Consider the following 54,540-nt stretch of genomic DNA (forward strand, 5'->3'; position numbering starts at 1 on the left):
GCGAAGTGGTTGAACGGGTCAAGAAGTCGGCGGCTTGAGCGTCAGCGGACTCCACCGAGTTGGTTGGTATGGGGTGGCTGAAAGCGCATGCTGGCAAGCTCGGCGCGACGGCTGACGTCATCGGGCATGCGTCGGCTCACCGTGCAGTTCGCCTAAACAATGTGCAGATGGCGATCTTGCAAAAGAATCGACCAGGCATTATGTCAGTGTTGTTGACGCTCTTCCTCCTCCCTGAGCGTCTGCAGACAGTGGCCCGCCGGACCTCCTCCCCCGGCGGGCTTTCTTTTGCCGCCAGGAAATCCGCGTTTACGCGCGCACGCGCCGCTGCCGGCGGTATTCGAGCGCGATCGCGCCCCAGATCAGTCCGACAAGCAGGTAGAAGTGCCGCCAGTGGTCGGTATCGATGACCGTGCCCAGCGCCACATGGCCGAGGAAGACGACGTAGGCGCAGAGCAGGAAGGGCTGCCACGGACGGTCGCGGAAGAGGATCCGGAAGCCCGCGGCAATTGTCCAGCCGATCATCACGGTCCAGCAGGCAAAGCCGAGCCAGCCATAGTCGAGCAGCGCCTTCAGCCAGATGTTGTGGGTGTCCACGCCGTAGATCTGGCCGAACTCGAGCGGGCCGATCCCCAGCGGATGCTCCATCGCAACCCGCAGCCCGATGAAGTGGCGGGCGAAGCGCCCGAGCCGCGCGCTGTCATAGTCCTGGGCGAGTTGGGCGCGTTCGGTGAACATGTCGGCGACGCCGGGTATCTGCAGCAGCACGAGGACGGCGACCACGGCCAGCGCAAGCGCGGCAAGCGACATCACCAGGATGCGCAGGCGTTGCCGGCCGCTCCCCTGCAGGAAGAGGACCGCAGCAAGCATCACGGCGGCTACGCAGAACAGGCCCCATGCGCCGCGCGAAAACGACAGGAAGATGCCGGCCGTCACGATCAGCAGGGGCACGGCGCAGAGCAGCATCTTCGCCGGGCTTCCGGTGAGCACGAGGTAGAGAAGGTAGATGGCCGGCAGCGCGAGGAACGGCCCGAAGACGTTGGGGTCTTCGAAGGCGCCGGTGGCGCGCCCGTATTTGGTGAACATCTCCGATCCCGGCAGCAGCCCGAAATAGCCGATGACGCCGAGCGTGGAGGTTGCGAGGGCGGCTGCGATCCACGCCCGGAAGATCAGCCGGTAGAGCGCCGGCTGCGCCTCGGTCACGGCGGCGAAGAAGACGGCGGTGAAGGCGAGGAAGAGCGAGACGGCGATGTAGAGCGGCGTGTCCATCAGGTCGGACATCTGCGTCATCGAGATCATGCCGCCGACGTTGAAGAGGACCAGCAGCGCCAGCAGGGGCGCGATCGGCCTGGAGATGCGCAGGCCGAACAGCGCCCAGACCGCGATCAGCCCGGCCATGTAGATCTCGTAGGGCGCCGGTTCGCGCAGGACGAAGCCGGACAGGAAGACGCCGGCCACGACGGCCGACGCGGAGACCAGGGCGATCAGCTTGGCGTTGATCGCGTCGCGCGGGAGCTCATGCGCGATCACGCTCAATAGGCGTTTTCCGTGTTGAGCAGCCGGATCGGCGTCAGGAACAGGATCTGCAGGTCGAACCACAGCGACCAGTTCTCGATGTAGTGGAGATCGAGTTCGGTGCGCATCCTGATCTTCTCGTCGGTGTCCATCTCGCCGCGCCAGCCGTTGATCTGGGCCCAGCCGGTGACGCCGGGCTTTACGCGGTGGCGCGCGAAATAGCCGTCGACGACCTCGGCGTAGAGAAGGTTGTGCGACTGCGCCGCCACCGCGTGCGGGCGCGGCCCGACAAGCGACAGCGAGCCGAACAGGGCGTTGAAGAACTGCGGCAGTTCGTCGATCGACGTCTTGCGGATGAAGCGGCCGACGCGGGTGACGCGCGGATCGCCCTTGGTCACCGGGCGTATGGCGGTGGGATCGGCCTGGTCGGTGTACATCGAGCGGAATTTGTAGACCTCGATCACCTCGTTGTTGAAGCCGTGGCGCTTCTGCTTGAAGAGCACGGGTCCCTTGCTGTCGAGCTTGATGGCGATGGCGGTGGCGATCATCACCGGCGACAGGAACACGATGCCGAGCAGGCTGAACACGATGTCGAAGGCGCGTTTCGCGACCGAGTCCCAGTTGTTGATCGGCTTGTCGAAGATGTCGAGCATCGGCACCGAGCCGACATAGGAGTAGGAACGCGGCCGGAATTGCAGTTGGTTCGAGTGTGCGGAAAGGCGAATGTCGACCGGCAGCACCCAGAGCTTCTTCAACAGCGACAGCACGCGCGATTCCGCTGTCATCGGCAACGAGACGATCAGCATGTCGATGCGCGCGATGCGGGCGAACTCGATCAGTTCGGAGATGGTGCCGAGCTTGGGATAGCCGGCGACGAGCGGCGGGGAGCGGCTGTCGTCGCGGTCATCGAAGATGCCGCAGATGCGGATGTCGTTGTAGGGCTGCTTCTCGATCGAGCGGATCAGCGTTTCGGCGGATTTGCCGCCGCCGACGATGACCGCGCGGCGCTCGATGCGACCGTTGCGCGCCCACCGCCTGATCAGGTAGCCGAATGCGAAGCGCGGCAGCAACAGCACCGCGAGCCCGGCCAGGAACCAGCCGCCGAACCAGAACCTCGAAAAGTCGTCCGCCACCTTCAGGAAGAAGCCGACCACGGCCAGCAGCGCGAAGATGCCGGCCCAGGTGATTGCGATGCGGGCGACGGTGGACAGCGGCCGCATCAACGCGGGCAACTGGTAGCAGTCGTTGATGTCGAGCAGGATGACCGCGAGGACCGATGCAACGGCAATGACGATCGGGTAGTGCCAGTCGAGCTCGGTGCCCAAACCGACATGCTCCACGTACAGCGCGGCTCCGGAGAGAACCAGGAGGGCAAACTCGACGAGCCGCAGCACGCCGCTGACCATGATCGGGGACATGGTGTCGCGCCGGTACTGCGCGGCGACCTGCCGGGCCGTCTCGTTCAGCGGTGCAGGCTTGCCCTTTTTTCCCGCCGCCTTGGTGATTGCGAACCGCTTCCGGCGAGAAACGGTTTTCAGGCTCCATGCTGGTCATTGCTACCGCCGCTATGCACTTACAGCAGTCCGGCTAGCAGAAGAGGCCTAAGAAACCCTTCAACCGGGGCGCTTCAGCGCGCAAGCGCCCCGAAATAGGCGCGTTCGATCTCGGCGGCCATGGCGTCGGCGCCGAAACGGCGCTTGAGGACGGCCGCCTCTGGCATCTGAGCGGCGAATGCGGGCAAGTCCGCGAGCGCTTCGGCCATCCGGCCGGCAAGATCGGCGGCGTCCGGCCGAACGACGGCAGGCGAGCCGGCGCCGAATATTTCGGGGATGCCGCCGACCGCGGTGGCGATGACGGGTTTGCCCGCGGCGAGCGCCTCCAAAACGATGTAGGGCATTGCCTCGGCGCGTGACGGGACGACGACCGTTCGGGCGAGTGCGAAGGCCTGTCGCGCCGGCATCGGCGGAAGGAAGCGGATGCGCTCCGCCAGGCCGAGTCGGGCGGCCTGCGCCTTGTAGAGGGGCAGGCTCTCGCCGTCGCCCACCATCACCGCGCCTAAGTGGCGGCCGAGCAGCGCCTCCGCCTGCGCCAGCGCGTCGATGAAGAGGTCGGGCCCCTTCAGGTCCCGCATCATGCCGATATAAAGAAAATCGGCGGCATCCGCCGCCGCCGCAACCGATTCGAACTCGCCCGCCCGCAGGCCGTTGTAGACGAGACCGCTCGGCCGGTCAGGCTTGCCGACCTTGCGGTGATAGGCATTGCGTTCGAAGTCCGACACGAACAGAGTGTAGTCGGTGAAGCGCGCCATCAGCCGCTCGATCGTGAAGAACAGCCTGCCGGTCGCCGTCTTCTCGTCGTAGTGCAGGCTGCCGCCATGCGCTGTGTAGAGGCGGGCTACGCGAAACCTGAAAACCCGCAACAGTGAGCCGAACACGCGCGAATAGACGCCGCCCTTGGCGCCATGTCCGTGCAGGACGTCCGGCTTCAATTCCTTGATCAATCCGTATGCCCGCCACGCGGCGGCGAGGTCGCCCGGTCCGATGTGGCGCTGCATGGGCGTTCTGGAGACGCCGAGCGCGAGGCTGGGCTTCATCTGCTCGAACAGCTTCTCCTCGAACGCGCCGCCGGTCGTCGAATCGCAGACCACGCCGACCAGATGCCCTGCCGCCGCCTGTGCTTCGGCTAGGTCTCTCACATGGCGGAAGATCCCGCCGACGGGCGACCTGAAGCAGTGGACGATCCTGAGAGGCTGGGTCACGGACGGTCGGCACTCATCGCTCAGAACAGGCGCTCGCGCACGTAGACCGTGTCGCCCGGCAGCAGCGGGTCGGTGGTGCGAACGCGACCGGTGATGACCTTGCCGTTGATGTCGCGCGTGATGTCGACGCTGTCCTGGTTGGCGCGCGCCGAGTAGCCGCCCGCCATCGCCACCGCCTTCTGCACTGTCAGGCCGGGCACGTAGGAGTACTGGCCGGCCGAGCCGACTTCGCCCATCACGAAGACCGGACGGTAGCGATCGACCTCGACCGAGACGTCGGGATCGCGCAGGTAGCCCTGGCGCAGCTTGGTGGCGAGCGTGGCTTCGATCTGCTGGACCGTGTGGCCGCGCGCCGGCACCGCGCCGACAAGCGGGAAGGCGAAGTAGCCGGACTGGTCGACGCTGTAGGTGTTGGTCAGCGCGTCCTGCTCGAACACGGTCACGCGGATGCGGTCGCCGGCGCCCAGCCGGTAGGGCTGGTCAAGCATTTCATGGAATGCAGCGGGGGCAGGGCGATAGCCGGAGCAGCCGGATAGGATCAGGCCGGCCAGCAGCACGTTGGAGATGAGCGAAAGCCGTGTCATGAAATGCGCGAACCTTGGGTATGCATGCCGGACATGTTTCCGGCGGCCTTTCGGACGTGGCTCCGTTATCGACCTGTTAGGGTTAATGGGCGGTAAAGTCCCTCCGCGTTTCGCCTTGGGAGCGGCGGTTGTGCCGACACAACTGGCGGATGCGTCTTAACGGCTGGGTTACCATAGATGTTTACCGTGCGTTTCCGTTAGTTCGGAGCATGGACGCATGTCAGGCGCATACCCGTCGGCCAACGATATCGACGTCGACCTCGGAAGGCTGTTCGGCAGCCTGCTTTCGTATTGGAAGCGCATCCTGTTTGTCGCGCTCGCCGTCACCGGCCTTGCGCTGGCCTTTTCATTGACCGCAACGCCGCTCTACCGCGGCGAGACCCGCATCCTCATCGAGCCCCGGGAATCGGTGTTCACGCGGCCGCAGACGGGCGCTGCGGACGACGCTCCGCTCCTCGACGAGGAGGGGATCACCAGCCAGGTCGAGGTCGTCACCTCGACCGATCTCCTGAAGGCGGTGGCGCAGAAGCTGGACCTCGCGCGCCTGCCCGAGTTCGACGAAGCCGCCAACATGTCGTTCCTCAAGCGGCTGATGGTCGTCGCCGGGCTGAAGGGCGATCCGAACGAGGTGCCGCCGGAAGAGCGGGTGCTCAGGAAATTCCGCGAGAGCCTTGAGGTTTACAGGGTCGAGAAGTCGCGCGTCATCGTCATCGTGATGTCCTCGTCGGACCCCAGGCTCGCCGCCGAAATCCCGAACACGCTGGCCGACGAATACATCGCGACGCAGGGCGCGGCGAAACTGCAGTCGAACGCCGAGGCGACCGACTGGCTGGAGCCCGAGATCGCGAGCCTGTCGAGGCGGGTCAAGGAGGCCGAGGCGCGGGTGGCGAGCTTCCGTGCGCAATCGGACCTGCTTGTCGGCCAGAACAACTCGGTGCTGGCCACGCAGCAGTTGTCGGAACTGTCCAGCGAGCTGTCGCGGGTCAGGGCCGCCCGCGCGGCGGCGGAGGCGAACGCGTCGAACGTCCGCGCCGTGCTCGACTCCGGGGCGTCGCTCGACGCGCTGCCGGATGTGCTGTCGTCGCAGCTTATCCAGCGCCTGCGCGAACGCGAGGTCCAGTTGAGGGCGGACATCGCCGACCTCTCGACCACGCTGCTCGACAATCACCCCCGCATCCGGGCGCTGCGCTCGCAGCTTTCGGATCTCGATCGCCAGATCCGCGCCGAGGCCCGCAATGTGTTGAGCGCGCTGAGCGCAGAGGCCGATGCCGCCAGGTTGCGCGAGCAGCAACTGGTCGCCGACCTCAACACGCTGAAGGCGGAATCGGCGCGCGCCGGCGAGGAGGAGGTCGAACTGCGCGCGCTCGAGCGCGAGGCGAACGCGCAGCGCGAGCTGCTCGAATCCTATCTGGCCCGCTACCGCGAGGCTTCGTCCCGGCGCGACGGCAACTACCTGCCTGCGGACGCACGCATCTTCTCGCGCGCCATTGTTCCGGCCGAGCCGTACTACCCGAAGCCCCTGACGGTCGCGCTGGCCGCGTTTATCGGCTCGCTGCTGATGATGGCCATCGTCACGTTGCTGCAGGAACTGTTCTCGGGACGCGCGATGCGGCCCGCGCCGGGGTCCCGGCTCGACCTTGAGGACGCGCAGCCGGAAGCGGTGGCGCACGACGTCGAACCGGTCGTGGAGCGGCCGTTTGTCCCTGCCGCGGACGACGCCATGCCGGCGACCGGCGAACCCGCCCGCGCGCCTGCGGAGCCGGAACTGCCCGCCGTCGTTGTCGTGGCTGCGGATGCCGACGCCGTCGCTCCGGACGACGCGGCCGTTGCCGACCCGGTTCCGCCGGCCGCCGAAACCGATACCGGGATCGACGAGGCAGCCGCCAAGGCCGAGCCGATCCGGCTCGAGCCGCTGCCCGAGATGCGGGTGCGGCGCGAGTCCTTCAGCGAGGCCTGGGCCAGGCACCGCAGGATGATGGACGCGGGGCAAGGCGAAACCGGCGTTGAACCGGCCGACGACGCGACTGGGGCCGGGCGGCTGGCGGCCGATGAAGAGGAAATCGAAGAAGGACGTAGCATGCGCAATCCCTTTGCCCGCTGGATATCCAACGACAATCCCGAGTCGGCTGCGCCTGGATCGGCCGAAGCCGCCGGGCAGCATGTCGGGGAGGTCGGCATCGAAAGCGCGGCGGAACTGCTCATCGCCGGCGGCGCCACCCGGGCGATCTTCGTCTCGCCGGAGGGCGATGACGGCGCGGCGGCGGCGGTGATGGTTGCGCGCGAAGTTTCCGACGCCGGCTTGCGGGTGCTGCTGCTCGACCTGACGGCGTCCGGCGCCGCGTCGCGCCCCATGCTCGGCAGCGTCGGCTATGCGGGGATCACCAACCTGCTGGTCTCCGAAGCGCAGTTCACCGACGCGATCCAGCTCGACCACTACTCGGAGTGCCACGTCATGCCCGTCGGCACCGCCGACCCCTTGCGCGCGATGAAGGCCGCCGACCGGCTGCCCGCGATCATGCAGTCGCTGACCGGCGCCTACGACGTGGTGGTCGTCGAGTGCGGGGCCGCGGATGCGGACGGCATCCGCCGGCTGATCTCCGACGGAACCGAGATCATGGTCAGCGCGATCGAGCTCGACGACGAGACGATGGCGACCGCGGAGGAACTTCGGGCGCGCGGCTACGGACGGGTGATGCTGGTCTCGCCGCAGGACTACGGCTCTCCGGACGGACCGGTGCCCGGGCGCTCCGTAGCCTGACGAGGCTCAGTCCTGCGCCGTCTGGTTTCCGGCGGCGCTGCGGCGGAGCATCTTGGCCAGCCGCCACATCGCCGGGCTGTTCTTGACGTAGGATTTCGCCGCCGCCTTCATCTGCAGGGCGCCAGCCAGGATGCGGCCCTTCGGGGTCAGTGGCACGGCGACGTCGAAATGCCGCGTCTCGATCTCGCACCACAACCGCTTGTAGGGCTCGTCGCCGACGCTGAAGTCGAAGATTTCAAACCCTTGGCGACCCGCTTTGCCGATGTTCTCGAAGAAGAGGAAGTCGCCGGGGCTTGCATGCGCGAGTTCGTCCTTGGCGATCGCGCCGAACTCGCAGACGATGCGTTTGCCGGCGCGCGCCGAGCCGGTGACGGCGCGCAACGTACCGCCGACCTCCAGCGCATGCAGGACGAATGGCGGCGGATTTTCGCGCAGTGCGTCGAGAAACAGCGAGCGGAAGAAGTTCTGCACTTCGACGTCACCGAACACGTTGGCGATGCCCATGTTCCGGAAGCGGAATTCCTTCATCGCGAAGAACGCGTCGAGCAGGCGCGAGACTTCCTCGGGCGTCGACGCCTCGATCAGGCGGAAGCCGCCGGCCGCCTCGAACTTGCGCATCTGCGAGCGGTGCTTCTTCCTCTTTCGTTTGCCGCTGACGCGCGAGAGCAGGGCGTCGAACCCGCCTTCGAGGTTGGCGGCGAGCGCCAGGTTCGGGCTCGGAAAGTGCGGGAACCGGAGAAGCGGGTTCGGCAAGCCGTCGAGGTCCGGCAGCAGCCGCTCAAGCACGAGCGCGTCGATGTCGGGTCGCGCGGCCCGGATCGCCGGCAGCATGGCCTCGATCTCGATACTCGCGGTCGCATCCGGAACGAGAAGCGGAAAATTGCCGTTGGCATGGCGCCCGCCCATGAAGCGGGCGATCCGGAACGGACCGGAGCGGATGACCTCGAGCGCCAGCGCACAGGCCGGTCCTCCCTCGGCCTCGAGAACCGCCAGGAAGCCATCGGGGCCCGTGGTGGCCACCCATTCCTCGATCCAGAGGGCGCTTTGGGGAGGGGCGCATACGCCCCGGCGCGCCAGTTCGGCGTAGGCCGAAAGGCTGTCGCGCGACAGGACGGACACGGTTGGCCGCGGCCGTCCGCTTTGCGGCCTGCCGGCTGGTCTATCGGAGTTCGCCGATTGGCCGCCAGGGGACATAGCCGCGTCAATCATCCTTCATGTGAAGAAGCGTGGATACACAGTGGCGCGATGTCGCGTTCGCGTTGCCAAGACGGGCTAGGCTAGGCGCAAAAGGTGAACGAATGATCGACGGGCAATCCGGCCGGATGGCGCCGGCCGGTCAGTTGCCGGGTCGCGGCGGCAGCATCAGCCATTTGATGACGCCCATCGCAGGCAGGATCCAGAGAACCCCCGAGATCACGAAGAAGGCGAGGTGTGCGAGCGGCCCCGACTCCGACAGCCGAGCCACGGCCACCGTCATCGCCACCAGCGCGTAGACCACGACGAGGGCGACGAGCAGGATGGTGCCGATCAGCTTCTTCACGCGAATGGACATGGTCGCTCCTTCGCCATGGGCATATTGCCTCGCGGCCGACCGCGCAACGCCCGATGCGCCGCGCGCGCGGCGGCGCGACGGCATGTCGCGAGGGTCGCAGCCTTGCACGAACGCCTGCGATGGTCCACCAATCCGGCCATGAACCAGACCCTTGCAGCCGACGACGCCGGCGCCGTGCGCGGCGAAAGCGTACGCCTCAACGCGAACCGTGCCCTGGTGCGCGGCTGGCTGTATCTGGTCCTGCTCATGCTGTTTGCCCTGGTGCTGGTCGGCGGCGCGACCCGGCTCACCGATTCCGGCCTGTCGATCACGCAGTGGAAGCCGATCCATGGCGTGATCCCGCCGCTCAGCCATGCCGAGTGGCAGGAGGAGTTCGACCTCTACCGGCAGATCCCGCAATACCAGCAGATCAACAAGGGCATGAGCCTGGCGGAATTCCAGTACATCTTCTGGTGGGAGTGGGCGCATCGCATCCTGGCGCGGGGCGTCGGTTTCGTCTTCGCGCTTCCGCTGATCTTCTTCTGGGCGACGGGCCGCGTCGAACGCGGGCTGGCGCCCAAGCTGGTCGGCCTGCTGGCGCTCGGCGGCCTGCAGGGAGCCGTCGGCTGGTGGATGGTTGCATCGGGCCTCGTCGAGCGCACCGACGTCAGCCAGTACCGGCTGGCTATCCACTTGACGCTGGCATGCGCGATCTTCGCGGCGATCATGATCGTCGCGCGGGGGCTTGCGCCGCATTCAGAGCCTGCCGCCGATAGCGGCACGCAGCGCTTTGCCGGATTCCTCGTCGTCGCGGTGCTCGTCCAGATTTTCCTGGGGGGGCTGGTCGCCGGAACCGACGCCGGGCTGAGCTTCAACACCTGGCCGCTGATGGACGGCGCGGTGATCCCCGGCGACCTGCTGCTGCTCGAGCCTGTTTGGCGCAATTTCTTCGAGAACGTGAAGACGGTGCAGTTCGTGCACAGGGCAGGGGCCTATGCGCTGCTCCTGCTCGCCCTCTGGCACATGATTGCGGTCCGTCGCCGGTTGCCCGGCACCACGCATGCGCGCCGCGCCCTCGTGCTCTTCCACCTCATGCTGATCCAGGCGGCTATCGGGATCGCCACCCTGCTGCTGCACATGCCGCTGCACTGGGCGCTGCTGCATCAGGGTTTCGCCCTGGTCGTGCTCGGTTTTGCGACGGCGCACTGGCGCGGCACGAAGGGCGCCTATCCGCTGCCGACGGAGATCAGGGTCGCGCGCTGACGCCGTCGCGAGCCGCAACCGATGCGGCCTGCCTACGCGAACAGCAGGTCGACTTCGTCGCGGTAGTCGGCCGGGTTGAGCGTCGGGATCGTCCGCCATTCCGGCTCGCCGTCACCGATGCGCGCCCAGCGCCGGTAGCCCGACAACATATCTATCGGGAAATTGGCGAGAAGCGGCCTGCGTTCGACCATCAGGGGCAGGTCCGGGAGCGATGGCCAGCCGGCCAAAACCTCGGCCTCGAATCCCTCGACATCGATCCATGCGAGGCCGAGCGCGCTCCTGTCCAGGCCCATCCCTGCCAGCACGGACTCCACGGTAACGACGTCCACCTCGATCGTTTGCAGTCCCCGTTCATAGGCAAGGCTGTGGCCGCCGCCGTTGTGCCCCGACACGGACAATGTGGCGCGGCCTTGGGCCGCGCCGGCGGCCGCCTCGACGACGGTGGCGCGGTCGGTGAGGTTGTTCAACGCGAGATTCGCGCGCAGCAGCGCGGCATTCTTCGGGTGCGGCTCGAAGCAGACGGCTCGTTCGAAGCCGCCGAACATCAGCGCATAGACCGTCTGGGTGCCGATATTGGCGCCGACGTCGATGAAGGTCTTCCCCCTCGTCGGCAGGGCGTCGAAGACCCGCTGCGTGCTTTCCCGAAACCATCCGCCCGAGTTGCGGATCGTTGCGCCGATGACGAGGTCGCTCGGGTCGAATGCGAGGCGGTGGTCGGCGCAATCGACGACGATCGCATAGGCTTCCGCCTGGAGATGCCTGCGGAATGGGCGCGAGTTCATCAGGGGTTTTACAATGAGGTTGTCCCTGATATCGCGCAGCGCCCGTTCGCCGCGCCGCAGCGTTTCGCGAAAGCCTCCGCCCTGTGTCATACGTCAATCGGCCCCGGCTGGCCGCGAGCGGCGACCACCGCCGTCGAGCAGCACTGCATCGGTCCCCCCTTGTCGCTGCTGTTTCTCTACGTCCCCAGCATGATGTCCATGTTCTGGACCGCGGCGCCGGAAGCGCCCTTGCCGAGATTGTCGTAGACGGCGACCAGAAGGGCCTGGGCCTTCTTGTCGTTGGCGAAGACGTGAAGCCGCATGCGGTTGGTGTTGTTGTATGTTTCCGGGTTCAGCTCAGGCGTCCGCTCGATCGCCTCGTAGGGCGCGACCTCGACGACGGAGTGCTCCAGGCCGGCATAGTGATCGGCGATCGCTGCGTGCAGTTCCGCGCCGGTCGGCACATGGTTCAGCGCGGCGAGTTGCAGCGGTACCGCGGTGACCATGCCCTGGGCGAAGTTCCCGACCACCGGCTGCATCATCGGGTCGCGCGACAGCCCGGCATAGAGCCTGAACTCCGGCACGTGCTTGTGCTGGAAGGTCAGGCCGTAGGGCAGGTAGTCCGGGGCGCCGTCGCCCTTCGCCTCGTAGTCCTCGACCATCTGGCGGCCGCCGCCGGAATAGCCGGATATGCCGTTCATGGTGATCGGAAAGCCGGCGGGGACGAGGCCTGCCTTGACGAGCGGGCGCAGCGTCGCGATCGGCCCCTGCGGCCAGCAGCCGGGATTGGCGACCAGCTTGGCGGCGGCGATCGTCTTTGCCTGCTCGCGGTCCATCTCCGGAAAGCCGTAGGCCCAGCCGGCTGCGACGCGGTGCGCCGTCGAGGCATCGATCACGCGGGTGTCGGCGTCGCCGATCAGCGCGACGCTTTCGCGCGCGGCGTCGTCGGGCAGGCAGAGGATCGCGATGTCGGCGGTGCGCAGGAAGTCGGCGCGTGCCTCGGGGTCCTTGCGGCGCTCGACCGGGATCGACAGCACGTCGATGTCGTTTCGGTCGGCGAGCCTGGCGCGTATCTGCAGGCCGGTCGTCCCGTGTTCGCCGTCAATGAAGATCTTCGGTTTCATTTCAGTCGCAACAATCCATCGAAATCAAGGCTATATGCCGGCCGCGTGGTTCGCTTCCGCGCCGTTTTGGCCCAACGCCTCCTGGCGCGCAAGCCGCTCGGCGAGCAGGCCGAGATAGTGCATCGCGACGGTGGCGCCGGCGATCGCGGTTATATCGGCGTGATCGTAGGCCGGCGCAACCTCGACGATGTCGGCGCCGACGATATCCACCTGGCCGATCTGGCGCAGCACCGAGAGCATCTTGGCTGTGGACGGGCCGCCGGCGACCGGCGTGCCGGTGCCCGGCGCGAAGGCAGGGTCGAGGCAGTCGATGTCGAAGGTGACATAGGCCTTCTTCCCGCCGGTGCGCTCGACGATCGCATAGGCGATGTCGGCCGCGCGCATCTCCTCGACCTCGTGGCCGTAGATGATCTTGATGCCGCAATCCTCTGGCGCATGGGTGCGGATGCCGACCTGGATCGAACGGTCGGGATCGATGACCCCGTCTTTCACAGCCCGCGCCACGAAGGAGCCGTGGTCGATGCGCTTGCCGTCGTCGGGCCAGGTGTCCTGGTGCGCGTCGAACTGCACGAGCGCCAGCGGGCCGTGGATCGCGGCATGCGCCTTCAGGAGGGGCCAGGTGACGAAGTGGTCGCCGCCGAGCGACAGCAGGAAGCCGCCTGACCTGAGGAGTTTCGCCGCCTCGCGCTCGATGGTCGCCGGCGTCTTCTGGTGGTTGCCGGTGTCGAGCAGGCAGTCGCCGTAGTCGACCACGGCCATCGTCTCGAACAACTGGCGGTCGAACGGATACTGCGGATCGTTGTCGAAGATGGCCGCGGCGCGCCGGATGGCCTGAGGCCCGAAGCGGGCCCCGGGCCGGTTGGTCACCGCGGCGTCGAAGGGGATGCCCCAGACGATCGCGTCCGCGCCTTTGACGTTCTTGGTGTAGCGGCGACGCATGAAGGACAGCGCGCCGGCATAGGTCGGGTCGTCGGCGCGGCCGGTGGTCCTGGTCGCCGTGAAGGCGTGGTCAATCGTGCGTGCGGGCATGCGCCACCCCTCTGTCTGACAGCAAGGGCAACGTTATTCGACATTCTTCTCATAAATGCGACCCCCTATCGCGGGGGAACGCTCGCGCGGCGGGGAGCGGTCGCAGCCGCCCCGCCGCGCACCGGGTTCAGGGGGTGATCGTGAACAGCACGAACGTCGTCGGCGGGGTGTCGCGCTTCTTCTTGTCGGTGGCGGCGACATAGAGGTCGCCGGACAGCCTGGTCATTCCCTCGAAATTGTCGTCGAAGGCGGGACTGTCGGTGGCGAGATCGACTGCCTGGCAAGCCACGGCGCCGCCGCAACCCGACAGGTCGACGATGCGCAGCCGCGCCGTGTCCGGCCCGCCCTTCTGGTCGCGCGTGCGTTCAAGCACCAGCATCCGGCCGCCGCCGATCGGCTCGATCGCCTTGAGATTGCTGCGTTTCGGCTGGAACGCCTGGAAGGTCCAGCTTTTCCCGTCGAGGGAATAGATCGAATGCGTGTCGCCGGGCTGGTCGGCCATCGGTTCCTCCGGCGCCGTGACGATCCCGCGTTCGGGGTCGTAGGCGACCGCTTCCAGCCGGCTGTTGTCCGCATTGTATCGGCCGGGGTCGGCAAGCGCCTCGGGAAGGGTCAGCGTCTCCCCTGGCGTGCCGTCCGGCCCGAATCGTTGCAGCGAAGGACCGTCCTCGAAGGCGATCAGCAGTTCGCTGTCGCCGGCCTTGCCGTTGTCTCCGCCCGAGACCGCCAGGCCCTCCGCGTTGACGAGCCCTGCCGCCGCGCCGGAAAGCCGCGTCGCGAAGACGGCCTCGACTGCCTGGATGCCGCTGGCGTCGTAGGTCAGGCGGAAATGATGCAGGATGCCGTCGTCGGAGACGGCATAGAGAAGCTTTTCGTCTTCGTCCCAGGCAAGCCCGGACAACTCGCTGACGGTCACGCCGTCATGGCCGCGCTTCGGGGCCTCGATGCTGCCGAGCACGCTCAGCGTCTCCGAGGCGGCGGGGACGGCGGCGGCCAGCGCCGACGCCACGGTGAGCAGGAGCCCGGCGGCGGTGTGCGTGTAGTTCATTGCTGTTTCTCCTTTTGTCACGCGACGGCCATAGCCGGGCCGGGGCGCATGCCGCCGAGCTTTCGAAGGGCCGGCAGGAAGCGGTTGTGCTTGGTGCCCTCGTTGAGCAGGGCGACCCCCATGCAGTATTTCGAGCAGTGCTTCGTCGGGTGCTGGTGCAGCGCGCGCAGGACCCGGTCGGCCATGCCGTTGCCGTTGGCCGACTTCGTCTCGACGATGAACAGGTGGCTGTCGACCGCGTGCGCCGCTTCGGGCGTGAAGAAGCGCAGCCCGCTGTCGATCGTCATGCGCTCGCCGCCTTCCTTGGCCACCAGCGTCATGCGCCGGTAGCGCATGTCGATGACCCGCGACAACGCGTAGGGAAACGTAAGGCCGTAGAGGTCACGATACGCATCCTCGATGTGGCCGAGCGCGGTCGCGTCGAGATGGCCGAACATCGCGAGGTCGTGGGCGAAGCGCTTCTTGACGGTGACCCCGCGCTTGTCTTTCAGCTTCACCTCGAGGAAGCAGAGGCCGGCCTCGACATAGCGCCGGATCCTCACCTTGGCGCGCCGCCGGCGGCCCTGGTGATGGTCGAAGTAGCTCTGCCAGCCATCGTCGTCGAAATAGCAGGTCTCGTAGGTGAAGGCCCGCCGGCCATCGATCTCCAGCACGTCGAACTGCGTCGCCAGGGATTCGGCGGCATGCCGGAGCGTCGCGATCTCGACGACATATTTGTTGTCCAGGCGCTCGAGCATCGCTGCCTTGGCGTTGAGGCCGCCGAGGCTGATCGGATCGAACAGGTGTTCGAAGGTCTGGTCAGTGCTTGCGATAGTAGACATTGAGCTTGGCCATTTCCGTGATGTAGTCGAGTTGCAGGACCTGGTAGGACAGGACGTCGACGCCGAGACGCTCGGACAGGTCGGCGCGCATCGCCACCGGGTCCGACAGCAGCGTGAGCTGGATCTTGTCGAGCGACACCTTCGCGCCGCTGACGGACTGCAGCATCCTGGGGTGGTCGACGATGTAGGCGCCGGTCAGCACGAGCCCGACCACCATAGCCGCGAAGGGCAGGGTGGTGCCCTGCACCGAGCAGATGACCGCAATGGCGACGCTGCCGAAGAAATAGGTCATCTCGGTCTTGGTCAGCGGCTCCGAGCGCAGCGTGAACAGCGCCAGGATGGCGAACAGGCCGAAGCCGGCTGCGACACCGAAGTCGACGGCCGACAGCACGGTCAGCACGCCGAACACCGAGATGTTGAACAGCGCGGCGGCGGTCACCAGTTCCTTGTCGCGATAGCGCCGGTAGTACATGCCGAACATCAGGATCGACATTCCGGCGATATCCATGCCGAAGCGAAGCAGTTCCGGCACGAACGGGTAGTTGAGCGCGGCGATCATATCGACCTCCCGCGCGGCTGGAAGAAACTGCGGTCAGAACCGAGGAAGGCGGGACGCGATCCGGCGAACGCCGGTTCCCGGGCTATCGATCTGGGTGGTCTCATCGTGTGCTCTCCTGCTGCTCTCGTGGAGCGATTGCAGAGAGAAGAACGGGCCAGATCGTGCTCTATTCCGTGGCGCCGCGCACTTTTTTGCGCATACCTTTAAACTTAGAAAAACTGTTTGATATCAGTAAGTAAGAGCAAGACGCAAAAGGCGTTGTTGACGAATTCGCGACCGCTTGATGAACGCCGCCGGCTAATCGCCTCGATCGAGGCGCGGACGTGGCGGGCCGGCGATCGGGCCTTTTTCGACCTGCAGGCTGCAAGGAGCTGGCTGCGTCTGCCTGCCCGGAGCCGTGAACGAAAAAGGGGCCGCCGAACGGCAGCCCCTTTTCCTCGGCGCGTGAAACGCCCGATGCGATTAGCGCTTCGAGAACTGGAAGCTGCGGCGGGCCTTCGCCTTGCCGTACTTCTTGCGCTCGACCACGCGGCTGTCGCGGGTCAGGAAGCCGCCCTTCTTGAGCACGGCGCGCAGGCCCGGCTCGTAGTAGGTCAGCGCCTTGGAGATGCCGTGGCGCACGGCGCCCGCCTGGCCCGACAGACCGCCGCCGATGACGGTGGCGACGATGTCGAACTGGCCGTTGCGGTTGGTTGCGACGATCGGCTGCTGCAGGATCATCTGCAGGACCGGACGCGCGAAGTAGGCCGCGAATTCCTTGTCGTTGACGGTGATCTTACCGGAGCCCGGCTTCACCCAGACACGGGCGATCGCGTTCTTGCGCTTGCCGGTGGCGTAGGCGCGGCCCTGCTTGTCCAGCTTCTGGACGTGGACCGGAGCGGCGGGCTGTTCGGCCGCAACCGTGCCGAGGTCGGCGAGGGAGGTCAGGTCAGCCATGATTACTTGGCCCTCTTGTTCTTGGAGTTCATCGCCGCAACGTCGAGCGTCTCGGGCTGCTGGGCGATGTGCGGATGTTCGGCGCCGGCATAGACGCGCAGGTTCTTCATCTGGCGACGGCCGAGCGGACCGCGCGGGATCATGCGCTCAACCGCCTTCTCGACGACGCGCTCGGGGAAACGGCCCTCGAGCAGCTGGCGCGCGGTGCGCTCCTTGATGCCGCCGGGGTGGCCGGTGTGCCAGTAGTAGACCTTGTCGGTGTACTTCTTGCCGGTGAACGCGACCTTGTCGGCATTGATGACGATGACGTTGTCGCCGTCGTCGACATGCGGGGTGAAGGTCGGCTTGTGCTTGCCGCGCAGGCGGTTGGCGACGATGGAGGCGAGACGGCCGACGACGAGACCCTCGGCGTCGATCAGCACCCACTTCTTCACCACATCCGCAGGCTTCTGCGAAAAGGTTGTCATGGTTCTACTCTCTGTTCGGACCTTGCCGCACGAGGCGGAAAGGCGTTTCTTGTTGCTTGGCTTGGCGGCGGATCCGCCAAATGAAACGGCGGCCCCGAAAGGCCGCTTTTCCAGACGCGCTTATAGGCGAGCGCGTGTGGCAGCGTCAAGCTGGCGTGTTTCTGAAAAACCCATGTAAAACAATAAGTTGCGGTTGTGGTAATATTTTACCACAACCGGTGACTGGCCTGCGCCCGTCCGATGCGTGCAGGAATCAATGTCTCTGCAGGCAATCGGGTCAGAATTTGTAGGAAATGCCGAGCCGGATGTCGTTGGTCTTCAGGTCGACGCTATGGGTCGGAAAGTTGACGGTTCCCGCGTAGTCCTCGCTGCCATAGTCCGAGTAGCGGTATTCCGCACGCCCGATAAGCCGGTCCGTAAACGCATACTCCGCGCCGACGCCGATCGTCCAGCCGACAAAGGTGTCGCTGCCGGTGCCGGCGCTGGCATTGGGAGAGGAGAAGCCTTCGTGGTCGACGTCGGCGAAGGCGACGCCGCCCGCAACGTAGGGCAGGAAGCGGCCGGCGGCGTAGCCGAGCCGCGCGCGCAGGGCCGCGGTCCAGTTGACGTCGACCTCGATGCTTTGGCCCGGGAGCGGGACCGGCGAGGCCAGGCCATCGCCGTCATGCAGGTCGGCGAAGGCGAAGTCGCCCTCGACGCCGAGGACGACGCCGTTGGCAAGCTGGGCGTTGTAGCCGAGATAGACGCCGCCGAGCACGCCGTCCGGTTCCGGATTGGAGGTGACCGGAATGGTCGAGAAATCCACGTCGCTGTCGCCCCAGGCGTAGCCGATCTGGGCGCCGACATAGATGCCGGACCAGTTGTAGGAGGTGTCGACGACGACGACCTCGTCGACCACGGCGTCGGCGCCAAATGCGCTGCTGCTGGCGGCAAGAAGAATTGCTGCTGCGAGTAATTTCGTCGATTTCATCTTTTAGCCCTGCCTGAAATATCAACGACATACATAGCATGTAAGCAAAAGGTGCGCAGTTACTTGTCTGCAACACTTTTGACGCAAACAGCCATGTCGTCATAGAGCCGGGCGAAAAGTATGACTGGTATGGAGACTTCAAGCAGAGCGCGGAGTGTGCCGGAATTCAGCCCTGCTTCGGCGGGATAGAATAGGTGCCGGTCGCGTGCGCGACGGTCCGACCGTCCGGTCCGGCCACGATGTCGATATCGAAGACCATCAGGTTCCTGCCGAGCTTGAGGATGCGGCAATGGCCGTCGAGCGGTCCTGGCCCGGCCTTTCGGACGAAGTTGATGTTGAGGTTGGTGGTGACGGACATCGCGTCCGGCCCGCCATGCGAGAGCACGCAGGCATATCCGCCGATATCGGCAAGCGTGAACAGGGTGGGGCCCGATACCGTGCCGCCCGGTCGCAGGTGCCGTGCATCGGCGTTCAGCCTGACCGTGCAGCCGCCCGCGAACACGTCGGTCACCTCGTAGGTGCGCGTACCGGAATTCAACTCGGGGTAGGCCTCCGCCAGCAGCGCATTGATCTGTTCGGCGTCGAGCAGGGGTTCGATATCGGCCTGTCCGGGCATTCTTCCTTCCTGAACTGCAACGGCGCTTCGGCCGGCGAATTGTGGCGAAGGCGCACGCCCGGACAATCGCACGCGGCGGGGTTCCATGGTAGCCTGCCCCTATGGGATAAGGCAGCCGACTGCACGGATGGAGATTCAGGAATGGCCGACATCGTTTCGCTGAGGCATGAGGCCGACGCTGACGCCGCTTCCCATGACGGCGGCGGCATCCTCAGGATCACGCTCGACAATCCGCCGGCCAACCTGCTGTCCCTCGAGGTCATGCGCGACATGCAGGCCGGGCTCGACAGGGCGCGCGACGACAGCGCCGTGCGCGTGGTCGTGATCGCCGCTGCCGGAAAGATGTTCTGCGCCGGCCACGACCTGAAGCAGATGACCGCCCGCCGGGCCGACGCCGATGGTGGCCGCGCCTACTTCGAGGAAACCTTCGCCACCTGCTCGCGGCTGATGCAGTCGATCGTCAGGCACCCCAAGCCGGTGATCGCCGAAGTCGACGGCATCGCGACGGCAGCCGGCTGCCAGCTTGTCGCGTCGTGCGACCTCGCGGTCGCCTCCGACCATGCGACGTTCGGCGTCAACGGCATCAATGTCGGGCTGTTCTGCACGACGCCCGGCGTCGCGCTGGTGCGCGGCCTGAAGCCCAAGCACGCGATGGAGATGCTGTTGACCGGCGAGATGGTCGACGCGGCCGCCGCCAAGGAGTTCGGGCTGGTGAACCGCGTGGTGCCGCGGGAGTATCTCGGTCAGGTCGTGGCGAAATACGCCCGCACCATCGCTTCGAAATCGCCGTCGACGCTGGCGCTCGGCAAGGAAGCCTTCTACCGGCAGGCGGAAATGGGGCTGGCTGACGCCTATGACTATGCGTCGCGCGTGATGGTGGAGAACCTTCTCGGTGGCGACGCGAGGGAGGGGATTTCGGCCTTCATCGAGAAGCGCAAGCCGGAATGGAAAAGCGAATAGCCGCCGCTGCTTGCTGCCGTCCCGCGCAACCGCTAACACGCCTCGCATGAATCACGATCACTACGACGACGCCTACATCTCCGGCATCCTCAATTCGGTAAAGACCATCGCCATCGTCGGCGCGTCGGCCAACGACGTCAGGCCGAGCTTCTTCGTGCTCAAATACCTGCTGAACAAGGGGTTCGACGTCTATCCCGTCAACCCGGGGCAGGCCGGCAGGGAGATTCTCGGACGCAGGGCCTATGCGCGCCTCGCCGACATCCCCGCGGCGATCGACATGGTCGACATCTTCCGCGCGTCCGACGCGGTTCCGGCGATCGTCGACGAAGCCCTGGCTCTCGACCCCCAGCCCAAGGCGATCTGGATGCAACTGACCGTTCGCCACGACGAAGCCGCGGCGAAGGCCGAGGCGGCCGGCATCCACGTCGTCATGAACCGCTGCCCGAAGATCGAGTACGGACGCCTGTCCGGCGAGATCGCCTGGAACGGTATCAATTCGGGCGTGCTGTCGTCGAAGCGGCCGGTCATGCGCGGCGGTTTCCAGAGCTTCGGCATCCGCCAGAAATAGCCTGCAGCCGCCCTGGAATAGGATTCCGGCAAACGCGCGTCCTGTATCCGGCCAGTTTCATATTCGGGCGCCACGCGACATTTTCTGCTTTGCATTGTGCCGTAGGGTCACCCAAAGATAGCCACCGATTTGAAAAAGCAGCATTGGAGAGGAAACATGTCCCAGCACATTCCGGGGTTCAACACGCTTGCCGTCCACGCCGGCGCCAAGCCTGACCCGGCGACCGGCGCGCGCGCCACGCCGATCTACCAGACGACGTCCTACGTGTTCGACGACGCCGATCATGCCGCCTCGCTGTTCGGCCTGAAGGCGTTCGGCAACATCTACACCCGCATCATGAACCCGACCCAGGCGGTGCTTGAGGAGCGCGTCGCCGCGCTCGAGGGCGGCACGGCGGCGCTCGCCGTGGCGTCGGGCCACGCGGCGCAGTTGCTGGTCGCCCACACGCTGATGAAAGCAGGCGAAAACTTCATCGCCGCGCGCCGCCTCTACGGCGGGTCGATCAACCAGTTCGGCCACGCCTTCAAGAGCTTCGACTGGGAAGTGCGCTGGGGCGACACCAAGGACATCTCCACCTTCGAGAAGCAGATCGACGACAAGACGAAGTTCATCTTCGTCGAAAGCCTCGCCAATCCGAACGGCGAGTTCGTCGACCTCCAGAAACTGGCTGACGTCGCCCACCGGCACGGCATTCCGCTGGTCGTCGACAACACGCTGGCGACGCCCTACCTAGTGCGGCCGATCGAGCACGGCGCCGACATCGTCGTCCACTCGCTGACCAAGTTCATCGGCGGCCACGGCAACTCGATCGGCGGCATCATCGTCGATGGCGGCACGTTCGACTGGTCGAAGTCCGGCAAGTACCCGATGCTGTCGGAGCCGCGCCCCGAATATGGCGGCGTCGTGCTGCACGAGACGTTTGGCAACTTCGCCTTCGCAATTGCCACCCGCGTGCTCGGCCTGCGCGACTTCGGCCCGGCCATCTCGCCGTTCAACGCCTTCCTGATCCTGACCGGGCTTGAGACCTTGCCGCTGCGCATGCAGCGCCACTGCGACAACGCACAGGCCGTCGCCGAATGGCTGTCCAGGCATCCCAAGGTCTCCTGGGTTTCCTATCCGGGGCTGCCTGCCGACGCCAACAACGGGCTGCAGAAGAAATACTCGCCTTCCGGCGCCGGCGCCGTCTTCACCTTCGGGCTGAAGGGCGGCTACGACTCGGGCGTCAAGTTCGTCGAGGCGCTGGAGCTGTTCTCCCACCTCGCCAATGTCGGCGATACCAAGTCGCTGGTCATCCATCCGGCGTCGACCACGCACCGCCAGCTGTCCGACGAGCAGAAGACGCTGGCCGGCGCGGGTCCCGACACGGTGCGCCTGTCGGTCGGCATCGAGGACGCCAGGGACATCATCGCCGATCTCGAACAGGCGCTGGCCAAGGCCTGACCGGCAATGCAGAATGAACCCCGGCAGGGCGACCTGCCGGGGTTTTTCTTTGGAGGAAGCGGATGGCGAATTTTCTGGAGATCGACGCCGAGCTTGTCGATCCCGAGCACGGCGCGCCGGCCGAGGATCGTCTCGTTTCCGGCGACCCGAAATTCCGGACCTGGAATCTCGACGAGGCGCCCGGCGGCATCTACGCCGGGGTTTGGGAGGCGACGCCCGGCAAGTGGCGCATCGAATATGACGAGTGGGAGTTCTGCCACATCCTCGCGGGCGTCTCGGTGGTCGCCGAGGACGGCGGCGAGGCGCGCACGGTGAGCGCCGGCGACAGTTTTGTCATCAAGCCCGGCTTCAAGGGCACCTGGGAGGTGCTGGAGACGACCCGCAAGGAATATGTGATCCGGCTCTAGACGCCTGTCGTCACCATCAGGCGTTCCAGCCCGTGGAAATGCCAGCTGTCGCGGAAGCGCGGCTCTCCGGCGAGGGCCAGGTTCGGCAGCCGGTCGAACAGCACGCCGAGCGCCGCCTGCAGTTCGAGCCTCGCCAGCGGCGCGCCGATGCAGAAATGGATGCCGGCGCCGAAGGAGACGTTCTTCTGGTCCGCGCGACCCGGACTGAACGTGCCGGGATCGCTGAAGGCGGCGGGGTCGCGGTTGGCCATGCCGAGTAGCAGGCCGAGCTGGTCGCCCGATTTCACCGTGACGCCGGGCGCGATTTCCAGGTCCTCGTAGGTGTAGCGCGCAAAATAGTGCAGCGGCGCGTCGAAGCGCAGGCATTCCTCGACCGTTGCCGCCGTCGCATCGGCGGAGGCGAAGAAGCGCCTGGGGTCACCGCCCTGCTGCAGGATCGCGCGAACCGCGTTGCCGGCCTGGTGGACGGTCGCTTCGTGGCCGGCGTTGAGCAGCAGGATCGCGGAGGAAACCAGTTCGTCCTCGGTCAGCTTCTGGCCGTTCTCCTGGGCCGAAATCAGCAGCGACAGCAGGTCGTCCCCGGGCGCCTTCTTTCGCTCGGCCACGTAACCGCGCAGGAAGTCGGAGAATTCGCGCGCGGCGCGATCCGCGGCCAGTTCCGTCTCGCGGGTGCGGCCATGCGTGTACATGGCGACCATGTCGTGAGACCAGTCGAGCAGCTGTGGCCCCATCGCGACAGGGACGCCCAGCATCTCGGCGATGATGGTGATCGGCAGCGGCGTGGCGAAGGCCGGCAGCAGGTCGAACGCCTCGCCGGCGGGAAAGCCGTCGATCAGTTCGTGCGCCAGCGCCTCGACGCGCGGCCTCAGCCTTTCCACCTGCCGCGACACGAAGGCCCGGTTGACGAGCGTGCGCAGCCGCGTGTGGACCGGCGGCTCGAGTTCCAGCATCGAATGCGCCTCGATCGCGTCGAAGCTCTTGAGGTGCGATCGGTCCTGCCCGGCGCCGCGGCTGTCAGGGATGCCGGCGGGGTTCTGTCGGCCCAGCCGGCGGTCGCGCAGCAGCCGGTTGACGTCGTCGTGGCCGCCGAAGCACCAGTGGCCGAACTGCTCCCAGAAGAAGGTCGAGCCCTGTTCGTGCAGCCAGGCGTAGGCTTCATAGGGGTTTTGGTAGAACCGAGGCTCGCGCGGATCGAGCCGCAGGCGCCGCGTCGTGGCGTCGAAGGAGAGATAGGGGGGCGGCTGAAGCGGCTGCATGGGGCCGCTTACCGCCGGAGCGCGCTGCTGTCACCAGCGATGTTGCCGCTCCCGCTGCGGAAGGGGAGGGCGCAGGTCGTGGTGCAACCAGGCAGAGGATCTGTCGTCTGCGAAATCGTCCGCGGGATCAGGCCACGCGGCGCATCGGTTCCGCGCCGGCGGTTTCGCGCAGCACCGTATTGCGCAGCGCGTCGAGGGTCATTCCGTCGAAGACCGCGAGCAGCGCATTGGCCGTCGCGCCGTCGAGCGAGGCCCAGCGTCCGCCCTGCGTCTCCTGAACCACGACCTGCCCTCCATCCAGCCGGTAAAGCGGATACTGTTGCATGACGCGTACTCCCCTACGTCGGATCCCAGCCTGCTACCCTGCGCCATTAGGGAGCGGGGTGCTGTAGCCCTGCCGCAACAGCTCGGGCAAAAATTCACCCGGCGCGGATTGACTTGCTTCGCGGCTCCGTCTTTCGTCCGCGGATCGCAGCATTTCCGGAATGGTTTCCCATGAAAATCGTCGTCGTCGGCGCGGGCATCGCAGGCCTTTCGACCGCCTGGTCGCTTACCAGGGCCGGCCACGCCGTGACCCTCCTGGAACAGGGCGCGAGCATCCCGAACCCGCTTGCCGCGTCGGGCGATCACCACCGCATCATCCGCCGCGCCTACCGGGCGTCGACAGGTTACGGCGCGCTGATCACCGAGGCCTACGAGGCCTGGTCGGAAATGTGGGGCGACCTCGGTCGCAGCCATCTCGATCCCAGGGGCTTCCTCTGCGTCTCGCGCGAACCGGGCGACGAGGCGGAAGAGTACCGCGAGGGCATGGAGGCGGGCGGCTGGCCGATCGAACTGCTCGATCCCGACGCCGCGGTCAAGCGTTGGTCCTTCCTCGAGCCCGGCACCTTCCGCTACGCCTACTTTTCGCCCGACGGAGGCGCGCTTCACTGCCGCAAGATCGCAGGCGGCGTGGCCGATTGGCTGCGCTCGAATGGGGCGAACGTCTATGCCGGGAGCAGGGTGGTTGCGATCGATGCCGACGAGGGCCGCGTCGAACTGGAGACCGGCGAGACGCTGCAGGGCGACCGCGTGGTCGTCGCCGCCGGAGCCTGGGTCCTGAAGCTTTTCCCCGAGCTGTCCGGCGAACTCAAGACCTACCGCACGGCGCTGGCCTACGTGGAGCCGCCGGCCGACCTCAGGGCGGCCTGGGAGGCGGCGCCGGTCATCCTCGACGTCGGCGGCAAGACCGATGGCTACATGATCCCGTTTTCGGGCGGCGCAGGCATGAAGTTCGGCTCGGGCCTGCACAAGGTGGCCACGAGCGACGCGGACTGGAACCGCGTGCCGGTCGAAGGCGAGGGCGAGGCCATCCGCGACCTCTTCTCGCCGCCGATCGCCCGCATCGGGGAGTACCGGGTCACCGAGGTTGTCACCTGCGCCTACACCTTCACCGACGACGAACGCTTCCTCGCCCATGAGAAGGGCAAGGTGCTGGTCGTCTCCGCCTGTTCGGGCCACGGCTACAAGTTTGGCGCGGCGGTCGGGCGGCGGGTCGCCGGCGCGGTCGGCGACGGCGACATCGCGGGGCTGAAGCGGTGGCTGAGGGCGGAGGCCTGAGGGTTACGCTAAGGCAGGTCCGCGGGCGGCAGCGCTCGCGGTAAGGTTAGCGGGCGGTCGGCCTTGCGCAAGGTCGATGGCGCATCCTATCTACGGTAACAAAGCCAGAGAACCGATTCTGCCCACCGCATCGCCGGGCGCCGGAATCCCCAGCCTCAAGGGCCAATTCCAAAGGGACCATGATGAGAGACCCCGTCGAACACTACATGAACCTCGTCCCGATGGTGGTCGAGCAGACGAACCGCGGCGAGCGCGCCTACGACATCTTCTCGCGCCTGCTCAAGGAACGCATCATCTTCATCACCGGGCCGATCGAGGACGGCATGGCGTCGCTGGTCTGCGCTCAGCTGCTCTTCCTCGAGGCGGAAAACCCGAAGAAGGAAATCAACATGTACATCAACTCGCCGGGTGGCGTGGTCACCAGCGGTCTCGCGATGTACGACACCATGCAGTTCATCAAGCCGCCGGTTGCGACGCTGTGCGTCGGCCAGGCCATGTCGGCGGGATCGCTGCTGCTGACGGCCGGCGAGAAGGGCATGCGCTTCTGCACCCCCAACGCCTCGATTATGGTGCACCAGCCGTCCGGCGGCTATCAGGGCCAGGCGACCGACATCATGATCCATGCCCAGTGGACCGAGGCGCTGAAGCGCCGGCTGAACGAGATCTACGTCAAGCACACCGGCCAGGACTACGACACGATCCACAACGCGATGGAGCGCGATCGCTTCATGACGGTCGACCAGGCGCTGGATTTCGGCCTGATCGACAAGGTGATCACGTCGCGCGACGCCATGGAGGGCGCGGCGTCGGCCTGAGGCTGACGCTGCGGCAGTTTGACCTGCCGCCGGCGTGACATATTTTTGAACGGTCCTGCGGCATTTCGGTCACAATTAACTGTTTCCTCCGTTGGACCGACCGCCTACGTTAAGCCTATGTTGATTTTCGGCGGCTTAGCTTCGTGCGGGGCTGAAAGCGGGTCATTGCCGCGCTTGTCGAATGCGTGTTTCGTGGGGATGCGTGCTGAGCACATGTTTCGCTGCGAGCGGACAACTGCTCTACAGTGCATGAGAGGCGCCGGCTCCGATCGGGGCTGCGCTACGGAAAGGATCAGGTCAACATGAGCAAGGTCGGCAACACCAGCGGCGGCGGCGACTCCAAGAACACGCTCTATTGCTCCTTCTGCGGCAAGAGCCAGCACGAGGTGCGCAAGCTGATCGCCGGCCCGACGGTGTTCATCTGCGACGAGTGCGTCGAACTTTGCATGGACATCATCCGCGAGGAGAACAAGACGTCCATGAAGGTGGCGCGCGACGGCGTGCCGACCCCGCAGGAGATCCTGAAGGTCCTCGACGACTACGTGATCGGCCAGCCCTACGCCAAGCGCGTGCTGTCGGTGGCCGTGCACAACCACTACAAGCGCCTCGCCCACGCCGGCAAGAACAACGACGTCGAGCTGGCGAAGTCGAACATCCTGCTGATCGGCCCGACCGGTTGCGGCAAGACGCTGCTCGCGCAGACGCTTGCGCGCAGCATCGACGTGCCCTTCACCATGGCCGACGCGACGACGCTGACCGAGGCCGGCTATGTCGGCGAGGACGTCGAGAACATCATCCTGAAGCTCCTGCAGTCGGCCGACTACAATGTCGAGCGCGCCCAGCGCGGCATCGTCTACATCGACGAGATCGACAAGATCAGCCGCAAGTCGGACAACCCCTCGATAACCCGCGACGTCTCGGGCGAGGGCGTCCAGCAGGCGCTCCTGAAGATCATGGAAGGCACGGTCGCCTCCGTGCCGCCGCAGGGCGGCCGCAAGCACCCCCAGCAGGAGTTCCTGCAGGTGGATACGGCCAACATCCTGTTCATCTGCGGCGGCGCCTTCGCCGGGCTGGACAAGATCATCTCCGACCGCGGGCGCAAGACCTCGATCGGCTTCGGCGCCACCGTGGCCTCGCCGGAAGACCGGCAGACCGGCGAACTGTTCCGCCAGGTCGAGCCCGAGGATCTCCTGAAGTTCGGCCTCATCCCGGAATTCGTCGGCCGCCTGCCGATCCTTGCCACGCTTGAGGACCTCGACGAGCCGGCGCTGATCCAGATCCTAACCGAACCGAAGAATGCGCTGGTGAAGCAGTATCAGCGGCTGTTCGACATGGAGAATGTCGAGCTGACGTTCCACGACAACGCATTGTCGGCGATCGCCCGGCGCGCCATCGAGCGCAAGACCGGCGCGCGCGGCCTGCGCTCGATCATGGAATCGATCCTGCTCGACACGATGTTTGAGCTGCCGGCGCTGGAAGGCGTGCAGGAGGTGGTGATCTCCGAGGAAGTTGTCTCGGGCAACGCCCGGCCGCTCTATATCTACACCGAGGCCAAGGAAAAGAAGGACAGCAAGGCAAGCGCGTAAGCGCGCTCGTCCTTCAGTCCAACGGCGCCTTCGGGCGCCGTTTTCGTTTGGGGTTCAGGCCGCCGTGATGTGGCTGTGGCCGAAGAACACCGGATACAGGCAGAGGTCCCGCACCAGGCGGTGCGTGCCGCGCTCGAAGACGAACAGGTTTTCCCAGTGGCCGGTCACGCAATAGTGCTTTCCGTCGGGCAGGAAGGTCACGCCGGCCGGGTAGCGCAGCCCTAGGGTGCGGGTGTCGAGCACGTTCGAGACCGCGCCCGTCGCGCCGTCGAAGACCATCACATGGTGCGTCGTCGGATAGGTAGCGATCGCTTCGTCGTGCCGCTCGTCATAGCGGATGGAAAGGCCGTGGCGCATGTGCTTCATCGCGGCGGCGTCGCCCATCCTGGTCAGGCGGTTTCGGGCGGCGTCGTATTTCAGCGTCGCCGCCGCCATGTAGTTGTAGCCGGGATCTGTGGTGATGTCGGTCTCGTAGGCGACGTCCTCGCCGCTGAGCTGGCGCGAGTCGGCGCGGTCGTTGCCGTAGCGCGCCTGGATCGCGAAGATGCGGTCGAGCCGGCCGGCCGCGAGATGGCGAAGCTCCGTGTCGGAGCGTCCCGTGATGCGCTTGTCGACCAGCTTGCCGCTCGCCACCTCGATGACGGTGATCGACGCCTGCACGACGTTGCGCGGGATCGTGTACTGGCCGGTCTCGGCGGACACGGTGGATCCGTAGTTGGCGGCGACGATGTATTTGCCGTCCTCCGTCAGCCGGATGTCGTGCGGGTCGATGCCGTGCGTCGAATAGGTCTCCGCGATCCTCAGCGTCTTCGGGTCGCGAATGGTCAGCCTGCCGTAGTGGCGCGCCGCGTCGCCCTGGTACGACTGGTAGGGCGCGCGCTCCGACAGGATGACGGTTCGCCCGCCGTCAAGGTAGACGGCGTGGCCGCCGCCGCGCCAGCCTTCGCTGAGCGCCGGGCCGATGGCCGCCAGTTCCAGCGTCCTCGGGTCGAAGGCGGTGTGCTGCTCGCCGTCCATCGAGCAGAGCACGCCGATCGAGCGATCCGGCGCGACCTCCACGTCGTGCGCCGCGACGGGCAGCAGCGTCTGCCGGACGGAGCCGTCGAAGCCGACCCTGGTCAGCATCTTGTAGAGCGGCTGTCCCCGGACCGCCCGGTTGAAGCGGCGGTTCTTCGCCAGCGGCTTGCCGTTGGCATAGGCGCTGTCGGGGAAATAGCCGGGCACGTAGACGGCCGTGTCCTTCAGGTCGGCGGCGACCTTGCGCTTCGGCGCGGCAGACGCGTCGGGAGCCGCCGTCGCGGCGATCGCAAGCAGCGCGCCTCCGGTCAGAAGTCGGCGGCGGTCAACCGGCATGGGGATTACCTAGGGTCAATGCGGGGAGGCTCCGGCGGTTGCGACAGGTTTCGGCGCGATCCCTTTGATAGAACACGCACTTCCTAAGACAGCGTTGCATTGTAGAGCGACTTGTGCCGTTGCGGAAGTCGAGCCATGCGCCCGGCGCGTGCCTGCCGCAGCGATACTTGATCTTTGCCGTCTGCCTATCCAATTAAGCGTTGTCAGGTTTCGAACCGAACTCGTGCTGAAATCCCACATGTCGGTGATACGTGGTAGGCGAGGCGGCTCGTGGCCGCTAATATGGATTCGCGGTCGGCTCAAGGCGGCCGCGAGGAAAGGTAAATGATGGCCAAGGTATCCCGGACTTCCGGCAACGGCGTCTTCGCGGTTCTCCCGCTGCGCGACATCGTGGTGTTCCCGCACATGATCGTCCCGCTCTTCGTCGGGCGCGAGAAGTCGATCAAGGCGCTGGAAGAGGTAATGGGCGCCGAGAAGCAGATCATGCTCGCCACCCAGAAGAACGCCGCCGAGGACGATCCGGCCGCGGACGGCATCTATGAGGTCGGCACTCTCGCCAATGTCCTGCAGCTGCTCAAGTTGCCGGACGGCACCGTCAAGGTGCTCGTCGAGGGAACCTCGCGCGCCAAGATCACCGCCTTCACCGAGCGCGAAGATTTCCACGAGGCGCACGCGACCGTTCTGCGCGAGCCGGAAGAGGAAGAGATCGAGATCGAGGCGCTGGCGCGCTCGGTGGTCTCGGACTTCGAGAACTACGTCAAGCTGAACAAGAAGATCTCGCCCGAGGTTGTCGGCGCGGCGAGCCAGATCGACGACTATTCCAAGCTCGCCGATACGGTCGCCTCGCATCTCGCGATCAAGATTCCCGAGAAGCAGGAAATGCTGGCGACGCTCTCCGTCAAGGAGCGGCTCGAGAAGGCCATGGGCTTCATGGAGGCCGAGATCTCGGTTCTCCAGGTGGAGAAGCGCATCCGCTCGCGCGTCAAGCGCCAGATGGAGAAGACGCAGCGCGAATACTACCTCAACGAGCAGATGAAGGCGATCCAGAAGGAGCTCGGCGAGGGCGAGGACGGCCGCGACGAGGCGGCCGAGATCGAGGCGCGCATCAAGAAGACCAAGCTCTCGAAGGAGGCCCGCGAGAAGGCGGAGGCCGAGCTCAAGAAGCTGCGCACGATGTCGCCGATGTCGGCCGAATCGACGGTTGTCCGCAACTACCTCGACTGGCTGCTGTCGATCCCGTGGGGCAAGAACTCCAAGGTCAAGCAGGACCTGAATTTCGCGCAGGACGTGCTCGACACCGATCACTACGGCCTCGAGAAGGTCAAGGACCGCATCATCGAGTATCTCGCCGTGCAGAGCCGGCAGAAGAAGCTGAAGGGGCCGATCCTCTGCCTCGTCGGCCCTCCCGGCGTCGGCAAGACCTCGCTCGGCAAGTCGATCGCCAAGGCGACCGGACGCGAGTTCGTGCGTATGGCGCTGGGCGGCGTGCGCGACGAGGCTGAGATCCGCGGACACCGCCGCACCTACATCGGCTCGATGCCCGGCAAGGTCATCCAGTCGATGAAGAAGGCGAAGAAGTCCAACCCGCTCTTCCTGCTCGACGAGATCGACAAGATGGGCATGGACTTCCGCGGCGATCCGTCGTCGGCCCTGCTCGAGGTGCTTGATCCCGAGCAGAACGCGACCTTCATGGACCACTATCTGGAGGTCGAGTACGACCTGTCGAGCGTGATGTTCGTGACGACGGCCAATACGCTGAACATCCCTGCGCCGCTGATGGACCGCATGGAGATCATCCGTATCGCCGGCTACACCGAGGACGAGAAGGTCGAGATCGCCAAGCGGCACCTGATGCCGAAGGTGGTGCGCGACCACGCGCTGCAGCCGAACGAGTTCTCGGTAAGCGACGCGGCGATCCGCACGATCATCCAGACCTACACGCGGGAAGCGGGTGTGCGCAGCCTCGAGCGCGAGTTGATGAAGCTCGGGCGCAAGGCCGTCACCGAGATCCTGAAGTCGAAGAAGAAGCGGGTCGACGTCACGCCCGAGAACCTCTCCGACTATCTCGGCGTGCAGCGCTTCCGCTTCGGCCAGGTCGAGGCCGACGATCAGGTCGGCGTGGTCACCGGGCTTGCCTGGACCGAGGTCGGCGGCGAACTGCTGACGATCGAGGGCGTCATGATGCCCGGCAAGGGCCGCATGACGGTGACCGGCAACCTGAAGGACGTGATGAAGGAATCGATCTCGGCGGCGGCGTCCTACGTCCGCTCGAGAGCCATCGATTTCGGCGTCGAGCCGCCGCTGTTCGACAAGCGCGACATCCACGTGCACGTGCCGGAAGGCGCGACGCCGAAGGATGGACCGTCTGCCGGCGTCGCGATGGCGACCGCGATCGTGTCGGTGCTGACCGGCATCCCCGTCCGGGCGGATGTCGCCATGACCGGCGAGATCACGCTGCGCGGCAGGGTGCTGCCGATCGGCGGCCTGAAGGAGAAGCTGCTCGCGGCTCTGCGCGGCGGCATCAAGAAGGTGCTGATCCCGGAAGAAAACGCCAAGGACCTGGCCGATATTCCGGACAACGTGAAGAGCGGCATGGAGATCGTCCCGGTCTCCAGGGTCGGCGAAGTGCTGAAGCATGCGCTGGTTCGCATGCCCGAGCCGATCGAATGGGTCGAGCCGGCAGCGGCTCCGGCCTCGTCGGCGGAGCCGGGCGAGGACAGCGGAAAGTCGCTTGCGCACTGACAAAAATCGCGTGTTGCGCCGCAACAAGCAAAAGCCGGGCCTCGCGCCCGGCTTTTTTTGTGAAAAAAGCCCGGAATTCCAAGGGTTCCATCGATTTTTCGGCTTGGTTGTGGACGAGGTTCTTTCTAAAGTCCGCTTCATGCCGGCATGAGTCTCTCGTCCCGGTTTTCTCATGGAAGGGAAATTAGATGAACAAGAACGAACTGGTGTCTGCCGTTGCCGACGCTGCTGGTATTTCCAAGAGCGATGCGCAGTCGGCAGTTGACGCGGTCTTTTCCGTGATCACCGGCGAACTGAAGAAGGGCGGTGACGTGCGCCTGGTGGGCTTCGGCAATTTCTCCGTGTCCAAGCGCGCTGCCTCGACGGGCCGCAACCCGCAGACCGGCGCGGCCGTCAAGATTCCCGCTCGCACGGTTCCGAAGTTCTCGGCCGGCAAGGGCCTCAAGGACGCGGTCAACTGATCGCACGCACCTGACCTTGGAAAAAGCCGGGCATGCCCGGCTTTTTCTTTGCCCGGACTTTGCCGCACGGAACCGCGCTTGTCGCGGTCTTGGCGGAACCAAGTCTTTCCTCTTCCGTTGACAGACATGCCGCACGCGTGGCGGCCGCGGGCCATCGGCCTGCAGGGTTCGGCGCCGTCCGGCGGCGAACGTCACACCAGACAACGAGGAGAATCCGGATGGACTGGAACCGCGTCGAAGGAAACTGGAAGCAGATCAAGGGCAAGGCCAAGGAGCAGTGGGGCAAGCTCACCGACGACGATCTCGACACGATCGCCGGCAAGCGCGAGCAGCTCGAGGGCAAGATCCAGGAGCTATACGGGATCGAGCGCGACCGCGTGCGCCGCGAAATCGACGAGTGGTATGCCCGCCTGAATTGAGCCGACGGCCGCATTCGCAGCTCTTTTCGAGCTTTTCAACCGCCCGCATGCAGCGGGCGGTTGTGGCTTGAAGGCCACAGTTGCGGCATGAAAAGTGCCGAACCCCGTATACAGCCTGTGCGTGCCGTTGCGGCATCGCCCGCTCTGCCGCAGATGTAGTGCAGAGACGCGGGAGATGCGGATGAATTCCATGCGCCTGATGCTTACGTCGGCGGCGGCGCTGGTGGCTGCCGTTTCCAGCGCGCGCGCCGCGGACGCAATCGTCGCCGTCGAGCCGGAACCGATGGAATATGTCCGCGTCTGCGACACCTACGGCGTCGGCTTCTACTATATCCCGGGCACGGAGACCTGCCTGAAGGTCAGCGGCTACATCCGCATGGATATCGGGGCAGGGGCGTTCGGCTTGACCGGCGTCACCGACAAGCAGGACGACAGTCCGTGGTGGCAGGATCCGCAGCTCAACGACACCTATGACCTCAGGACGCGCTTCCAGCTGCGCATGGACGCGCGTTCCGAGACGGAACTGGGGACGTTGCGGGCCTACGCCGCTGTGAATTTCGACTACGACACCGACGCGGTCCGGACGGACCGGTACTTCAACGACGACGACTTCTTCACGGACACGGCCGACTATGTGTCCATCGAACACGCCTATATCGAACTCGCTGGCTTCCGTGTCGGCAAGACGGATTCGCTGTTCTCGACATTCACGGGCTATGGTGGCGGCGTCATCAACGACGACATCATCGGCTACGGCCCCTACGGCACGCACCAGATCGCCTACGGGTGGAGCAACGACAGCGGCTTTGGTGCAGCAGTCGCGCTGGAGTTCGGCGCGGGCGACCTCATTGCGCCGTTCCTGCCGCCGCCTCTGGCCGAAATCGACCTCTATGCCCTGGATAGCTATGTGCCGCACGTCGTCGCGGGCGTTGGCTGGCATGGGGCATGGGGCGGCGTCTCGGTTGTCGCCGGCTACGATTCCGTTTGGGAGCAGGGCGCGATCAAGGGCCGTGTCGATTTCTACCCGACCGACAGGCTCGCCCTGTTCGCGATGGCCGGGTGGGCCACCTATGACAAGGATCGCTCCAGCGTCGAATATTTCGACTTCGATGATTTTACGTTCCGCACGGTCGATACCAAGGACAGCCCGAACTACTATGCGCCTTGGGGCCGGTCGTGGGCCGTCTGGGCCGGCGGCTCGTACATGCTGACCGACAAGGCGACGTTCAACCTGCAGGTCTCCTACGACCAGATGGAGGATTTCGCTGTCGTCGCCAACGTCGCGTATGAGCTTGTCCCGAACTTCGTGGTGACCCCGGAGATCGCCTACATCGACAACTTCGACGACGACTTCAGCGACTGGTACGATGCCGCCACCGACGGCGGCGACCTGATTTCCAAGAACTGGGGTTTCTTCGTGCGCGCACAAGCGAATTTCGGCGGTTGATGGAGCCTGGGATGCAAAACTTGGGCAAGAAGACGATCGCGACCGCCGCAGCCCTGCTGGCGACTTCGGTGGCATTCGCGCAGGAGCAGGTCGGGCAGGCGACGCTCATCAAGACGGCGGTGTCCGGGGCCGGCCAACCCCTTTCGGTCCGTTCTCCCGTCTATCGCGACGAACGCATCACCACCTCGGCGAGCGGTCTCGGCGAGTTCACGTTCCGCGACGGCACCAAGTTCGCGGTCGGTGGCAATTCGTCGGTCGTCATCGATCGCTTCGTCTTCGACGATTCGAACAGCTTCAACCAGCTGACCCTGAACGCCGCGCGCGGCTCGTTCCGCTGGATCAGCGGCAAGTCGAAGTCCGACGCCTACGAAATCGTGACGCCCTCGGGCGTCATCGGCGTGCGCGGCACCCGGCTCGACATCTTCATCGGCGAGGCTGGGTTGACGTCGGTCGTCCTGCTTGAAGGCGGCGCGCGGTTCTGCGGCGTGAATGGCTGCCAGGAGCTACGCCGGCGCTGCGACGTCGTCATCGCGACGCCCGACGGCGGCGTCAGCGATCCCGCGCGCGTCGATCGCAGCGTCTTCCAGTCGATGGGCACCGACAGCGCGTTCCCGTTCCTGTCGGGCCGCCAGCGGCTGACGCGCGGCTTCTACGGCTTCGCCAGCGGCAGCTGCGGCCTGTCGTCCGGCTCGGGCATGCAGCGCATGGAGCGCAACGGCGCCGACCGGCCCGAACGCCCGAACGCGCCGAGCGGCTACCTGGACTGAGGCCTGCCGGCCTTTTGTCGGTAGCCCTGGCGGCTTAATTCTAGACGTGATGCGATCCGTCTCGGAGTGAACCTCCTGTTCCAGCCCTGGCGCGCGTCGATTGCCTGAGAAAGCCCGCTTCCGGGCAACCATTGCGGGGTTCGTTGTTCGGAGGCGGAATGGTAACGTGTTGATTCACCGACATGGCGCCGCCGTTGACAGGCGAGCCTGTGCTCAATTGGGCCGCTGCTGACGCTGCCTGCTCCTCGCGATAAGCAAACCCGATGGTCGCGCCCAAGATTCAGAACAGCGGTTCGCATATGTCGGCGACATCTGCGTCGCCCATGTCCATGGACGATATTCATGCCAATTTGCTGGAGATACTTGAGCAGGTCGTGTCCATCTGCGATTCGGAGGGAATAGAGGTTTTCCTCATTGGCGGTGGCTGCCTCGGGCTTGTTCGGCACGGCGGATTCGTGCCGTGGGATGATGACTTGGATTTGGCGATTTGGGCGGGCGACGTCCCTGCTTTCCTTTTGGCAATGAACCAGTTGCCGACCCACCTCGCCGTGAGGGCCGAGCCCCCGGATTACCATCCTGCGTACGGCCATCCGCTCTATAAGGTGATGGATGCTCGCACACGCGTGACGGGAGGAGACGCGCTAGACGGCGACGGCGTGTTCATTGATATCGTCCCGATGATGCACTGGAAGGGCAGGATCACCAAGAGCATCGAAAGCCGCTTCTGCCGGATAGGTGGCCTTCGAAACTTCCGTCCCCGCGAGGATCTTAAGCACTCTCCGCTACGCGAATTTGGCAGGTCACTGGCCCTAGGGTTCTTGAGACGGGTGCTTCACCCCATATTCCTGCGCCAGGATGCGGAGTGCCGGGCGAAAAAGGCAGGGATCGTAACAGGCGCATTTGGACGGAAATGGGTCGGCAGGTTCGAGTACGATGTGGTGTTCCCCTTGCAGCGCACCACTTTCTGCGGTGTCAGCGTTTTGGCTCCGAGGGACATCCACGGGTTCCTCGTACGCCGTTATGATGCGAATTACATGACGGTGCCCGATGAGCGTAGCCGCTGGCGGCATTTCACTAGCGCCAGCGTGGTGGAAGACCAATGACCCGGATTATGACATTCGGCGCGTTTGACCTCCTCCACTACGGCCACATGCGACTGTTGCAGCGCCTCTCCGAGCGAGGAACGTACCTCATCGTGGCGCTGGCTACCGACGAGTTGATTGGCATGGGAAAGGGATTGCCGTTTTATCCCTATGCCATTCGTCGTGAGATGCTCTTGCACACACGCTACCCCAACGAAGTTGTACCGCATGGCGGGCAGCCCGACGGGGTAGGAAGAGTGCGGCTGGTCGCCGGCAAAATCGAACTCGTGCAGCACTTCGAGATCGATGAGGTCGTGATGGGCGATGATTGGCTGGGAGAGTACGACTTCCTCAAGCCTTACTGCAGAGTGTCCTATGAGCCCCGAACACTAGATATCTCCACCACGCTAATCAGGCGCAAGGCCGCGATTGGCGGCTAAACGCGCAGTAGCGCCGGGTCAAGGAGCGCCTTCATTTTTCTTGCCGACAATGAAGGAGAGACGATGCACCCCGGGGCGATTATGAGGCCCTCTGGTCCCGCCCCAGCGATTGCATCTGCAAGCTGACGCTGCATCTCCGACATGCTGACCGTGGTAAGTGTCGAGGACGAGAGACCTCCCATTAGGCAGCGACTATCTGCGCGGAGATCGGCCAGGGTCGGATGATCAGGCCCACCACTTTCCAAATGCAGGACCTCTCGGGGATAGTGGTTCACCGCTGTCGCATCGAGGTTTCTGCCGTGCAAATGCAGCATGCGGACTATACCTGCTCCCGCTTCGAGCACATCCACATCGTGCTGTCGTTCGGCTGCGGAGGTAGGTAGGCTTCGATCCGCGGCCAAAGTAGCGAAATATATTCCGAAACAGCCCATCTCCCTCACACGGCGGACGTGGTTGCGAGTTTCCTCGGTGAGGCGACTCAGGACCTCCGCCAGATCATGGCTTTGATGGGATGCACAGGCGGCAAAGCCTCTGCCGACGTGGCGAAGCAGATACATCCACGGACTGTAGACAGTCTCGACAATCGGTACATCTGCGCCAATTTCGTCAACTAACGCCCTGAGCAATTCTCTTTGCAGGCGAAACGGGGCGCTCCAATCTGTGTTGGCGAGCATGGCCTGCAAGTCGATCGTGGCCGTGTCATCGACTGCCGCAGGATAGGTCAGTCGGTAGTCGAACATGACCTTCAGGAAGTCCCATCCGTAGGTGGCTTGGAAAGCTGCGTGAAGCGTTGCCACAACGTCAGGAGGCAGGTGCTCTGAGCCGAAATGAAACCAGGCACTTACGGGGACCTGGTCTGGCCGGCACCCATCGACAGCGGAACGCATGCGGGTGAATCGTGTCATTCCCCCTTAGCATGATGTGCAGCCAATATGCCCTCCTAACGCGACAGTCCGAATTGAAGGCCCTACGATTTGTAAGCCCTTGCTGGTCTCCGCTGAGAACTTGGCCGGCCCCTGTCGGATGATCCAATCGAGTGTTAGTGCATGCTTGGTCTTCGCGCTACGGTCGGGTTGGCCGGCGAAGCTGGTCCGGTGTGCGTCGTCAGGGTTTTGGAACCACTGGCGGCGTTCGACGGTGGAGAAGAAGCGGACAGCGAAGAAGCGGACACGCTTGCGATGATGCTCGATTCGGCACGCCGGGGGGCTGCGGCTTGTCGTCCGGCTCGGGCATGCAGCGCATGGAGCGCAACGGCGCTGACCGGCCCGAACGTCCGAACGCGCCGAGCGGTTACCTGGACTGAGGCCTGCCGGCCGTCTTCCTTCCATCAGTCAGGCGTCTTCGGTCTGGTCGATCGGGTCGAAGCAGGAAAGCCCCACCCCATGGGCGCGTCAGGCCGGCGGGGTGAGGCTCAGAACCGTTGCTCGGTCCAATCGCTCGTTGCCTCGCGATCCAGTTGGGTCAGTTCCGACGATCAGTCTTCGTCGTCGCCTTCATCGTTCTTGTCTTCGTCGTGGCGTTCCTCGTCGTCTTCGTTCGCCGCCATCTTCATGACCTCGCCGGACATGGCATCGACCGAGACATCCTGCTGGCGCCCGTCAGCGCCGACGATCTCGACGTGGAATGCCGGCTTGCCGGCGTCGTCGTAGATCTCCACCGACGATACGGTGCCGGGAACCTTGGCGGTCGCGGCCTTCAACGCATCTTCAGCCGTAAGCTTGGCGGCTTGGAGAGCCAGCGTCTCGGTGCTCTCATCGGAGCCGCCTTCGGCATAGGCTGGCATCGCTGCGCCGACGACGCCGGCGGCAAAAATCAGTCCGATCAAAGTGTTGTTGGTCATTCTCCGTTCCTTTCCATGGGGATGTTGGCCCTCTCCATGGCGAGAATGTCAGTCGGAGATGTCCTGCAGATTGCCGGATCTATACGGATTGGTATGGTTCTGCGCGGGAAACGAGCGGAAAGTCCACGACAACATCCAGACCTGGTCTGGCGTCTTCGAGGGCTATGGTCGCGTGGTGCAGATCGGCAATCGCTTTCACCATGCTGAGGCCCAGCCCGTTGCCCGGGGTCGAGCGGCTCTTGTCCATGCGATAGAGCCTTTGGAAAACCCGGCTGCGTTCGGCGGCCGGAATTCCCGGACCGTTGTCGGAAAATCGAAGCCGGGCAGTTCGTCCGTTCGTTGCGCATTGCATCGCAATCTTCGTGCCCGGCGGCGTATGCGTCAGCGCGTTCTCGACCAGGTTGGCGCACATTTGGACGAGCAAATCCCGATCGCCACTGACCGGTGAATTCGCCGCCTGTCCGAGCGAAAGGGTTTTCCCGGCATCGATCGCCACCTCGGCATAGGCATCGTGGACATCGCGCAGGACATCGGCCAGGTCGACCATCTGGAACCGGGCGCGTTTTGCGCCAGCCTCGATCTGAGCGATTCTCAACAGCGCGTCGAAGGTCTGCGTCGCGCTCTCAAGCTCCACCGTTGCTTCGCGAAGGCCTGCCGCCAACTCTGACGAGGATGCATGCGACGACGCGCGCTCAAGCGCGATGCGGATACGGTTGAGCGGTGTTCTCAGGTCGTGTGCGATGTCGTAGCCGACTTGGCGCAGTCCCTCCATGAGCACCGTGATCCGGTCGAGCGCGGCATTGACCTGGGTCGACAGGGCGTCAATGTCGTCGTCATTCCCGAGAAGAGGAATTCGAGCGCCGACAAGACCTTGCGAGACCGCGTTCATCGTCGCGCCGATCGCGTCAAGCCTGCGCTGGACCCGACTAGCGATGAAACCGCCGCCGGCAATCGCCAGAACCGAGGCGAAAAGCGTTGCCCAGGCAAAGCCCGACAATACCAATGTGCGCAGTTCGTCGGTTTCGGCGTAGTCAATGGCAACGCCCAGCGAGTACGCCCCGACTGCACTGAACAGGACGCGATAGGCGTCGTCGCCGGATTGACCGAGTTCCCGTCCGGACTTGGTGGCGAGCCCTGGCACGACTGGGCTGGAGAGCCTCATCGAGCCGGCCACCGGGGTCCCTTGCTGGTCCCACAAGCCAAACAGCTGTTCTCCGTCGTGGGCCAGGTCGGCGTGGTCTTGCACGGCAGCGACAAGTGTTCCGGGATCGTTTTGATCGTAGCCTGCCGACAGCAGCGCGGTGGTGCGTTGGAGTTCTTCGTCGACCCGGTCTGAAATCTCGCTGCTCATGATCTGGTAGACGACCAGACCGGAGAGCAGAAGCGAGCCGATCAGCAGCACTGCGAACGCCAGCGCCAGACGGAACGGCGTGCTGCGACGAAGCTGGCTAGTTCGGCGCACGTAGACTGTATCCCGTGTTGCGGAGGGTATGCAGAAGCGGCTGGGCGAACGGCTTGTCGATCTTTCCCCGCAATCGACTGACATGCGTTTCCACGACGCTGGTCTTGGGGTCGAAGTGAAAGTCCCAGACCTGCTCCAGAAGCATCGTACGCGTCAGCACGCGCCCCGCGCCCCTCATCAATACCTCGAGCAGCCGGAACTCCCGCGGCTGAAGTTCGATCTCCACGCCGGCTCGGGTGACCCGGCGGGTAATCAGGTTCATCTCGAGGTCGGCAACCTGAAGGACCGTCTGCTGCTCCTGCTGCTGAGGTCGGCGAGCGAGCGCATGAATCCGCGCAAGGAGTTCGGAGAAGGCAAACGGCTTGACGAGATAGTCGTCGCCTCCGGCCTCGAGGCCTTCGACGCGATCTTCGACGCCCGAGACCGACGTCAGGAAGATCACCGGGGTCCTGGCGCCGGCTGCTCGGGCCGATTTTACAAGCGAGAGTCCGTCGAGCCCGGGCAACATGCGGTCGACGATGACGACATCGTGGTTGCCGCTGATCACCGAATAGAGACCGTCGCGACCATCTGCCAGGGTGTCGCAAACATGCCCGGCCTCCGAAAGGCCGCGACTGACATAGTCCGAGGTTTTCCTGTCGTCCTCTATCAACAGTATCCGCATGAAGTAGGCTTCCAGGTCCCTTTGCTTTCAACGACCACCAAGGACCGAACCTAGCCGTTCCGGGTTGGTCCAGAAACAGAAAAGCCGCCCGTTGGCCCCGCGGGGCCGTATCAAGGTGGGATTCGCTTGCGTGCAAAGCGGCGGCGGCTTGCAGTTGGCAAGACGATGTGTGCCGGAGACCGAATTGCCAGCCGCGCCCAGGCTTCGATCCGGTTCGTTCTGCCAAATTTCAGAGAAGAAATGGCGCGAGTGACGGGGCTCGAACCCGCGACCTCCGGCGTGACAGGCCGGCACTCTAACCGACTGAGCTACACCCGCGCATGACGCGCACGTGACAACCGTGTTGCGTCGTTGGCGGCTGGATAAGGGGTTCGGCCGGGAGTGTCAAGCGCCCCGATGCGGTTCTCGACACCTCCCGGCAAGCAATTTTCATGGGGCCGCCCGGCGCTCGAATCCGCTTGCGGAAGATGACCGAAGCGACTAAACGTCCGGGCCTTGTTTTCCGGGCGATTAGCTCAGTTGGTAGAGCGCTTCGTTTACACCGAAGATGTCGGCGGTTCGAGCCCGTCATCGCCCACCATCCCGCGTCGATGGTCGTCTCCCGCATCTCTTTGAACGCCGTTCTCCGGACATTTTGGCTTTGTCCCGCGCTTCGGCCGCGGCGCCGGTAGCCTGGGATAGTCTTGCCGGGGGCGTGAACGGATCCATCGGAAAAGCGCTGGCCGGAGCGAGCGGCTGCCGCGCGATTCTCGTCGTCGGCTTGCATCGGCGCGCGACTGGCCGCACAGTCCGCGAACGCAAGGTTGCAGGAGGCGTCCATGTCATACCAGTCGGCGCAAGGACGGCGCAGCGTCGCTTCGGGAAGGCTCGCGCTCGCCGCGGCGGCGGGTCTGTTGCTGGCGGCCGGCGACGCCCAGGCCATCAGCCGCTACATGTCGACCACGCTCACCTGTTCCAAGGTCAAGGCGATCCTCGGTCGGGAAGGCGCGGCCATCCTGCAGCACCGGTCGCCGCGGACGGGCGTCGTCCTCTACGACCGCTACGTCAAGAGCCGGGCCTTTTGCCCGTCCAACCAGACGACGGACCGAACCTACGTTCCGACGTCCGACCTCAAGTCCTGTCCCGTCTACCGCTGCAAGGAGATCGAGTTCTTCGATCTGCGCTAGGCGACTTGCACTGCGCTGGGGGCGTCCGGCGTCCGCGGCTTCGTTTCACGAGATTGTCATTCGAGGCATGACGGCGCCTTGCTATCGTTCGCCGACGATCGAACCTTCCGGGCGGCGGTGCGAGGTGTTCATGCGGCGGCTTGCAATCCTTGCGGCGATGCTGGTGCTTTCAGGGGAAGCATCGGCCATTTCGCGCTACCAGACGACGACGATGAGTTGCGCGCGGGTGCAGGCGGCCGTCGTCGCCGACGGCCAGGCCATCCTGCGCTACGCCGCGCCGGACAACCCCTCGCTCGTACTTTACGACCGGTATGTTCGCGACAGTTCCTTCTGCAGCAGGAGCCAGCGCGCCGATCGGGTGAGCGTGCCGACGGCCGACACGCGCAGCTGCAAGGTGCGCAAATGCGTGCGGGCGTCGGGGGCAGGGAGCCGGCGCTGACGGGCGCGGGCCGCGCGAGGCTTCAGCCGGAGAAGCCGCCGTCGTCGAGGAAGGCCTTCTCCTCGGCCGTGGTTTGGCGGCCCAGCGCCGGGTTGCGGTGCGGGAAGCGGCCGAAGCGCTCGATGATGTCGCGGTGGATCACCGCGTATTTCATGAATTCCTCGCCATAGGGCGCCGAGAGCTCGACTGACAGGTGCTGGTCGGCCAGGTCTTCGGAGTGCTCGAAGGGCAGCACGAAGAAGATGCGCAGTTCCTCGGGCACGCGATCGACATGCCCGGCCTCGAAGGCCTGCCGGGCGAAGTGCCGCGCCAGCGGGTCGGTCGCGAACATGTGGCCGGTACCGCGAAAGCAGTTGCGCGGGAACTGGTCGAGCAGGATCATCAGGGCGAGCGCGCCGTCGGGATGGTCCATCCAGTGGTCGAGCTCGCGCCGGGCAGCGGCGAAATGCAGCGTGCGGAACCGGTCGTGGAAACCGGCGTCGAAGTCGGCGTCCTTGGTGAACCACGCCTCCTGGCCGGCATTGCTCCAGAATTCGACGACGTCGATCGCGTCGGGGTGCGGTCCGGCCATGTCAGGCTCCTTCTTCGGCGGCGGCAGCGCCCCTGCCGCCCAGCGCGTCGGCCGCGCCTTCGTTCATCGCCTGGCCGGGGCGCCGGGGCGGCGTCAGCGGCGTCGGCGTCGGTTCCGGGATGTTGCCCTTCATCAGGCGTCGGCCGGCCTGCAGCCCGCCGGAGATCTGCAGTTCCAGCCGCTCGGCGTCGCGGCGCCGCACGTCGGCGATGACTTCGGCGACCTCGGCCTCGTCGACGCCGAGCTTTTCCAGCGTCGCGCCGCCGAAGAGCAGGGCGGACTCGAAGGTCTCGCGGATCTGGAAATCGACGCCGACATTCATCAGCCCGATCGCCGCGCCGCGGTCATAGGCGCGCGCCAGAACCGGTATCAACGGAAACTCGGCCTTCACATGCTCGGCGATCCTGACGGCGGTCTCGGCCTTGTCGACGCAGATCAGCACGGCGCGGGCGCGGCCGGCGCCGGCCGCATGCAGGATGTCGAGGCGGGTACCGTCGCCGTAGTAGACCTTGAAGCCGAAATCGGCGGCGGCCTGGATCATCTCGACGTCGTTGTCGATGATCGACACGTCGACGCCGCGCAGCAGCAGGGGCTGGCTGACGATCTGCCCGAAGCGGCCGAAGCCGATGATGAGCACGCTGCTGTCCAGCCCGTCGGCCACTTCGACGCCTTCCAGCGACTGCTCGTCCTTCGGCATGACGGCGCGCAAGGCGATGATGGCGAAGGGAGTGAGGATCATCGAGACGATGATGATGGCGGTGAGGATGGCGTTGGCCTCGCCGTCGATGATGCCGACCCCGGTCGCGGCGCTGTAGAGGACGAAGGCGAACTCGCCGCCCTGCGCCATCACGACGGCGCGGTCGAGCGCGTCGCGGTGGCTGGAGCGGAAGCGGGCGACCACGTAGATGCCGACCGCCTTCATGACCATGTAGGCGACGACGTAGATCGCCACCAGGTGCCAGTTCTCCGCGACCACCGCGAGATCGAGCGACATCCCGACCGCCATGAAGAACAGGCCGAGCAGGATGCCGCGGAAGGGCTCGACGTCGGCCTCGAGCTGGTGCCGGAAGGTCGATTCGGAAAGCATGACGCCAGCCAGGAAGGCGCCCATCGCCATCGACAGGCCGCCAAGCTGCATGGCGAGGGCCGAGCCGAGCACCACCAGCAACGCAGCGGCGGTCATCACCTCGCGCGCCCTGGAATCGGCGAGGACCCGGAACAGCGGGTTGAGCAGGTAGCGGCCGGCAAGGACCAGGCCGACGATGGAAGCCACGCCGATCGCGACGTCGACGAGCCGCTCCGACAGGGTGACTTCGGTGGCCGATGGCGCGAGGAAGGCGACGAGCGCCAGCAGCGGCACGATCATCAGGTCCTCGAACAGGAGGATCGAGACCATGCGCTGGCCGCGCGGCGAGGAGACTTCGCCGCGCTCCTCGAGAATCTGCATGACGACCGCCGTGGATGTCAGCACGAAGCCGGCGCCGGCGACGAAGGCGACGTTGAGCGGGAAGCCGCCGATCACGCCGACCAGCGTGAGGAGAAGCGCGCAGAAACCGACCTGCGCCGTGCCGAGCCCGAAGATCTGCTGCCTGAGGCCCCAGAGCCGCGACGGCTGCATTTCCAGGCCGATGATGAACAGGAACATGACGACGCCGAGTTCGGCGACGTGGAGGATCGCCTCGGGCTCTGAGAAGATGCGCAGGCCGAACGGGCCGATCACCAGGCCGGCGGCGAGATAGCCGAGGATGGAGCCGAGCCCCATGCGCTTGAAGATCGGCACCGCGACGACGCCGGCCGTCAGCAGCGCCACCACCTGGATCAGTTCGCTGCCCGTTGCTGCCTCTGCCGCCATGCGTCATCCCGTTGCGCAAGATCCGCCGCGCCCGATGCGGCGACGGCATTGGCGTCGACAATAGGTTCTCGCCGGGCGGTGGAACAGCCCGAATCAGGAGAAGAAGTTCGCTGGCTGGGAGAGCCCGGCGCTACTGCCGGGCGATGGCGCCGACCGCCATGTCGTCCATGCGCTTCAGGCTCATGCCGATCACCGGAACCATCGAGTCCTCGACCTTGACGGAGATCGTCACGTTCATCGTGTCGGCGTTCGCCAGGCGCGCCTGCATGATGCCGCGCAGGTCGTTGCGGTGGATCGAGAAGACCACCTTCTGGTCGTTGACGACGTTGCCGGAGGTGATGTCGAGGCCGGACCCGGCGGCGCCGTCCATGAACTGGCCCTTGTAGCCGTTACCCTTGCTCTGGATCACGCTTGCCGACATCTTCTGCATGAACACGCCGACGCGGCAGCCGCCGTCGAGGGCCATGCCGAGCTTCTTCGCCGGGGTCGTGCCGGCGAAGGTGCAATTGAACTTGGTGCCCTTGTACTTGCCGGCGACGATCTCGCCACCACCCGCCCAGGTTCCTTCCATCGACTGGAAGAGCTGGCGGTCGCGCTCACCAGCGGACGCCGGCCCAGCCAGCATCAGTGCAGTCGCGAGCGACGCGGCAAGCGGCGCGAATCGGTTGGGTTTTGCAGGCTTCATCGAAGGGTACCCGGCTACGCTAGGGAATGAAGAACGACCTGCCGGAACCATGCCGAGAAATGGTTAATGGAACGTCTATCGCGGGCCGTCGCGCGGGCCGGCGGGCACCGCCTCAGGCCGTGCTGCCGGTCGCCTTGGCGCGCGTGAACGAGGCGAGCGCGGTCAGGAAATCCGTCATTCCTGGGCGCTTCAGCGCGGTGAAGGGCAAGGGGCGGGCGACGTCCATCGCGGCGACCCCGATGCGCGCCGTCATCATGCCGTTGACGACGCCTTCGCCGAGCTTGGCCGAAAGCCGCGCCGCAAGGCCCTGGCCGACAACCTGGTGGACAAAATCGTCGCCGGCGGCAATCGCGCCGGTCACGGCCAGGTGCGCGAGCACGCCCCGCGCGAGGCGGATGAAGCCCAGCGTTCCCGGGCGTCCGCCGTAGAGTTCGGCGAGGCGACGAACAAGACGGCCGGCCTCGAACACCACATAGGCCAGGTCGACCAGGGCGCGCGGGCTGACCGCGGTCACGATCGAGACGCGCTTGGCGGCGTCAAGGATCATGGTGCGGGCCCGTTCGTCGAGCGGGCCGAGCAGTTCGGTCTCGGCGATCCGGATGAGGTCGGCGCCGTCGATGATGTCGTTGCTCAGGCTTGCGAGCGCGCGCCGTCCGGCGGCGGTCTCCGGCTTGTCCGAGACGAGTGCGGTCAGTTCGGCGACGACCTTGCGGGCCGCCTTGGGATCGTCGCGCGTGACCGCGTCGAGCGCCTTGGCGCGCAACCGTTCGACCGAGGCGAGGCGCGCCACGGCCAGCGCCTCGCGCGCCAGAAGCAGGAAAAGCGCCAGCGCTCCGAGGATCGCCAGCCCGGCGGCGAGCCACCCAAGCCACTCGTTCCGCTGGAACAACTCGCGCACGAGAGCGTCCAGCCACAGGCCGACGGCCAGGGAAATCAGCGCGCCGAACGCCCCGACGACGATTCGCCCCAGCCAGGAGCCGCGCCGCGGCGCGGTCGGCGGCAGCGGGACGTCGTCCGGCGGATGGTCGAAGACGTCGATTTCCGCAGGCGTCACGACGACGGCCGTCCTGTCGACCGCCCGCGGCTTCCTGGCCGGCGCGTCGGACAGGCCCGCCTGCTGTTCGGCGTCCTCCGTCTTGATGCGGAAGGCGGCGGGTTTCCTCGGTGCGCTCATGCGAGTCTGTCTCCGATGAGGAACTGCAGCGCACGGTCGAGGCGGATATGCGGCAGCGAGAGCTTCAGCCCGGCAGCGTCGCGTTCGAGCTTCGGAGGGCGGAAGCGGACGAAGCGAATGGGTGGCGCCAATTGCCTGTCGCCGTCTTCAAAGATTGAATCGAGATTCGCCGGCAAGTCACCGGGAAATATTGCGGTTTCCGTCTTGCCGTCGAAGGTCTCGCCATCGATGGTTTCGCCCTTCAGCGGAACGCCCATGATGACCGGCAGGGTTTCCCGGCCCTGCTTGACGGTCCCCTCGCGCGTGGCGCGCACCGCCGACATCGCCAGCACGTCGACCAATGCGCCTGAAAAGTCCGCGCGGGTGATCGCGCGGTCGGCCAGCCTTCGCACGATCGCCTGCAGCCGGTCATGGCTCTCGTGGTGCAGGTGGTCGGCCTTGGTCGCCGTGATCAGGATGCGGTCGATGCGGCGCGAAAAGATGTCGGTGACGATGTTGCCCCGGCCGGGGCGGAAACAGGCGAGGATCTCGGTCAGGGCCCGCTCGAGGTCGGCGACCGCGCCGGCTCCCGCGTTCAGCGCCTGCATCGCGTCGATCAGCACGATCTGCCGGTCGAGGCGCGTGATGTGTTCGCGGAAGAAGGGTTTTACGACATGCGCCTTGTAGGCCTCGTATCGCCGCTCCATCATCGCCTGCAGCGAACCCGAACGCGCCCGGCCGTCGGCGAGACGCGGCAGCGGCGCGAAGGTGAGCGCCGGCGATCCGTCGAGGTCGCCGGGCATCAGGAAGCGGCCCGGCGGAAGCGTGGACAGCGCCCGCTCGTCGAGCTTGCAGGCCCTGAGATACGCGGTGAAGCTCTCGGCCAGCCTGCGCGCGACCATCTCGTCCGCGTCGGAGGCGGGATCGGCTGTGTCCGCGACCCGCCGCCAGTCCTCGGACAGCGCTGTCCGCACCGGCAGGGTGGCCAGTTCGAAGGCGTCGCGCGAGAACTCGCTGTAGCTCTTTCCGAGCAGGGGCAGGTCGAGCAGCCACTCGCCCGGATAGTCGACGATGTCGACCGACAGCCTGCCGCTCGAGAACATGCGGTTCCAGCCCGAGGCCGACTCGAACTCGATGGTCAGGCGCAGTTCCGAAATTGCCCGCGTCGAGTCGGGCCATGTGCGATCGTCGACCAGTGCGGCGACATGGTCCTCGTACTGGAAGCGCGGCACAGCGTCGTCGGGCTGTTCCTCGAGGAATGCGCGTGCGATGCGCCCGGACTTCTGCGCGTCGAAGAGCGGCAGGCGCCCGCCATGGATCAGGTTGTGGACCAGCGCGGAAATGAAGACCGTCTTGCCGGCGCGCGACAGCCCTGTCACGCCGAGGCGGAGCGAGGGCGACTGGAAGATGGACGAAGCCCGACTGGACAACGTGTCGAGCGCAATTCTCGCTTCGTCGGTGAAGGTCGTCAGCGAAGTCGCCAAACTCGGTCCTCGGGCTGCGGAGTCCGGATATAGGCAATGCAGGGCGGCATTGGAATGGCGGGAGCGGTCAGCCCCGGGCCGGCGCGTGGAAGGCCTCGAGGTAGCCCGCGCCAGGGGCCGCGTTGGCGAGGCCGCCCCTGAAGGCGATCACGGCGAGGCCGGATGTCGGGAACCCTGCGCCAAGCGCCGCTTGCGCCTCGGGCTCGCCGTCGCCCGAAATAGCGCTGGCGAGGTCTTCCATCATGGGATTGTGGCCGATCACGAGAATCGAGCCGCTGGCTGCGTTCTGCTGGATCAGCGCGAGATAGCCGGCGGCGTCCTCGCTGTAGAGCTTTTCGCAGAAGATCACCCGGCCGGTGTCGGCCTGTCCCGCTATGCCCTCGAGCGTCTGGCGGGCGCGAACCGCCCCCGAACACAGCGTGATGTCGGGAACGTAGCCTTCCTCGCGCATCGCCGCGCCGAGCGCTTCGGCATCGGCATGACCGGTGGCGTCGAGCGGCCGGTCGAAGTCACGCATTCCCGGCAGGGCCCAGCCGGCTTTCGCATGGCGAAGGAGGAAGAGCCTGCTTGCCGATCCGCTTCCCTGCTTTGTGTTGCCAGTCATGATCGCCATTTAGCCATGCGGCGCGCCGGCGCAACAGGGCCGGCGACGTTGAAATTTCGCGCGGCCGAATGACGCTGCGGAAGCCATTCGCCTGCATAGCAAATGGCACGCGCCTTGCTTTTGACAATTGCGTGAGGCGTTCGCCAAATATGCTTGTGCGGCTATGGCGGCCCGAATATATAGGCGCCCAAAAAAGGGTAATGTGGGGTGAGTCGAATGAACGATATCGTTACTTCCGATTACGTGCCCTCTGACGACGAGCCGTTCATGAACGAGCGGCAGAGGTCATATTTTCGCGCCAAGCTGATCGCCTGGAAGAACGATATCCTTCGAGAAGCCCGCGAAACTCTGGAAATCCTGCAGCAGGAAAACGCAAACCATCCCGACCTCGCGGATCGCGCGTCGTCGGAAACCGATCGTGCCATCGAACTGCGCGCCCGCGACCGTCAGCGCAAGCTCATCGCCAAGATCGATTCGGCTCTGCAGCGCATCGAGGAGGGCACCTACGGCTATTGCGAGGAGACCGGCGAGCCGATCGCGCTGAAGCGTCTCGACGCGCGACCGATTGCAACCTTGTCGATCGAAGCGCAGGAACGCCATGAGCGGCGCGAGAAAGTCTACCGCGACGATTGACCAGTTCGTCGGCACAGTGACCAAGGAAGCGGCTCAAGGCCGCTTTTTTGTTGCCTGACTATTGTTGCCTGGTCGTGCTGTCCGGTCAGCGCTTGGTGCTGGTCAGTTCGCCGAGCAGCTTGGTCATCTCGTCGTCGAGCGTCATCTCGACCGGCTGCGGCATGCTTTTCGGAGGCTCCGGATCGAAGGTCACCTCCAGTTCCCTGAGCAGTGCGTCGTCGAGTTCGCTGACCGGGGCAGGCGCCGGGCTCATCCTCGACGGCGACAGGGGTGCGGCGGCCATTGAAGACGCCGGAAGCCTTGCGGAAGGCGAGCGCGACATCGGAGCCTGTTCGCGCACGGGCTGCCGGGCCGGCGTGTGGCGCGGGGCCGGCTGACGGGCCGGCGCGCGCTCCGGCAGCCTTGGCGGCTGGGCGTGCGCAACCCTCTCGGGCTGGCGTGCCGGCTGCGGCGCTCCGCCCCGGATGGGCAGGGGCGGCAACTGCGCCGGTTCGGGCGCGCGCGGGCGCGGGGCCGGCGGGGGAGCGGTCGGCAGCGGGGGAAGCGCCTGCACCTGCTCCTCGACGTCGCTGTCGCCGAATACCGACTGCGTCCTGCGTCCGGCCGACAGGCGGATTTCGCGCTCGACCACGACGTCGGTCGGGCCGCCGATCAGAAGCAGGTGCTCGATGTCGTCGCGGCGGACCAGCACCAGCCTGCGGTGGCTGTCGACGGCGGTCGCGTCCATGACGGCGAGGCGTGTCTTGCGGTTGCGTCCGCCGGCGACGAAGGTCCCGAACGTCATGCTGCGGACGAAGCGGATGACGACCAGCACGATGACCAGCAGTATCAGGGCGGCGAGCGTCCAGATCACCGCCGTAGCGAATCCGGGGCCGCCCACGCCTGCGAACCAATCGCTCATCGCATTCCTCGTTGCCGCAACAGGACCGGCGAAGTCGCGTCGGTATGCACCTTCACCGCTCCATTTCGTCGTTGAATTGTCAGAATGGCCCGATTCTGGTCGGACATGTAAGCGCGCGACAGTAAACCCGGACAGCAGGCATCCGCAAGTTGCCTTTCCGCCAGCGTTTTTCCCGTCAGGCCCAAAACTTGGCGATTTATGGGCGCATTTGGGCGCAAGACCTTTTCCCGCCTGTGAGAATGTGATTCAACCGGCCAGCGGCAGGGGAGCCGCCTTCGGGAATCAGTATTGATGGCACGACAGCCGCGCGGCGACTTCTATCCGTTACCTATCGTCGACCAGAACACGCGTCCCGGCGCCGTTACCCGCCTCATCGTCTTCATCGTCGTGCTGACCGGCGCGGCCATCGTGTTCGGCATCTTCCGCGAAAGGCTGGGCGATCCTTTCCTGCTCGGCATGCTGGGCGTGCTGGCGATGATCGGCGTCGGCTACCTGTTCGCCACGGCGATCGGCTTCGTGCAGATCGCGCCGCGCTCGACTACCGACGAACTCTCCAAGGCCTTCGTCGATTCGACGCCGCAGGGGCTGGTCGTCACCGATACCAAGGGGCGTGTCGTCTATGCCAACAAGGCCTATGGCGACATGACCGGTGCGTCGTCGGCCGCCGACATCCGCACCGTCGAGAACCTGCTGTCGGACGTCCCCGAGGCGTCCTCCGTCGTCTACCGCATCGCGTCGGGCCTGCGCGACGGCATCGCCGGCGACGGCGAGTTCCGGCTGTCGCAGGCCATCCGGCCCGGCTCCGAGCCCGGCGCGCGCTGGTACAGGGTCGGCGCGCGCGCCTTCAACGCGCCCGGCCAGAGGCAGCCGCTGCTCGCCTGGCAGCTCGACGACATCTCGCGCGAGCGCGCCGAACAGGAGCGCTTCTTCCTCGACCTGCAGAAGGCGATCGACCACCTCGACCACGCGCCGGCCGGCTTCTTCGCGGCCGATCAGGAGGGGCGCGTCACCTACATCAACGCGACGCTTGCCGAGTGGCTGGGCATCGACCTTGCGAGCTTCACGCCGGGCGCCATCGCGCTGACCGAGATCGTGGCCGGCGACGGCATGGCACTGATCCGCTCCGTACGCGCCGACCCCGGCACGACGCGCAACGCCGTGATCGACCTCGACCTCGAGACGACAACCGGCGAGGCGCTGCCGGTGCGCTTCATGCACCGCGTGTCGGCGAGCCGCGACGGCGTGGCCGGGCCGAGCCGCACCATCGTGCTCAACCGCGCCGAGGGCGAGGACGCCTCGGCCGCGCTGCGGGCCTCGGAAGTGCGCTTCACGCGGTTCTTCAACTCGACGCCGATGGCGATCGCCGGCGTCGACCTGCAGGGCCGCATCGTGCGCACCAACGCGCCGTTCCTCTCGCTGTTCGCCAGCGTGGTCGATCGCGACGCCGTCGACCACAAGGTGCGGCTCGACACGGTGATCCACGAGCGCGACCGCCAAGCCTTCGCGGCGGCGCTCGAGAAGGCGCGGCTGAGGCAGGCCGACATCGCGCCGATCGACACGGTGCTGCCCAACAACGAGGAGCGGCACATCCGCTTCTACGTCAACGCCGTTGCCGAGGGCACCGGCGGCGAGGGCGCCGAGGAGGCGGCGATCGTCTATGCCGTCGATACCACCGAGCAGAAGGCGCTCGAGGGGCAGATGGCGCAGAGCCAGAAGATGCAGGCGGTGGGCCAGCTTGCCGGCGGCATCGCGCACGACTTCAACAACGTGCTGACGGCCATCATCATGGCGTCGGACCTGCTGCTCACCAACCACCGGCCGTCGGACCCGTCGTTCCCCGACATCATGAACATCAAGCAGAACGCCAACCGCGCTGCGTCGCTGGTGCGCCAGCTGCTGGCCTTCTCGCGCAAGCAGACGCTGCGCCCCGAGGTGCTGAACCTGACCGACGTGCTGGCCGACCTCAGGATGCTCCTGGCCCGGCTGGTCGGCAACCAGATCAAGCTCAAGGTCGATCACGGCCGCGACCTGTGGCCGGTCAAGGTCGACATCGGCCAGTTCGAGCAGGTGGTGGTGAACCTCGCCGTCAATGCGCGCGACGCGATGCCCGAGGGCGGAGAGCTGACGGTACGCACCAAGAACGTGACCGCCGAAGAGGCGAAGGCCTACGGCTACCGCGAGATGGTGGCGGCCGACTACGTGCTGGTCGAGGTCGAGGACGACGGAACCGGCATCCCGCCCGAGGTGCTGAAGAAGATCTTCGAGCCGTTCTTCACGACCAAGGAGGTGGGCAAGGGCACCGGGCTCGGCCTGTCGATGGTCTACGGCATCATCAAGCAGACCGGCGGTTTCATCTACTGCGACTCCGAGGTCGGTCGGGGCACCACGTTCCGCATCTTCCTGCCGCGCCATGTGGCGGAGGCCGCGGCGCTGGCGGAAAGCCAGACGCCCGAACCCGGAGATGCCGCGCAGGGGCCCGCAGCCCCGGCCGCCGCAGCCGGCAAGGCCGACGCGGTGCGCGACCTCTCGGGCTCGGCTACGGTGCTGCTCGTCGAGGACGAGGACGCGGTGCGCATGGGCGGCGTGCGGGCGCTCACCTCGCGCGGCTACACCGTGCACGAGGCCTCGTCCGGCGTGGAGGCGCTGGAAATCTACGCCGAGCTCGAAGGCAAGGTCGACATCGTGGTTTCCGACGTTGTGATGCCCGAGATGGACGGGCCGACGCTGCTCGGCGAACTGCGCAAGCTGAGGCCGGACATCAAGTTCGTGTTCGTGTCGGGCTATGCCGAGGATGCGTTCGCCAAGAACCTGCCGGCCGACGCGAAGTTCGGCTTCCTGCCCAAGCCGTTCTCGCTGAAGCAGCTGGCGACGGTGGTGAAGGAAGTGCTGGAGAAGGACTGAAGGCGCTGCCGTCCTGACCGCGCCCGTTCCTCCAGCCGGCCCGTCTGCAGCGCGGCGTTAATCAAATTTTAGGCATATGTGCTACGCTTGGCCTCGACCAGTGAGTCGAGCGTTCGGGCGCGCAAGCGCCGGGTTCCGGGTAGGGCCGGCCGCCTGCGGGGCGACAAGTTCCACGCAAGCAACGCGCCCCAGAGTGTTCCTTCAATCTGTCGTTCAGCGTTGAGCCAACGAACGGGGACAGTTCATGGATCACTACGTCGAAGACAACGCCAAGCGCCGGCTGACCGACCGGCTGGACATCCTGATGGCGATCAACATCCTCCGAAAGGAGGGGTACGACCACGAGGACCTGGTGCGCGAGATCATCCGCATCTTCTACATCGACCTCGACGAGTACAACGACATCATCAGCAAGGCGGCCTGACCCGCCGGAACGGCGGCGGGCGCACTCCGCCGGCTTGCGAGGGCGCGGGCGCGCTCCTGCCCCGGGCGATCGGCGCAAACCGGCCCGCGATTGAGGTTCAATAGATTCAACGGCTTGCAAGGAGAAGTTGTCCACATCCTGCAAGGAATCCGAAACCACGTCGCTTAAGCGGGAAACAATCTTCGTTTCATACGTTTCATGGGCGTCACGTTCGGAGAAGTTCGATGCGCACCATGCTGACCGTCGCCGCGCTGGCGCTTTTCGCCGTCAGTACCGGATGGCTCGAGATGGCGAATGCCCGCCACCGTCCGATCACCGCCCTGCCGCCCGCGATGGGCGATTTCGGGCAGGCGGCCATCGACCGCACCGACACGTCGTCGATCCCGGAGGGGCATTCCGGCGAATTGAGAGCCCTGCGCTGAGGGTCCAGCGCTGAGGGACTGCACGGCAAGCCCGGCTGAACCCGGTCCGCGAACCGCCCTGCCTGAACAGGGAAATACCCCCAAGACTTCTCCGACATCTGTCTCTCCCGTTGGGAACAGCCCGAGCGCCATCGTCGCCTCGTCCTGCATTTCGGCAGCGCGGCGCTTCCGTTCGTTGCGTTCGGCAAGGGCGGATGGCGGCGTCATGACGTGTCCGGCTGCTCCAGCGCCCAGAAGGCGAGGCCGTGGACGACGCCCAGAACGTCGTGCACCGCGTGGCGCGACCGGCGGCGCGCGCCGGGCGGACTGCCGGGGCGCAGGGGCCAGACGCGGCGAACGGGGGAGGCGGCGCGACCCTTTTTCCCTGGCGCGCCGTCGGGCGCGCGCGAAATATCCGCGCCCCGCGCCCGCCAGCGCGCAAAACGTCTCGCCTCGCGCGGCAGGTCGTCGAGAGCGCGCGCCAGCGCGCCGAGGCGCAGGGCAAGACGGGTGGCGTCGATCGGATCGTCGGGCGCGGGCGCGCGCGGGAGCGGAACCGGCCGGGTCAGGCCGGGGACGGAGATGCGCGGGAATCCGCTGGCCGGCCTCGGCGCCTGATGCCAGCGAGGCAGCCGGTCGGCGAGCGGCAGGCAGGGACGCGCGGCGCGGGCGGCGGCGACGCGTTGCGGCAGCACGATGCCGTTGCGCAGGATCGACGGCGCGGGTCTTGGCCTTCGCGGCCGCGCCGGCGGCAGGGCGACGACGAGCCCCCGCGCGGCCACGACGATCAGCCGCCGCACGGCGGATTCGGCCGGGCGCAGGAGGCGCAGGATGGCGCGGTGGAGATGGCGGGGGAGCGTCGTGGGGCGGGCGCACGAACACTCTTCGCCAGGTTCGGCCGGCGGCCCGGCCTTGCCTCTCGAGGCCGAACCGTCCTCTCCCGCAAGGAGGGAGGAAAAGCCGGCGGGCCCGGCCATGGCGACCAGCATGGCCAGCACCTGCTTCAGCGCCGCGCGATGTTTCTCGATTGCAGCATTCCAGTCCATCGACGCCTTCCCCGATCCAGACGCCGCCATTGTCGCCGGGGACCGGAGGGTGTGGACAAACGGGCGTGGATTTTCTGGACGAGGCGCGGCGCAAAGCAAGGCGGCGGATTGAGGCGCCGGCGCTGCGGCCAGCACCCCTCAGCCGACCTCGCTTCGCTCGGCCACCTTCTCCCGCAGGGGGAGAAGGGAGAGCCGCCGCATCAATGCCCGCCGGCCGGTTCCTTTTCCTCGCCGC

General features: G+C 65.8%; 56 protein-coding genes and 2 tRNA genes (2 of these 58 only partly in view). 25 read left to right on the top strand and 33 right to left on the bottom strand.

Annotation, left to right across the window (positions count from 1 at the left end):
• On the top strand, positions 1 to 38 hold the 3' portion of the coding sequence (locus ABUE31_RS05130; protein WP_367722408.1) for a glycosyltransferase. It extends 1,717 nt beyond the left edge of the window; 38 of the gene's 1,755 nt are visible here — the last part of the coding sequence; its start codon lies beyond the left edge, outside the window; the stop codon is at positions 36 to 38.
• A 268-nt stretch (positions 39 to 306) separates the two neighbouring features.
• Here the strand turns inward: ABUE31_RS05130 and ABUE31_RS05135 are convergent, their stop codons facing one another.
• The 4 genes from ABUE31_RS05135 to ABUE31_RS05150 all read right to left on the bottom strand — a co-directional run bounded on the left by ABUE31_RS05135 (position 307) and on the right by ABUE31_RS05150 (position 4,854).
• A complete protein-coding gene (locus ABUE31_RS05135; protein WP_367722409.1) occupies positions 307 to 1,533 on the bottom strand; it encodes an O-antigen ligase family protein in 1,227 nt (408 codons plus the stop codon).
• Positions 1,530 to 2,930 carry an undecaprenyl-phosphate glucose phosphotransferase gene (locus tag ABUE31_RS05140; protein ID WP_437344068.1) on the bottom strand — a complete coding sequence of 467 codons (1,401 nt, stop codon included), beginning with the start codon at positions 2,928 to 2,930 and terminating at the stop codon, positions 1,530 to 1,532. The genes ABUE31_RS05135 and ABUE31_RS05140 overlap by 4 nt, the downstream gene beginning before the upstream one ends.
• Before the next feature lie 209 nt (positions 2,931 to 3,139).
• The gene (locus ABUE31_RS05145; RefSeq protein WP_367722410.1) at positions 3,140 to 4,270 is read right to left on the bottom strand and encodes a glycosyltransferase family 4 protein; all 1,131 of its coding nucleotides are present in this window, start codon (positions 4,268 to 4,270) and stop codon (positions 3,140 to 3,142) included.
• Between the two features lie 20 nt (positions 4,271 to 4,290).
• Positions 4,291 to 4,854 carry a polysaccharide biosynthesis/export family protein gene (locus ABUE31_RS05150; protein WP_367722411.1) on the bottom strand — a complete coding sequence of 188 codons (564 nt, stop codon included), beginning with the start codon at positions 4,852 to 4,854 and terminating at the stop codon, positions 4,291 to 4,293.
• A 217-nt stretch (positions 4,855 to 5,071) separates the two neighbouring features.
• Between ABUE31_RS05150 and ABUE31_RS05155 the strand changes: the two genes are divergently transcribed.
• Positions 5,072 to 7,612, top strand: a complete 2,541-nt coding sequence (locus tag ABUE31_RS05155) for an exopolysaccharide transport family protein (protein WP_367722412.1) — start codon at positions 5,072 to 5,074, stop codon at positions 7,610 to 7,612.
• A 6-nt stretch (positions 7,613 to 7,618) separates the two neighbouring features.
• Here the strand turns inward: ABUE31_RS05155 and ABUE31_RS05160 are convergent, their stop codons facing one another.
• Together ABUE31_RS05160 and ABUE31_RS05165 are read right to left on the bottom strand one after the other, a co-directional pair.
• A complete protein-coding gene (locus tag ABUE31_RS05160; protein WP_437344069.1) occupies positions 7,619 to 8,821 on the bottom strand; it encodes a GNAT family N-acetyltransferase in 1,203 nt (400 codons plus the stop codon).
• 127 nt (positions 8,822 to 8,948) lie between these two features.
• On the bottom strand, positions 8,949 to 9,164 hold the full coding sequence (locus ABUE31_RS05165; RefSeq protein ID WP_367722414.1) for a DUF2842 domain-containing protein: 216 nt from the start codon (positions 9,162 to 9,164) through the stop codon (positions 8,949 to 8,951).
• Between the two features lie 138 nt (positions 9,165 to 9,302).
• Between ABUE31_RS05165 and ABUE31_RS05170 the strand changes: the two genes are divergently transcribed.
• Positions 9,303 to 10,406, top strand: coding sequence for a COX15/CtaA family protein (locus ABUE31_RS05170; protein ID WP_367722415.1), 1,104 nt, complete (start codon positions 9,303 to 9,305; stop codon positions 10,404 to 10,406).
• Positions 10,407 to 10,438: 32 nt separating this feature from the next.
• On the opposite strand, the gene ABUE31_RS05175 is transcribed toward ABUE31_RS05170, so the two are convergent.
• The 10 genes from ABUE31_RS05175 to ABUE31_RS05220 form a co-directional block, all read right to left on the bottom strand.
• Positions 10,439 to 11,278, bottom strand: coding sequence for an FkbM family methyltransferase (locus ABUE31_RS05175; protein WP_367722416.1), 840 nt, complete (start codon positions 11,276 to 11,278; stop codon positions 10,439 to 10,441).
• A gap of 86 nt (positions 11,279 to 11,364) precedes the next feature.
• The gene (argC, locus tag ABUE31_RS05180) at positions 11,365 to 12,291 is read right to left on the bottom strand and encodes an N-acetyl-gamma-glutamyl-phosphate reductase (RefSeq protein ID WP_367722417.1); all 927 of its coding nucleotides are present in this window, start codon (positions 12,289 to 12,291) and stop codon (positions 11,365 to 11,367) included.
• Positions 12,292 to 12,321: 30 nt separating this feature from the next.
• A complete protein-coding gene (speB, locus tag ABUE31_RS05185) occupies positions 12,322 to 13,320 on the bottom strand; it encodes an agmatinase (RefSeq protein WP_367722418.1) in 999 nt (332 codons plus the stop codon).
• A gap of 127 nt (positions 13,321 to 13,447) precedes the next feature.
• Positions 13,448 to 14,368, bottom strand: a complete 921-nt coding sequence (locus tag ABUE31_RS05190; RefSeq protein ID WP_367722419.1) for an esterase-like activity of phytase family protein — start codon at positions 14,366 to 14,368, stop codon at positions 13,448 to 13,450.
• Between the two features lie 17 nt (positions 14,369 to 14,385).
• Positions 14,386 to 15,189 (bottom strand): polyphosphate polymerase domain-containing protein, encoded by an 804-nt coding sequence (locus ABUE31_RS05195; protein WP_367722420.1) that lies wholly within the window; start codon positions 15,187 to 15,189, stop codon positions 14,386 to 14,388.
• Positions 15,167 to 15,748 (bottom strand): DUF4956 domain-containing protein, encoded by a 582-nt coding sequence (locus tag ABUE31_RS05200; RefSeq protein WP_367722421.1) that lies wholly within the window; start codon positions 15,746 to 15,748, stop codon positions 15,167 to 15,169. The genes ABUE31_RS05195 and ABUE31_RS05200 overlap by 23 nt, the downstream gene beginning before the upstream one ends.
• A gap of 462 nt (positions 15,749 to 16,210) precedes the next feature.
• Positions 16,211 to 16,684 (bottom strand): 30S ribosomal protein S9, encoded by a 474-nt coding sequence (rpsI, locus tag ABUE31_RS05205; RefSeq protein WP_367722422.1) that lies wholly within the window; start codon positions 16,682 to 16,684, stop codon positions 16,211 to 16,213.
• A gap of 2 nt (positions 16,685 to 16,686) precedes the next feature.
• Positions 16,687 to 17,151, bottom strand: a complete 465-nt coding sequence (gene rplM / locus ABUE31_RS05210; protein WP_367722423.1) for a 50S ribosomal protein L13 — start codon at positions 17,149 to 17,151, stop codon at positions 16,687 to 16,689.
• 277 nt (positions 17,152 to 17,428) lie between these two features.
• On the bottom strand, positions 17,429 to 18,121 hold the full coding sequence (locus ABUE31_RS05215; protein ID WP_367722424.1) for an outer membrane protein: 693 nt from the start codon (positions 18,119 to 18,121) through the stop codon (positions 17,429 to 17,431).
• A 166-nt stretch (positions 18,122 to 18,287) separates the two neighbouring features.
• Entirely contained in the window at positions 18,288 to 18,737 is a 450-nt protein-coding gene (locus ABUE31_RS05220) for a PaaI family thioesterase (protein WP_367722425.1), read from the bottom strand.
• Between the two features lie 141 nt (positions 18,738 to 18,878).
• Here ABUE31_RS05220 and ABUE31_RS05225 point away from each other — a divergent pair, with 141 nt between their 5' ends.
• From ABUE31_RS05225 to ABUE31_RS05240, 4 genes are all read left to right on the top strand, one after another.
• A complete protein-coding gene (locus ABUE31_RS05225; protein WP_367722426.1) occupies positions 18,879 to 19,697 on the top strand; it encodes an enoyl-CoA hydratase in 819 nt (272 codons plus the stop codon).
• 46 nt (positions 19,698 to 19,743) lie between these two features.
• Complete coding sequence (locus tag ABUE31_RS05230; protein ID WP_367722427.1) at positions 19,744 to 20,265, top strand: CoA-binding protein; 522 nt, start codon at positions 19,744 to 19,746, stop codon at positions 20,263 to 20,265.
• Between the two features lie 156 nt (positions 20,266 to 20,421).
• Positions 20,422 to 21,705: an O-acetylhomoserine aminocarboxypropyltransferase gene (locus ABUE31_RS05235; RefSeq protein ID WP_367722429.1), complete on the top strand. Its 1,284-nt coding sequence runs from the start codon at positions 20,422 to 20,424 to the stop codon at positions 21,703 to 21,705.
• Between the two features lie 62 nt (positions 21,706 to 21,767).
• Positions 21,768 to 22,112: a cupin domain-containing protein gene (locus tag ABUE31_RS05240; RefSeq protein WP_367722430.1), complete on the top strand. Its 345-nt coding sequence runs from the start codon at positions 21,768 to 21,770 to the stop codon at positions 22,110 to 22,112.
• Here ABUE31_RS05240 and ABUE31_RS05245 read toward each other — a convergent pair.
• Together ABUE31_RS05245 and ABUE31_RS05250 are read right to left on the bottom strand one after the other, a co-directional pair.
• A complete protein-coding gene (locus tag ABUE31_RS05245) occupies positions 22,109 to 23,368 on the bottom strand; it encodes a cytochrome P450 (protein WP_367722431.1) in 1,260 nt (419 codons plus the stop codon). The two genes, ABUE31_RS05240 and ABUE31_RS05245, sit on opposite strands and share 4 nt — an antisense overlap.
• Before the next feature lie 127 nt (positions 23,369 to 23,495).
• On the bottom strand, positions 23,496 to 23,693 hold the full coding sequence (locus ABUE31_RS05250) for a hypothetical protein (RefSeq protein ID WP_367722433.1): 198 nt from the start codon (positions 23,691 to 23,693) through the stop codon (positions 23,496 to 23,498).
• A 170-nt stretch (positions 23,694 to 23,863) separates the two neighbouring features.
• Between ABUE31_RS05250 and ABUE31_RS05255 the strand changes: the two genes are divergently transcribed.
• The 3 genes from ABUE31_RS05255 to clpX all read left to right on the top strand — a co-directional run bounded on the left by ABUE31_RS05255 (position 23,864) and on the right by clpX (position 27,368).
• Positions 23,864 to 24,967: an NAD(P)/FAD-dependent oxidoreductase gene (locus ABUE31_RS05255; protein ID WP_367722434.1), complete on the top strand. Its 1,104-nt coding sequence runs from the start codon at positions 23,864 to 23,866 to the stop codon at positions 24,965 to 24,967.
• Positions 24,968 to 25,149: 182 nt separating this feature from the next.
• Positions 25,150 to 25,782, top strand: a complete 633-nt coding sequence (locus ABUE31_RS05260) for an ATP-dependent Clp protease proteolytic subunit (RefSeq protein ID WP_367722435.1) — start codon at positions 25,150 to 25,152, stop codon at positions 25,780 to 25,782.
• Positions 25,783 to 26,084: 302 nt separating this feature from the next.
• Positions 26,085 to 27,368: an ATP-dependent Clp protease ATP-binding subunit ClpX gene (clpX, locus tag ABUE31_RS05265; protein ID WP_367722436.1), complete on the top strand. Its 1,284-nt coding sequence runs from the start codon at positions 26,085 to 26,087 to the stop codon at positions 27,366 to 27,368.
• Positions 27,369 to 27,422: 54 nt separating this feature from the next.
• Here the strand turns inward: clpX and ABUE31_RS05270 are convergent, their stop codons facing one another.
• Entirely contained in the window at positions 27,423 to 28,721 is a 1,299-nt protein-coding gene (locus tag ABUE31_RS05270) for a DUF1513 domain-containing protein (protein ID WP_367722438.1), read from the bottom strand.
• Positions 28,722 to 29,048: 327 nt separating this feature from the next.
• On the opposite strand from ABUE31_RS05270, the gene lon reads away from it, so the two are divergent.
• The 8 genes from lon (at position 29,049) to ABUE31_RS05310 (ending at position 36,079) form a co-directional block, all read left to right on the top strand.
• On the top strand, positions 29,049 to 31,463 hold the full coding sequence (lon, locus tag ABUE31_RS05275) for an endopeptidase La (protein WP_367722439.1): 2,415 nt from the start codon (positions 29,049 to 29,051) through the stop codon (positions 31,461 to 31,463).
• A complete protein-coding gene (locus ABUE31_RS05280) occupies positions 31,453 to 31,614 on the top strand; it encodes a hypothetical protein (protein WP_367722440.1) in 162 nt (53 codons plus the stop codon). Before lon ends, ABUE31_RS05280 begins: the two co-directional genes overlap by 11 nt.
• 37 nt (positions 31,615 to 31,651) lie before the next feature.
• Complete coding sequence (hupB, locus tag ABUE31_RS05285) at positions 31,652 to 31,924, top strand: DNA-binding protein HupB (protein WP_367722441.1); 273 nt, start codon at positions 31,652 to 31,654, stop codon at positions 31,922 to 31,924.
• A gap of 218 nt (positions 31,925 to 32,142) precedes the next feature.
• On the top strand, positions 32,143 to 32,343 hold the full coding sequence (locus tag ABUE31_RS05290; RefSeq protein ID WP_367722443.1) for a CsbD family protein: 201 nt from the start codon (positions 32,143 to 32,145) through the stop codon (positions 32,341 to 32,343).
• A 181-nt stretch (positions 32,344 to 32,524) separates the two neighbouring features.
• Positions 32,525 to 33,790, top strand: coding sequence for a porin (locus ABUE31_RS05295; RefSeq protein ID WP_367722444.1), 1,266 nt, complete (start codon positions 32,525 to 32,527; stop codon positions 33,788 to 33,790).
• An 11-nt stretch (positions 33,791 to 33,801) separates the two neighbouring features.
• Positions 33,802 to 34,557, top strand: coding sequence for a FecR family protein (locus ABUE31_RS05300; RefSeq protein WP_367722445.1), 756 nt, complete (start codon positions 33,802 to 33,804; stop codon positions 34,555 to 34,557).
• A gap of 263 nt (positions 34,558 to 34,820) precedes the next feature.
• On the top strand, positions 34,821 to 35,660 hold the full coding sequence (locus ABUE31_RS05305; protein ID WP_367722446.1) for a LicD family protein: 840 nt from the start codon (positions 34,821 to 34,823) through the stop codon (positions 35,658 to 35,660).
• On the top strand, positions 35,657 to 36,079 hold the full coding sequence (locus ABUE31_RS05310; protein ID WP_367722447.1) for an FAD synthase family protein: 423 nt from the start codon (positions 35,657 to 35,659) through the stop codon (positions 36,077 to 36,079). The genes ABUE31_RS05305 and ABUE31_RS05310 overlap by 4 nt, the downstream gene beginning before the upstream one ends.
• Here the strand turns inward: ABUE31_RS05310 and ABUE31_RS05315 are convergent.
• From ABUE31_RS05315 to ABUE31_RS05335, 5 genes are all read right to left on the bottom strand, one after another.
• Positions 36,076 to 36,819 (bottom strand): uroporphyrinogen decarboxylase family protein, encoded by a 744-nt coding sequence (locus ABUE31_RS05315; RefSeq protein ID WP_367722448.1) that lies wholly within the window; start codon positions 36,817 to 36,819, stop codon positions 36,076 to 36,078. The genes ABUE31_RS05310 and ABUE31_RS05315 overlap by 4 nt on opposite strands.
• Positions 36,820 to 37,553: 734 nt before the next feature.
• On the bottom strand, positions 37,554 to 37,919 hold the full coding sequence (locus ABUE31_RS05320) for a PepSY domain-containing protein (RefSeq protein WP_367722449.1): 366 nt from the start codon (positions 37,917 to 37,919) through the stop codon (positions 37,554 to 37,556).
• A gap of 79 nt (positions 37,920 to 37,998) precedes the next feature.
• Positions 37,999 to 39,381: a sensor histidine kinase gene (locus tag ABUE31_RS05325; protein WP_367722450.1), complete on the bottom strand. Its 1,383-nt coding sequence runs from the start codon at positions 39,379 to 39,381 to the stop codon at positions 37,999 to 38,001.
• Positions 39,368 to 40,045, bottom strand: a complete 678-nt coding sequence (locus tag ABUE31_RS05330) for a winged helix-turn-helix domain-containing protein (protein WP_367722451.1) — start codon at positions 40,043 to 40,045, stop codon at positions 39,368 to 39,370. Before ABUE31_RS05330 ends, ABUE31_RS05325 begins: the two co-directional genes overlap by 14 nt.
• A gap of 241 nt (positions 40,046 to 40,286) precedes the next feature.
• A tRNA-Asp gene (locus tag ABUE31_RS05335) sits at positions 40,287 to 40,363 on the bottom strand.
• A 186-nt stretch (positions 40,364 to 40,549) separates the two neighbouring features.
• On the opposite strand from ABUE31_RS05335, the gene ABUE31_RS05340 reads away from it, so the two are divergent.
• From ABUE31_RS05340 to ABUE31_RS05350, 3 genes are all read left to right on the top strand, one after another.
• Positions 40,550 to 40,625: transfer RNA gene (locus ABUE31_RS05340), tRNA-Val, on the top strand.
• A gap of 238 nt (positions 40,626 to 40,863) precedes the next feature.
• A complete protein-coding gene (locus tag ABUE31_RS05345; protein WP_367722452.1) occupies positions 40,864 to 41,211 on the top strand; it encodes a hypothetical protein in 348 nt (115 codons plus the stop codon).
• 130 nt (positions 41,212 to 41,341) lie between these two features.
• Positions 41,342 to 41,650, top strand: a complete 309-nt coding sequence (locus ABUE31_RS05350) for a hypothetical protein (protein WP_367722453.1) — start codon at positions 41,342 to 41,344, stop codon at positions 41,648 to 41,650.
• Between the two features lie 22 nt (positions 41,651 to 41,672).
• Here the strand turns inward: ABUE31_RS05350 and ABUE31_RS05355 are convergent, their stop codons facing one another.
• The 6 genes from ABUE31_RS05355 to ABUE31_RS05380 form a co-directional block, all read right to left on the bottom strand.
• On the bottom strand, positions 41,673 to 42,221 hold the full coding sequence (locus ABUE31_RS05355) for a DUF924 family protein (RefSeq protein WP_367722454.1): 549 nt from the start codon (positions 42,219 to 42,221) through the stop codon (positions 41,673 to 41,675).
• A gap of 1 nt (position 42,222) precedes the next feature.
• Positions 42,223 to 44,073, bottom strand: coding sequence for a monovalent cation:proton antiporter-2 (CPA2) family protein (locus ABUE31_RS05360; protein ID WP_367722455.1), 1,851 nt, complete (start codon positions 44,071 to 44,073; stop codon positions 42,223 to 42,225).
• 130 nt (positions 44,074 to 44,203) lie between these two features.
• Positions 44,204 to 44,758 carry a hypothetical protein gene (locus ABUE31_RS05365; RefSeq protein WP_367722456.1) on the bottom strand — a complete coding sequence of 185 codons (555 nt, stop codon included), beginning with the start codon at positions 44,756 to 44,758 and terminating at the stop codon, positions 44,204 to 44,206.
• A 112-nt stretch (positions 44,759 to 44,870) separates the two neighbouring features.
• Complete coding sequence (locus ABUE31_RS05370; protein WP_367722457.1) at positions 44,871 to 45,932, bottom strand: YcjF family protein; 1,062 nt, start codon at positions 45,930 to 45,932, stop codon at positions 44,871 to 44,873.
• Complete coding sequence (locus tag ABUE31_RS05375; protein ID WP_367722459.1) at positions 45,929 to 47,395, bottom strand: YcjX family GTP-binding protein; 1,467 nt, start codon at positions 47,393 to 47,395, stop codon at positions 45,929 to 45,931. The genes ABUE31_RS05370 and ABUE31_RS05375 overlap by 4 nt, the downstream gene beginning before the upstream one ends.
• Positions 47,396 to 47,462: 67 nt before the next feature.
• The gene (locus ABUE31_RS05380; protein WP_367722460.1) at positions 47,463 to 47,999 is read right to left on the bottom strand and encodes a SixA phosphatase family protein; all 537 of its coding nucleotides are present in this window, start codon (positions 47,997 to 47,999) and stop codon (positions 47,463 to 47,465) included.
• A 216-nt stretch (positions 48,000 to 48,215) separates the two neighbouring features.
• On the opposite strand from ABUE31_RS05380, the gene dksA reads away from it, so the two are divergent.
• Complete coding sequence (dksA, locus tag ABUE31_RS05385; protein ID WP_367722461.1) at positions 48,216 to 48,632, top strand: RNA polymerase-binding protein DksA; 417 nt, start codon at positions 48,216 to 48,218, stop codon at positions 48,630 to 48,632.
• Between the two features lie 85 nt (positions 48,633 to 48,717).
• Here the strand turns inward: dksA and ABUE31_RS05390 are convergent, their stop codons facing one another.
• Positions 48,718 to 49,533 carry a hypothetical protein gene (locus ABUE31_RS05390; RefSeq protein WP_367722462.1) on the bottom strand — a complete coding sequence of 272 codons (816 nt, stop codon included), beginning with the start codon at positions 49,531 to 49,533 and terminating at the stop codon, positions 48,718 to 48,720.
• 291 nt (positions 49,534 to 49,824) lie between these two features.
• Between ABUE31_RS05390 and cckA the strand changes: the two genes are divergently transcribed.
• The 3 genes from cckA to ABUE31_RS05405 all read left to right on the top strand — a co-directional run bounded on the left by cckA (position 49,825) and on the right by ABUE31_RS05405 (position 53,280).
• On the top strand, positions 49,825 to 52,434 hold the full coding sequence (gene cckA / locus ABUE31_RS05395) for a cell cycle histidine kinase CckA (protein WP_367722463.1): 2,610 nt from the start codon (positions 49,825 to 49,827) through the stop codon (positions 52,432 to 52,434).
• A gap of 244 nt (positions 52,435 to 52,678) precedes the next feature.
• The gene (locus ABUE31_RS05400) at positions 52,679 to 52,858 is read left to right on the top strand and encodes a hypothetical protein (RefSeq protein ID WP_367722464.1); all 180 of its coding nucleotides are present in this window, start codon (positions 52,679 to 52,681) and stop codon (positions 52,856 to 52,858) included.
• A 224-nt stretch (positions 52,859 to 53,082) separates the two neighbouring features.
• Positions 53,083 to 53,280, top strand: coding sequence for a hypothetical protein (locus tag ABUE31_RS05405; RefSeq protein ID WP_367722465.1), 198 nt, complete (start codon positions 53,083 to 53,085; stop codon positions 53,278 to 53,280).
• Between the two features lie 203 nt (positions 53,281 to 53,483).
• Here ABUE31_RS05405 and ABUE31_RS05410 read toward each other — a convergent pair whose 3' ends face one another.
• Complete coding sequence (locus ABUE31_RS05410) at positions 53,484 to 54,305, bottom strand: hypothetical protein (RefSeq protein WP_367722466.1); 822 nt, start codon at positions 54,303 to 54,305, stop codon at positions 53,484 to 53,486.
• 200 nt (positions 54,306 to 54,505) lie between these two features.
• On the bottom strand, positions 54,506 to 54,540 hold the final stretch of the coding sequence (locus ABUE31_RS05415) for a TerC family protein (RefSeq protein WP_367722467.1). It continues 958 nt past the right edge of the window; 35 of the gene's 993 nt are visible here — the last part of the coding sequence; the start codon falls outside the window, past its right edge; it ends in the stop codon at positions 54,506 to 54,508.

The sequence above is a fragment of the Mesorhizobium marinum genome, assembly GCF_040813675.1.
Lineage (GTDB): Bacteria > Pseudomonadota > Alphaproteobacteria > Rhizobiales > Rhizobiaceae > Mesorhizobium_K > Mesorhizobium_K marinum.

What these genes read in the sequence shown, in the direction of transcription:
- ABUE31_RS05140 (WP_437344068.1), bottom strand. Translation starts at nt 2,930, where the DNA reads ATGTCCCCGATCATGGTCAGCGGCGTGCTGCGGCTCGTCGAGTTTGCC.
- ABUE31_RS05350 (WP_367722453.1), top strand. Translation starts at nt 41,342, where the DNA reads ATGCGGCGGCTTGCAATCCTTGCGGCGATGCTGGTGCTTTCAGGGGAA.
- ABUE31_RS05160 (WP_437344069.1), bottom strand. Translation starts at nt 8,821, where the DNA reads ATGATTGACGCGGCTATGTCCCCTGGCGGCCAATCGGCGAACTCCGAT.
- ABUE31_RS05165 (WP_367722414.1), bottom strand. Translation starts at nt 9,164, where the DNA reads ATGTCCATTCGCGTGAAGAAGCTGATCGGCACCATCCTGCTCGTCGCC.
- ABUE31_RS05300 (WP_367722445.1), top strand. Translation starts at nt 33,802, where the DNA reads ATGCAAAACTTGGGCAAGAAGACGATCGCGACCGCCGCAGCCCTGCTG.
- ABUE31_RS05175 (WP_367722416.1), bottom strand. Translation starts at nt 11,278, where the DNA reads ATGACACAGGGCGGAGGCTTTCGCGAAACGCTGCGGCGCGGCGAACGG.
- speB (WP_367722418.1), bottom strand. Translation starts at nt 13,320, where the DNA reads ATGCCCGCACGCACGATTGACCACGCCTTCACGGCGACCAGGACCACC.
- ABUE31_RS05225 (WP_367722426.1), top strand. Translation starts at nt 18,879, where the DNA reads ATGGCCGACATCGTTTCGCTGAGGCATGAGGCCGACGCTGACGCCGCT.
- ABUE31_RS05150 (WP_367722411.1), bottom strand. Translation starts at nt 4,854, where the DNA reads ATGACACGGCTTTCGCTCATCTCCAACGTGCTGCTGGCCGGCCTGATC.
- rpsI (WP_367722422.1), bottom strand. Translation starts at nt 16,684, where the DNA reads ATGGCTGACCTGACCTCCCTCGCCGACCTCGGCACGGTTGCGGCCGAA.
- ABUE31_RS05155 (WP_367722412.1), top strand. Translation starts at nt 5,072, where the DNA reads ATGTCAGGCGCATACCCGTCGGCCAACGATATCGACGTCGACCTCGGA.
- dksA (WP_367722461.1), top strand. Translation starts at nt 48,216, where the DNA reads ATGAACGATATCGTTACTTCCGATTACGTGCCCTCTGACGACGAGCCG.
- ABUE31_RS05260 (WP_367722435.1), top strand. Translation starts at nt 25,150, where the DNA reads ATGAGAGACCCCGTCGAACACTACATGAACCTCGTCCCGATGGTGGTC.
- ABUE31_RS05320 (WP_367722449.1), bottom strand. Translation starts at nt 37,919, where the DNA reads ATGACCAACAACACTTTGATCGGACTGATTTTTGCCGCCGGCGTCGTC.
- ABUE31_RS05230 (WP_367722427.1), top strand. Translation starts at nt 19,744, where the DNA reads ATGAATCACGATCACTACGACGACGCCTACATCTCCGGCATCCTCAAT.
- ABUE31_RS05390 (WP_367722462.1), bottom strand. Translation starts at nt 49,533, where the DNA reads ATGAGCGATTGGTTCGCAGGCGTGGGCGGCCCCGGATTCGCTACGGCG.
- ABUE31_RS05345 (WP_367722452.1), top strand. Translation starts at nt 40,864, where the DNA reads ATGTCATACCAGTCGGCGCAAGGACGGCGCAGCGTCGCTTCGGGAAGG.
- ABUE31_RS05315 (WP_367722448.1), bottom strand. Translation starts at nt 36,819, where the DNA reads ATGTTCGACTACCGACTGACCTATCCTGCGGCAGTCGATGACACGGCC.
- ABUE31_RS05365 (WP_367722456.1), bottom strand. Translation starts at nt 44,758, where the DNA reads ATGAAGCCTGCAAAACCCAACCGATTCGCGCCGCTTGCCGCGTCGCTC.
- ABUE31_RS05410 (WP_367722466.1), bottom strand. Translation starts at nt 54,305, where the DNA reads ATGGACTGGAATGCTGCAATCGAGAAACATCGCGCGGCGCTGAAGCAG.
- ABUE31_RS05250 (WP_367722433.1), bottom strand. Translation starts at nt 23,693, where the DNA reads ATGCAACAGTATCCGCTTTACCGGCTGGATGGAGGGCAGGTCGTGGTT.
- cckA (WP_367722463.1), top strand. Translation starts at nt 49,825, where the DNA reads ATGGCACGACAGCCGCGCGGCGACTTCTATCCGTTACCTATCGTCGAC.
- ABUE31_RS05215 (WP_367722424.1), bottom strand. Translation starts at nt 18,121, where the DNA reads ATGAAATCGACGAAATTACTCGCAGCAGCAATTCTTCTTGCCGCCAGC.
- lon (WP_367722439.1), top strand. Translation starts at nt 29,049, where the DNA reads ATGGCCAAGGTATCCCGGACTTCCGGCAACGGCGTCTTCGCGGTTCTC.
- ABUE31_RS05330 (WP_367722451.1), bottom strand. Translation starts at nt 40,045, where the DNA reads ATGCGGATACTGTTGATAGAGGACGACAGGAAAACCTCGGACTATGTC.
- ABUE31_RS05240 (WP_367722430.1), top strand. Translation starts at nt 21,768, where the DNA reads ATGGCGAATTTTCTGGAGATCGACGCCGAGCTTGTCGATCCCGAGCAC.
- hupB (WP_367722441.1), top strand. Translation starts at nt 31,652, where the DNA reads ATGAACAAGAACGAACTGGTGTCTGCCGTTGCCGACGCTGCTGGTATT.
- ABUE31_RS05220 (WP_367722425.1), bottom strand. Translation starts at nt 18,737, where the DNA reads ATGCCCGGACAGGCCGATATCGAACCCCTGCTCGACGCCGAACAGATC.
- ABUE31_RS05200 (WP_367722421.1), bottom strand. Translation starts at nt 15,748, where the DNA reads ATGATCGCCGCGCTCAACTACCCGTTCGTGCCGGAACTGCTTCGCTTC.
- ABUE31_RS05295 (WP_367722444.1), top strand. Translation starts at nt 32,525, where the DNA reads ATGAATTCCATGCGCCTGATGCTTACGTCGGCGGCGGCGCTGGTGGCT.
- ABUE31_RS05255 (WP_367722434.1), top strand. Translation starts at nt 23,864, where the DNA reads ATGAAAATCGTCGTCGTCGGCGCGGGCATCGCAGGCCTTTCGACCGCC.
- ABUE31_RS05310 (WP_367722447.1), top strand. Translation starts at nt 35,657, where the DNA reads ATGACCCGGATTATGACATTCGGCGCGTTTGACCTCCTCCACTACGGC.
- ABUE31_RS05195 (WP_367722420.1), bottom strand. Translation starts at nt 15,189, where the DNA reads ATGTCTACTATCGCAAGCACTGACCAGACCTTCGAACACCTGTTCGAT.
- ABUE31_RS05370 (WP_367722457.1), bottom strand. Translation starts at nt 45,932, where the DNA reads ATGAGCGCACCGAGGAAACCCGCCGCCTTCCGCATCAAGACGGAGGAC.
- ABUE31_RS05360 (WP_367722455.1), bottom strand. Translation starts at nt 44,073, where the DNA reads ATGGCGGCAGAGGCAGCAACGGGCAGCGAACTGATCCAGGTGGTGGCG.
- ABUE31_RS05305 (WP_367722446.1), top strand. Translation starts at nt 34,821, where the DNA reads ATGGTCGCGCCCAAGATTCAGAACAGCGGTTCGCATATGTCGGCGACA.
- rplM (WP_367722423.1), bottom strand. Translation starts at nt 17,151, where the DNA reads ATGACAACCTTTTCGCAGAAGCCTGCGGATGTGGTGAAGAAGTGGGTG.
- ABUE31_RS05380 (WP_367722460.1), bottom strand. Translation starts at nt 47,999, where the DNA reads ATGACTGGCAACACAAAGCAGGGAAGCGGATCGGCAAGCAGGCTCTTC.
- ABUE31_RS05290 (WP_367722443.1), top strand. Translation starts at nt 32,143, where the DNA reads ATGGACTGGAACCGCGTCGAAGGAAACTGGAAGCAGATCAAGGGCAAG.
- ABUE31_RS05400 (WP_367722464.1), top strand. Translation starts at nt 52,679, where the DNA reads ATGGATCACTACGTCGAAGACAACGCCAAGCGCCGGCTGACCGACCGG.
- argC (WP_367722417.1), bottom strand. Translation starts at nt 12,291, where the DNA reads ATGAAACCGAAGATCTTCATTGACGGCGAACACGGGACGACCGGCCTG.
- ABUE31_RS05355 (WP_367722454.1), bottom strand. Translation starts at nt 42,221, where the DNA reads ATGGCCGGACCGCACCCCGACGCGATCGACGTCGTCGAATTCTGGAGC.
- ABUE31_RS05270 (WP_367722438.1), bottom strand. Translation starts at nt 28,721, where the DNA reads ATGCCGGTTGACCGCCGCCGACTTCTGACCGGAGGCGCGCTGCTTGCG.
- ABUE31_RS05190 (WP_367722419.1), bottom strand. Translation starts at nt 14,368, where the DNA reads ATGAACTACACGCACACCGCCGCCGGGCTCCTGCTCACCGTGGCGTCG.
- ABUE31_RS05405 (WP_367722465.1), top strand. Translation starts at nt 53,083, where the DNA reads ATGCGCACCATGCTGACCGTCGCCGCGCTGGCGCTTTTCGCCGTCAGT.
- ABUE31_RS05245 (WP_367722431.1), bottom strand. Translation starts at nt 23,368, where the DNA reads ATGCAGCCGCTTCAGCCGCCCCCCTATCTCTCCTTCGACGCCACGACG.
- ABUE31_RS05170 (WP_367722415.1), top strand. Translation starts at nt 9,303, where the DNA reads ATGAACCAGACCCTTGCAGCCGACGACGCCGGCGCCGTGCGCGGCGAA.
- ABUE31_RS05235 (WP_367722429.1), top strand. Translation starts at nt 20,422, where the DNA reads ATGTCCCAGCACATTCCGGGGTTCAACACGCTTGCCGTCCACGCCGGC.
- clpX (WP_367722436.1), top strand. Translation starts at nt 26,085, where the DNA reads ATGAGCAAGGTCGGCAACACCAGCGGCGGCGGCGACTCCAAGAACACG.